54 protein-coding genes, 3 tRNA genes and 1 pseudogene (1 of these 58 cut by a window edge) are annotated in these 54,172 nt (G+C 72.3%); 22 read left to right on the forward strand and 36 right to left on the reverse strand.

Features of this window, described 5'->3' with window-relative positions; translation table 11 throughout:
• Window positions 1-74: 74 nt before the first annotated feature.
• Window positions 75-1,994: a molecular chaperone DnaK gene (gene dnaK / locus V3T34_RS16840; RefSeq protein WP_060847974.1), complete on the reverse strand. Its 1,920-nt coding sequence runs from the start codon at window positions 1,992-1,994 to the stop codon at window positions 75-77.
• Window positions 1,995-2,420: 426 nt separating this feature from the next.
• Here dnaK and V3T34_RS16845 point away from each other — a divergent pair, with 426 nt between their 5' ends.
• Window positions 2,421-3,422 carry a hypothetical protein gene (locus V3T34_RS16845; RefSeq protein WP_305079500.1) on the forward strand — a complete coding sequence of 334 codons (1,002 nt, stop codon included), beginning with the start codon at window positions 2,421-2,423 and terminating at the stop codon, window positions 3,420-3,422.
• A 33-nt stretch (window positions 3,423-3,455) separates the two neighbouring features.
• Here the strand turns inward: V3T34_RS16845 and V3T34_RS16850 are convergent, their stop codons facing one another.
• The gene (locus V3T34_RS16850; protein WP_082742804.1) at window positions 3,456-4,157 is read right to left on the reverse strand and encodes a YqgE/AlgH family protein; all 702 of its coding nucleotides are present in this window, start codon (window positions 4,155-4,157) and stop codon (window positions 3,456-3,458) included.
• Window positions 4,158-4,346: 189 nt separating this feature from the next.
• On the opposite strand from V3T34_RS16850, the gene V3T34_RS16855 reads away from it, so the two are divergent.
• Entirely contained in the window at window positions 4,347-4,829 is a 483-nt protein-coding gene (locus V3T34_RS16855) for a peroxiredoxin (RefSeq protein WP_060847976.1), read from the forward strand.
• 477 nt (window positions 4,830-5,306) lie between these two features.
• Here V3T34_RS16855 and V3T34_RS16860 read toward each other — a convergent pair.
• From V3T34_RS16860 to V3T34_RS16880, 5 genes are all read right to left on the reverse strand, one after another.
• Window positions 5,307-5,381: transfer RNA gene (locus V3T34_RS16860), tRNA-Gly, on the reverse strand.
• Between the two features lie 25 nt (window positions 5,382-5,406).
• Window positions 5,407-5,481, reverse strand: a tRNA-Gly gene (locus V3T34_RS16865).
• Between the two features lie 28 nt (window positions 5,482-5,509).
• Window positions 5,510-5,584 (reverse strand) — tRNA-Gly (locus V3T34_RS16870).
• Between the two features lie 119 nt (window positions 5,585-5,703).
• The gene (locus tag V3T34_RS16875) at window positions 5,704-6,174 is read right to left on the reverse strand and encodes an NUDIX domain-containing protein (protein WP_305079501.1); all 471 of its coding nucleotides are present in this window, start codon (window positions 6,172-6,174) and stop codon (window positions 5,704-5,706) included.
• A gap of 17 nt (window positions 6,175-6,191) precedes the next feature.
• On the reverse strand, window positions 6,192-6,890 hold the full coding sequence (locus tag V3T34_RS16880; RefSeq protein ID WP_060847978.1) for a fumarylacetoacetate hydrolase family protein: 699 nt from the start codon (window positions 6,888-6,890) through the stop codon (window positions 6,192-6,194).
• 137 nt (window positions 6,891-7,027) lie between these two features.
• On the opposite strand from V3T34_RS16880, the gene V3T34_RS16885 reads away from it, so the two are divergent.
• Window positions 7,028-8,491, forward strand: a complete 1,464-nt coding sequence (locus tag V3T34_RS16885) for an FAD-binding oxidoreductase (RefSeq protein WP_305079502.1) — start codon at window positions 7,028-7,030, stop codon at window positions 8,489-8,491.
• Window positions 8,488-9,570 (forward strand): hypothetical protein, encoded by a 1,083-nt coding sequence (locus tag V3T34_RS16890; protein WP_305079503.1) that lies wholly within the window; start codon window positions 8,488-8,490, stop codon window positions 9,568-9,570. The genes V3T34_RS16885 and V3T34_RS16890 overlap by 4 nt, the downstream gene beginning before the upstream one ends.
• A 136-nt stretch (window positions 9,571-9,706) precedes the next feature.
• On the opposite strand, the gene V3T34_RS16895 is transcribed toward V3T34_RS16890, so the two are convergent.
• Window positions 9,707-11,125: an alpha,alpha-trehalose-phosphate synthase (UDP-forming) gene (locus V3T34_RS16895; RefSeq protein ID WP_060847981.1), complete on the reverse strand. Its 1,419-nt coding sequence runs from the start codon at window positions 11,123-11,125 to the stop codon at window positions 9,707-9,709.
• 337 nt (window positions 11,126-11,462) lie between these two features.
• Between V3T34_RS16895 and V3T34_RS16900 the strand changes: the two genes are divergently transcribed.
• From V3T34_RS16900 to V3T34_RS16930, 7 genes are all read left to right on the forward strand, one after another.
• Window positions 11,463-12,122 (forward strand): hypothetical protein, encoded by a 660-nt coding sequence (locus V3T34_RS16900; RefSeq protein ID WP_331369245.1) that lies wholly within the window; start codon window positions 11,463-11,465, stop codon window positions 12,120-12,122.
• 13 nt (window positions 12,123-12,135) lie between these two features.
• Window positions 12,136-12,564, forward strand: coding sequence for a phage holin family protein (locus V3T34_RS16905; RefSeq protein WP_236012637.1), 429 nt, complete (start codon window positions 12,136-12,138; stop codon window positions 12,562-12,564).
• A complete protein-coding gene (locus tag V3T34_RS16910; RefSeq protein WP_060847982.1) occupies window positions 12,561-12,959 on the forward strand; it encodes a DUF3618 domain-containing protein in 399 nt (132 codons plus the stop codon). The genes V3T34_RS16905 and V3T34_RS16910 overlap by 4 nt, the downstream gene beginning before the upstream one ends.
• Before the next feature lie 112 nt (window positions 12,960-13,071).
• A complete protein-coding gene (locus tag V3T34_RS16915; protein WP_305079504.1) occupies window positions 13,072-13,902 on the forward strand; it encodes a hypothetical protein in 831 nt (276 codons plus the stop codon).
• 194 nt (window positions 13,903-14,096) lie between these two features.
• Window positions 14,097-15,206: an apurinic/apyrimidinic endonuclease family protein gene (locus V3T34_RS16920; protein ID WP_305079505.1), complete on the forward strand. Its 1,110-nt coding sequence runs from the start codon at window positions 14,097-14,099 to the stop codon at window positions 15,204-15,206.
• 43 nt (window positions 15,207-15,249) lie between these two features.
• Complete coding sequence (locus tag V3T34_RS16925) at window positions 15,250-15,798, forward strand: RBBP9/YdeN family alpha/beta hydrolase (protein WP_305079506.1); 549 nt, start codon at window positions 15,250-15,252, stop codon at window positions 15,796-15,798.
• Between the two features lie 9 nt (window positions 15,799-15,807).
• Complete coding sequence (locus tag V3T34_RS16930) at window positions 15,808-16,758, forward strand: class I SAM-dependent methyltransferase (RefSeq protein WP_145984683.1); 951 nt, start codon at window positions 15,808-15,810, stop codon at window positions 16,756-16,758.
• 16 nt (window positions 16,759-16,774) lie between these two features.
• Here the strand turns inward: V3T34_RS16930 and V3T34_RS16935 are convergent, their stop codons facing one another.
• From V3T34_RS16935 to V3T34_RS16965, 7 genes are all read right to left on the reverse strand, one after another.
• Entirely contained in the window at window positions 16,775-17,263 is a 489-nt protein-coding gene (locus V3T34_RS16935) for a hypothetical protein (protein ID WP_060847986.1), read from the reverse strand.
• Window positions 17,264-17,390: 127 nt separating this feature from the next.
• Window positions 17,391-18,299 carry a type II secretion system minor pseudopilin gene (locus tag V3T34_RS16940; RefSeq protein WP_060847987.1) on the reverse strand — a complete coding sequence of 303 codons (909 nt, stop codon included), beginning with the start codon at window positions 18,297-18,299 and terminating at the stop codon, window positions 17,391-17,393.
• Window positions 18,296-18,925 (reverse strand): prepilin-type N-terminal cleavage/methylation domain-containing protein, encoded by a 630-nt coding sequence (locus V3T34_RS16945; protein ID WP_305079507.1) that lies wholly within the window; start codon window positions 18,923-18,925, stop codon window positions 18,296-18,298. The genes V3T34_RS16940 and V3T34_RS16945 overlap by 4 nt, the downstream gene beginning before the upstream one ends.
• Complete coding sequence (locus tag V3T34_RS16950) at window positions 18,922-19,320, reverse strand: type II secretion system protein (protein ID WP_305079508.1); 399 nt, start codon at window positions 19,318-19,320, stop codon at window positions 18,922-18,924. Before V3T34_RS16950 ends, V3T34_RS16945 begins: the two co-directional genes overlap by 4 nt.
• The gene (locus V3T34_RS16955; RefSeq protein ID WP_305079509.1) at window positions 19,317-19,772 is read right to left on the reverse strand and encodes a prepilin-type N-terminal cleavage/methylation domain-containing protein; all 456 of its coding nucleotides are present in this window, start codon (window positions 19,770-19,772) and stop codon (window positions 19,317-19,319) included. Before V3T34_RS16955 ends, V3T34_RS16950 begins: the two co-directional genes overlap by 4 nt.
• Window positions 19,769-20,263, reverse strand: coding sequence for a prepilin peptidase (locus V3T34_RS16960; RefSeq protein WP_091883917.1), 495 nt, complete (start codon window positions 20,261-20,263; stop codon window positions 19,769-19,771). Before V3T34_RS16960 ends, V3T34_RS16955 begins: the two co-directional genes overlap by 4 nt.
• Window positions 20,263-21,294 (reverse strand): hypothetical protein, encoded by a 1,032-nt coding sequence (locus V3T34_RS16965; RefSeq protein ID WP_305079510.1) that lies wholly within the window; start codon window positions 21,292-21,294, stop codon window positions 20,263-20,265. Before V3T34_RS16965 ends, V3T34_RS16960 begins: the two co-directional genes overlap by 1 nt.
• A gap of 186 nt (window positions 21,295-21,480) precedes the next feature.
• Between V3T34_RS16965 and gspG the strand changes: the two genes are divergently transcribed.
• Window positions 21,481-21,936, forward strand: coding sequence for a type II secretion system major pseudopilin GspG (gspG, locus tag V3T34_RS16970; protein WP_305079511.1), 456 nt, complete (start codon window positions 21,481-21,483; stop codon window positions 21,934-21,936).
• Window positions 21,937-22,242: 306 nt separating this feature from the next.
• A complete protein-coding gene (gene gspD / locus V3T34_RS16975; RefSeq protein ID WP_305079512.1) occupies window positions 22,243-24,585 on the forward strand; it encodes a type II secretion system secretin GspD in 2,343 nt (780 codons plus the stop codon).
• Window positions 24,586-24,636: 51 nt separating this feature from the next.
• On the opposite strand, the gene V3T34_RS16980 is transcribed toward gspD, so the two are convergent.
• From V3T34_RS16980 to V3T34_RS16990, 3 genes are read right to left on the reverse strand one after another with little or no spacing between them, the layout of a single operon-like run.
• Window positions 24,637-25,158, reverse strand: coding sequence for a hypothetical protein (locus V3T34_RS16980; protein ID WP_305079513.1), 522 nt, complete (start codon window positions 25,156-25,158; stop codon window positions 24,637-24,639).
• On the reverse strand, window positions 25,155-25,697 hold the full coding sequence (locus V3T34_RS16985; protein WP_305079514.1) for a GspMb/PilO family protein: 543 nt from the start codon (window positions 25,695-25,697) through the stop codon (window positions 25,155-25,157). Before V3T34_RS16985 ends, V3T34_RS16980 begins: the two co-directional genes overlap by 4 nt.
• The gene (locus V3T34_RS16990) at window positions 25,694-26,761 is read right to left on the reverse strand and encodes a hypothetical protein (RefSeq protein WP_331369246.1); all 1,068 of its coding nucleotides are present in this window, start codon (window positions 26,759-26,761) and stop codon (window positions 25,694-25,696) included. The genes V3T34_RS16985 and V3T34_RS16990 overlap by 4 nt, the downstream gene beginning before the upstream one ends.
• A gap of 140 nt (window positions 26,762-26,901) precedes the next feature.
• Here V3T34_RS16990 and V3T34_RS16995 point away from each other — a divergent pair, with 140 nt between their 5' ends.
• The 3 genes from V3T34_RS16995 (at window position 26,902) to V3T34_RS17005 (ending at window position 30,250) form a co-directional block, all read left to right on the forward strand.
• Entirely contained in the window at window positions 26,902-28,632 is a 1,731-nt protein-coding gene (locus V3T34_RS16995; protein ID WP_305079394.1) for a GspE/PulE family protein, read from the forward strand.
• Between the two features lies 1 nt (window position 28,633).
• Entirely contained in the window at window positions 28,634-29,848 is a 1,215-nt protein-coding gene (locus V3T34_RS17000; protein WP_305079393.1) for a type II secretion system F family protein, read from the forward strand.
• Window positions 29,849-29,941: 93 nt separating this feature from the next.
• Complete coding sequence (locus V3T34_RS17005; RefSeq protein ID WP_175539899.1) at window positions 29,942-30,250, forward strand: hypothetical protein; 309 nt, start codon at window positions 29,942-29,944, stop codon at window positions 30,248-30,250.
• A 52-nt stretch (window positions 30,251-30,302) separates the two neighbouring features.
• Here the strand turns inward: V3T34_RS17005 and galU are convergent, their stop codons facing one another.
• Window positions 30,303-31,169 (reverse strand): UTP--glucose-1-phosphate uridylyltransferase GalU, encoded by an 867-nt coding sequence (galU, locus tag V3T34_RS17010; RefSeq protein WP_091883934.1) that lies wholly within the window; start codon window positions 31,167-31,169, stop codon window positions 30,303-30,305.
• Window positions 31,170-31,349: 180 nt separating this feature from the next.
• Between galU and galE the strand changes: the two genes are divergently transcribed.
• The 3 genes from galE to V3T34_RS17025 all read left to right on the forward strand — a co-directional run bounded on the left by galE (window position 31,350) and on the right by V3T34_RS17025 (window position 34,412).
• Window positions 31,350-32,342, forward strand: a complete 993-nt coding sequence (galE, locus tag V3T34_RS17015) for a UDP-glucose 4-epimerase GalE (RefSeq protein ID WP_305079392.1) — start codon at window positions 31,350-31,352, stop codon at window positions 32,340-32,342.
• Window positions 32,343-32,346: 4 nt separating this feature from the next.
• On the forward strand, window positions 32,347-33,528 hold the full coding sequence (locus V3T34_RS17020) for a lytic murein transglycosylase (protein WP_305079391.1): 1,182 nt from the start codon (window positions 32,347-32,349) through the stop codon (window positions 33,526-33,528).
• 86 nt (window positions 33,529-33,614) lie between these two features.
• Window positions 33,615-34,412: an aldolase gene (locus V3T34_RS17025; RefSeq protein WP_305079390.1), complete on the forward strand. Its 798-nt coding sequence runs from the start codon at window positions 33,615-33,617 to the stop codon at window positions 34,410-34,412.
• On the opposite strand, the gene V3T34_RS17030 is transcribed toward V3T34_RS17025, so the two are convergent.
• The 7 genes from V3T34_RS17030 to V3T34_RS17060 form a co-directional block, all read right to left on the reverse strand.
• Complete coding sequence (locus tag V3T34_RS17030; RefSeq protein WP_305079389.1) at window positions 34,400-34,807, reverse strand: DUF4267 domain-containing protein; 408 nt, start codon at window positions 34,805-34,807, stop codon at window positions 34,400-34,402. The two genes, V3T34_RS17025 and V3T34_RS17030, sit on opposite strands and share 13 nt — an antisense overlap.
• Window positions 34,808-35,072: 265 nt before the next feature.
• Window positions 35,073-36,083, reverse strand: a complete 1,011-nt coding sequence (locus tag V3T34_RS17035; protein ID WP_305079388.1) for a zinc-binding alcohol dehydrogenase family protein — start codon at window positions 36,081-36,083, stop codon at window positions 35,073-35,075.
• A 200-nt stretch (window positions 36,084-36,283) separates the two neighbouring features.
• A complete protein-coding gene (locus V3T34_RS17040; protein WP_060848003.1) occupies window positions 36,284-37,066 on the reverse strand; it encodes a transporter substrate-binding domain-containing protein in 783 nt (260 codons plus the stop codon).
• Window positions 37,067-37,084: 18 nt separating this feature from the next.
• Complete coding sequence (locus tag V3T34_RS17045; protein WP_305079387.1) at window positions 37,085-37,813, reverse strand: amino acid ABC transporter ATP-binding protein; 729 nt, start codon at window positions 37,811-37,813, stop codon at window positions 37,085-37,087.
• Window positions 37,797-38,450, reverse strand: a complete 654-nt coding sequence (locus tag V3T34_RS17050; protein WP_305079386.1) for an amino acid ABC transporter permease — start codon at window positions 38,448-38,450, stop codon at window positions 37,797-37,799. Before V3T34_RS17050 ends, V3T34_RS17045 begins: the two co-directional genes overlap by 17 nt.
• A gap of 14 nt (window positions 38,451-38,464) precedes the next feature.
• Window positions 38,465-39,148 (reverse strand): amino acid ABC transporter permease, encoded by a 684-nt coding sequence (locus V3T34_RS17055; RefSeq protein ID WP_305079385.1) that lies wholly within the window; start codon window positions 39,146-39,148, stop codon window positions 38,465-38,467.
• Complete coding sequence (locus V3T34_RS17060) at window positions 39,145-40,296, reverse strand: mannitol dehydrogenase family protein (protein ID WP_305079384.1); 1,152 nt, start codon at window positions 40,294-40,296, stop codon at window positions 39,145-39,147. The genes V3T34_RS17055 and V3T34_RS17060 overlap by 4 nt, the downstream gene beginning before the upstream one ends.
• 201 nt (window positions 40,297-40,497) lie before the next feature.
• On the opposite strand from V3T34_RS17060, the pseudogene V3T34_RS17065 reads away from it, so the two are divergent.
• Both V3T34_RS17065 and V3T34_RS17070 read left to right on the forward strand, forming a co-directional pair.
• Window positions 40,498-41,379, forward strand: a pseudogene (locus V3T34_RS17065) (GntR family transcriptional regulator); the annotation flags it as partial.
• Between the two features lie 475 nt (window positions 41,380-41,854).
• A complete protein-coding gene (locus V3T34_RS17070) occupies window positions 41,855-43,336 on the forward strand; it encodes a TolC family protein (protein WP_331369247.1) in 1,482 nt (493 codons plus the stop codon).
• A 281-nt stretch (window positions 43,337-43,617) separates the two neighbouring features.
• On the opposite strand, the gene V3T34_RS17075 is transcribed toward V3T34_RS17070, so the two are convergent.
• From V3T34_RS17075 to rocF, 8 genes are all read right to left on the reverse strand, one after another.
• Window positions 43,618-45,768 carry a peptidase domain-containing ABC transporter gene (locus tag V3T34_RS17075; protein WP_305079382.1) on the reverse strand — a complete coding sequence of 717 codons (2,151 nt, stop codon included), beginning with the start codon at window positions 45,766-45,768 and terminating at the stop codon, window positions 43,618-43,620.
• Between the two features lie 18 nt (window positions 45,769-45,786).
• Window positions 45,787-47,064, reverse strand: a complete 1,278-nt coding sequence (locus tag V3T34_RS17080) for an HlyD family secretion protein (RefSeq protein ID WP_305079381.1) — start codon at window positions 47,062-47,064, stop codon at window positions 45,787-45,789.
• Window positions 47,065-47,085: 21 nt separating this feature from the next.
• Complete coding sequence (locus V3T34_RS17085) at window positions 47,086-48,042, reverse strand: LpxL/LpxP family acyltransferase (protein ID WP_305079380.1); 957 nt, start codon at window positions 48,040-48,042, stop codon at window positions 47,086-47,088.
• Between the two features lie 55 nt (window positions 48,043-48,097).
• Window positions 48,098-48,244 carry a hypothetical protein gene (locus V3T34_RS17090; RefSeq protein ID WP_175539893.1) on the reverse strand — a complete coding sequence of 49 codons (147 nt, stop codon included), beginning with the start codon at window positions 48,242-48,244 and terminating at the stop codon, window positions 48,098-48,100.
• A gap of 82 nt (window positions 48,245-48,326) precedes the next feature.
• Window positions 48,327-48,473 (reverse strand): hypothetical protein, encoded by a 147-nt coding sequence (locus V3T34_RS17095; RefSeq protein WP_167543930.1) that lies wholly within the window; start codon window positions 48,471-48,473, stop codon window positions 48,327-48,329.
• A gap of 86 nt (window positions 48,474-48,559) precedes the next feature.
• Window positions 48,560-48,703 (reverse strand): hypothetical protein, encoded by a 144-nt coding sequence (locus V3T34_RS17100; RefSeq protein ID WP_167543931.1) that lies wholly within the window; start codon window positions 48,701-48,703, stop codon window positions 48,560-48,562.
• 433 nt (window positions 48,704-49,136) lie between these two features.
• Window positions 49,137-50,189, reverse strand: coding sequence for an ornithine cyclodeaminase (locus V3T34_RS17105; protein ID WP_305079379.1), 1,053 nt, complete (start codon window positions 50,187-50,189; stop codon window positions 49,137-49,139).
• Window positions 50,190-51,152, reverse strand: a complete 963-nt coding sequence (gene rocF, locus V3T34_RS17110) for an arginase (protein WP_091883971.1) — start codon at window positions 51,150-51,152, stop codon at window positions 50,190-50,192.
• A 110-nt stretch (window positions 51,153-51,262) separates the two neighbouring features.
• Between rocF and V3T34_RS17115 the strand changes: the two genes are divergently transcribed.
• Window positions 51,263-51,700, forward strand: a complete 438-nt coding sequence (locus tag V3T34_RS17115; RefSeq protein ID WP_091883973.1) for an Lrp/AsnC family transcriptional regulator — start codon at window positions 51,263-51,265, stop codon at window positions 51,698-51,700.
• A gap of 115 nt (window positions 51,701-51,815) precedes the next feature.
• Here the strand turns inward: V3T34_RS17115 and V3T34_RS17120 are convergent, their stop codons facing one another.
• Complete coding sequence (locus V3T34_RS17120; RefSeq protein ID WP_091883975.1) at window positions 51,816-52,172, reverse strand: hypothetical protein; 357 nt, start codon at window positions 52,170-52,172, stop codon at window positions 51,816-51,818.
• A 114-nt stretch (window positions 52,173-52,286) separates the two neighbouring features.
• Window positions 52,287-54,172 carry the 3' portion of a molybdopterin-containing oxidoreductase family protein gene (locus V3T34_RS17125; protein ID WP_305079378.1) on the reverse strand. The gene runs 205 nt beyond the window's last position, so the window shows 1,886 of its 2,091 coding nt (coding positions 206-2,091); its start codon lies off the right edge, out of view; it ends in the stop codon at window positions 52,287-52,289.

Below are 54,172 nucleotides of genomic sequence, written 5' to 3' on the forward strand. Positions count from 1 at the left end.
CCCCGGCGGGGGCCCGTGGCGCCCCCGCTCCGCGCCGCACGGATCTCAGATCCGTGCGGCAACCTCAAGGCGTATTACGCCCGCTTCTTCTGGTCCTTGTCGTCGACCTCCTGGAAGTCGGCGTCGATGACGTCGTCCTTCTTGGCCTCTCCGCCCGGGGCTGCGCCGGCAGCGGCGTCCGGAGCGGCCTGGCTCGCGGCGTACATCGCCTCGCCGAGCTTCATCGAGGCCTGCATCAGGTCGGTGGTGCGGGCCTTGATCTGCTCGACGTCCTCGCCGGCCAGCGACTGGCGCAGGGCGTCGATGGCGGTGGTGATCGCGGCCTTGTCGGAGGCCGGGACCTTGTCGCCGTGCTCGGTCACCGACTTCTCGGTGGCGTGGATCAGGCTCTCGCCCTGGTTCTTCACCTCGACCAGCTCGCGGCGCTTCTTGTCGTCGGCCGCGTTGGCCTCCGCCTCCTGCACCATGCGCTGGATGTCGGCGTCGGACAGGCCGCCCGAGGCCTGGATGCGGATCTGATGCTCCTTGCCCGTCGCCTTGTCCTTGGCCGTCACGTTGACGATGCCGTTGGCGTCGATGTCGAAGGTCACCTCGATCTGCGGCAGGCCGCGCGGGGCCGGCGGGATGCCGACGAGGTCGAACTGGCCGAGCAGCTTGTTGTCGGCCGCCATCTCGCGCTCACCCTGGAAGACCCGGATGGTGACCGCGTTCTGGTTGTCCTCGGCCGTCGAGAACACCTGCGACTTCTTGGTCGGGATGGTGGTGTTGCGGTCGATGAGCCGGGTGAACACGCCGCCGAGCGTCTCGATGCCGAGCGACAGCGGGGTCACGTCGAGGAGCAGCACGTCCTTGACGTCGCCCTGGAGCACGCCGGCCTGCACCGCGGCGCCGATCGCCACGACCTCGTCCGGGTTGACGCCCTTGTGGGGCTCCTTGCCGAAGAAGGTCTTCACCTGCTCCTGGACCTTCGGCATGCGGGTCATGCCGCCGACCAGCACCACCTCGTCGATCTCGGCCGCCGAGACGCCGGCATCCTTGAGCGCCTTGCGGCAGGGCTCGATCGTGCGCTGCACCAGGTCGTCGACCAGCGACTCGTACTTGGCGCGGCTGAGCTTCAGCGCCAGGTGCTTCGGGCCGCTCGCGTCGGCGGTGATGTAGGGCAGGTTGATCTCGGTCTGGGTCGCCGAGGACAGCTCGATCTTCGCCTTCTCGGCGGCCTCCTTGAGGCGCTGGAGGGCGAGCTTGTCCTTGGTCAGGTCGATGCCCTGCTCACGCTTGAACTCGGCCGCCAGGTACTCGACGATGCGGTTGTCGAAGTCCTCGCCGCCCAGGAACGTGTCGCCGTTGGTCGACTTCACCTCGAACACGCCGTCGCCGATCTCGAGGATCGAGACGTCGAAGGTGCCGCCGCCGAGGTCGTAGACCGCGATCAGGCCGGTCTTCTTCTTGTCGAGGCCGTAGGCGAGCGCCGCCGCGGTCGGCTCGTTGATGATGCGCAGCACCTCGAGGCCGGCGATCTTGCCGGCATCCTTGGTGGCCTGGCGCTGGGCGTCGTTGAAGTAGGCCGGGACGGTGATGACCGCCTGGGTGACCGGCTGGCCGAGATGGGCCTCGGCGGTCTCCTTCATCTTCTGCAGGGTGAAGGCGGAGATCTGCGACGGCGAGTAGGGCTTGCCGTCGGCCTCAACCCAGGCGTCGCCGCCGTTCGAGCGGGCGATCTTGTAGGGGACGAGCCCCTTGTCCTTCTGCGTCATCGGGTCGTCGTAGGTACGGCCGATCAGACGCTTGATGGCGAAGAAGGTGCGCTCGGGGTTCGTCACCGCCTGGCGCTTGGCCGGCTGGCCGACGAGCCGCTCGCCGTCGTCCGTGAAGGCGACGATCGACGGGGTGGTGCGCGCGCCTTCCGCGTTCTCGATGACCTTGGGCTGCGTGCCTTCCATCACGGCCACGCAGCTGTTGGTGGTGCCAAGGTCGATGCCGATCACTTTACCCATGGTGGGATCCCTCGTTGGTGTTTTTTAAGCAGACCGCCGAGCCCCGAAGCAGCTCGGCCCATGGCGGTACTTGTCGAATGGTTTGAGCTCGAATGGGTTGAGCCTGGGCGGGCCGGACCGGACCGCGCCTCGCCGGAGGCCGGCGAGCGGGGGCGTTCCCGCGCCGAGCCCGATATAAGAAGGGGATTTCGGGCCCGCAAGGCGAGCCGGCGAGGCGAAAGACCCGGTCGGCGCACGCCGTCCGCGGCGGCGCGAATCCGGCCGTCCGGACCGGGCCGGTCCCGTGTTTCGCGGCGCCGGTCCCCAAGGGCCTGCGGTCAAGCCGCCACGACAATGTTGCGGGCTTGCCACGCCCGTGCCACGGACCGCATGCTAGGACCCTGCGGAACGTCCGTCGCCGTGCCGCGTACCTGTGCCTGGAGCCTGATGCAGCCCGTTCGCCCCTTCCTCCGCCCGGTGGCCCTGCCCGCTCTGGCGGCCCTGCCCCTCGCGGCGGTCCTGATGGTGGCGCCTGCCCCGGCCTCGGCCCAGTCGTTCCTCGAGGAACTGTTCGGCATCGGCCGCGCCGCCCGCCCGCCGGTGCCCCCGGCCGCGGTGCCGGGCGGGCGCGGGCCCCTGGAGCCGGGCGAGGCGCCCCCCGAGGCCGCTCCCCGGCCGGCCCCCGCACCGCCCGCGCCGCCGAAGCCCGTGGTGCTGAAGACCCCCAACGACGACGCGGTGCTCGGCCAGGACCTGCAGCAGAACGGCAATGCCGGCTCCCTGCGCCTCGATCGCGCCGGTGGCGGCTACACCGCCCGGGTGACGGTCGCCGGCACCAAGGTCTCGCAGCCGACCGAGTCCTGCAAGGTCGCGCTCGGCGACGGCCAGCCGCTGACACTCGCCGACCAGGGCAAGCCCAACGGCGTGACGCAGCTCGCCTCCGCCGGCCCGGCCTGCCCGCTGCGGTTCGAGATCCTCGAGGGCAGCGTGATGGTGACGCCGCTCGCCGAGGCCGAATCCTGCGTCTTCACGGCATCCGACTGCGCGACCACCCCCAAGGGCCTGTGGGGACCGGGCGCCGCCGCCCTGCTGCCGCGGGCGCAGGAATTCGACTCGGCGCGCGGTGTCGCCGACAAGGCGGTGCGCGAGAACTACAAGGTGATGACCCAGCGCGCCCGGCGCGAGGACGTGCGGCCGATCGTGACCGAACAGGCCGCCTTCTCGGCCGACCGGGAGCAGATGTGCCGCGCCTACATGCGCGAGGGCGCGCACGGCTTCTGCCACCTGCGCTTCTCGGAGGCCCGCGCCCTGTCGCTCGCCACCCGCCTCGGCCTGTCGGGCGCCGCGCCGACCGCGAGTGCTGCCCCGCGCCCGGCGGCCCGCAAGCGCCCCGCCCCGGCGGTGGAGGGGATGAACCCGGGCTTCGAGGCCGGGGCGCAGGACCAGTAGCCCGCAGGCCGTCCCCCGCAGCCCGGCCCCGCCTCAGGCGTGGCCGGCGGTGGCCGAGAGCATGGCCGGTTCGATGCCGATGCCGCGCAGCGCCCGGTCGTACTTCGTCTCCAGCGCGGTATTGAAGATCAGCTCCGGATCGGCCGGGCAGTGCAGCCAGCCATTGGCCTGGATCTCGCTCTCGAGCTGACCGGCCTGCCAGCCGGCATAGCCCAGCGCCAGCACGGCGCTCTCCGGGCCGCGGCCGTCGGCGATCGCCCGCAGGATCTCGATCGTCGCGGTGAGGCAGATCCCGTCGTCGATCAGCAGGGTCGACTGCTCGATGTGGAAGTCGGGCGAGTGCAGCACGAAGCCCCGGCTCGCCTCGACCGGACCGCCCATCAGCACCGGCATGTGGCCGATGCGGTGCGGCAGCCGGATGGCGTCGTCCTTCCCGATGATGTCGAGCTGCACCAGCAGGTCCGGCATGTTGAGGTCGGAGGCCGGCTTGTTGACGATGATCCCCATCGCCCCTTCGGCGGAATGCGCGCAGAGATAGATGACCGAGCGCGAGAACCGCTCGTCGGCCATGCCCGGCATCGCGACGAGGAGCTGCCCGTCGAGGTAGCTCGGCGCTCCGCGGGGCGAGGTGTCCGCGCCCTCGACGTGCGGACCGGCCACCCCGTCGGCGTGATCCTGCGAGGGATCCTGCGAGGGATCTTGGGAGAGAAGGTCCTGAGGAAATCTGCTGCGCATGGCGTCCATGCTACCCCCCGCTCCGGCGTTGTCCATAGCCCGCCGCCGGGGGTGAACGCGCACCGGCGCCCGGCGGCTCCCGTACCGCTTGCCGCGGCCCGCCTCGACTCCCCCGGACGGCCGCGCTAGACCCCGGCCGGGCTCGAGGCCCCGGCGGGGCCGGCCCGGAATGGTTCCAGGAGACCCACGATGACGATCCAGGTCGGCGATCACCTGCCGCAGGCGACCTTCCGGGTGATGGGCCCCGAGGGCCCGACGCCGAAGACCACCGACGACGTGTTCAAGGGCCGTCGGGTGGTGCTGGTCGCGGTGCCGGGCGCCTTCACGCCGACCTGTCACCGCAACCACCTCCCCGGCTACGTCACCCGGCGCGACGAGATCCTGGCCCGCGGCATCGACGCGATCGCGGTGACCTCCGTCAACGACGTGTTCGTCCTGGAGGCCTGGTCGAAGGCGGCCGGCGCCGAGGGCATCGAGTTCCTGGCCGACGGCAACGGCGACTTCGCCAAGGCGATCGGCCTCGACATGGACGGCACCGGCTTCGGCCTCGGCATCCGCTCGAAGCGCTACGCCATGCTGGTCGAGGACGGCGTGGTGCGGGTGCTCAACGTCGAGGACGCGCCGTCGAAGGCCGACCTGTCGGGGGCGGAGACGCTGCTGAAGGCGTTGTGAGCGGTCTTCCCGGGTCGCTTCGGTTGCGCTGACGAACCGACGGCTGCCGGTTGGTTCCGGTGCCGCGAAAGCGGCGTCCGGGATCCGGACGCGCAGCCGCGGTGATCGCGTGACCGACGTTCCGCCACCTTCCTGCGCCCCTGCGGTACGAATTCCGGTCTCTCGTCTCCGGCGAGTTCCGGATCGATGCGCAGGGGGCATTTTCGTCGCGAGAGAACGGCCGGCGCATCGATCTCGGGAGCCGCGTCGCACCGGTCGATCCCGGGCAGACCGCAGGTCGGCGACTCGCCCCTCGTCGTGCGGGCGAGCCAGGTCGAGATCGGCCCCGACCCGCAGCGAGCGGCGCACGGCCGCCGTGAGCCCGCCCTCTCCGCGACGATGAATCGGCGAGGCTTCCGCAGCCGGCTCAGCCCTCGGACGTGCCGGTCCGCTCTTTGGAATTCAAGGTGATGTCTGGCTTGGATAACCATGGGCAATTGGAGCGGGCGAAGGGATTCGAACCCTCGACCCCAACCTTGGCAAGGTTGTGCTCTACCCCTGAGCTACACCCGCTCACTGTGCCGGGCCTGATCGAACTTGGAGCGGGCGAAGGGATTCGAACCCTCGACCCCAACCTTGGCAAGGTTGTGCTCTACCCCTGAGCTACACCCGCCCAAACTCGTTCGGCCTCATGGAAAAACTGGAGCGGGCGAAGGGATTCGAACCCTCGACCCCAACCTTGGCAAGGTTGTGCTCTACCCCTGAGCTACACCCGCTCACTGTTTTCCGTCGGCGTCACCGTGGCGGCGCCGATGAGCGGCATAAACACCATTCCGCCGGGGAGCGCAAGAGGTTGCGGAGCCGGCTCCGCGGTGTCCTCCCGGCAGCCCCTTCCCTACCAGGTCGAGGCCGGCGGCAGGCCGTCGCGGATCTCGGCGAGGCGCGTCCGGGTTGCCGGAGTGGTCTCCGGCGGCAGGACGTCGAGGGGGAAGAAGCCGGTCTCGGCGATCTCGCGGTCGGGGCGCTTGGGCTCCGGCACCGTGAAGGCGCGGGCGACGTAGAGCGCGACGTGGTCGCGCCCCGCGCCGATCCGATTGAGGTAGAAGCCGTGCAGGGCCGGCGGCGCGCCTGGATCGAGCACGATGCCGGTCTCCTCGCGGAACTCCCGGGTCACGGCGTCGAGGGCCGTCTCGCCGGGCTCGATGCCGCCGCCCGGCAGGTGCCAGCCGGGCATGTAGGTGTGGCGCACGAGGCAGACGCGGTTCTGCGCGTCGATCGCCGCCCCGCGCACGCCGAGGGTCATCCCCCGGGTGACGCGCCAGACGAGGTGGGCGGCCCGCATCATCAGGGCCTGTCGGCGCGTCATCCCGGAATGTCCCTGTCCTAGACGACGGTCAGGCGGATCTCGCCGACGCCCTCGATCGCCCCGACCATGGTCTGGCCGCGGGTGACCGCGCCGACGCCCTCCGGCGTGCCGGCGAAGATCACGTCGCCGGGCTCGAGCGCGAAGTAGGTCGACAGGTAGGCGATCTGCTCGGCCACCGACCAGATCATGTCGGAGAGGTCGCCCTTCTGGCGCACCGCGCCGTCCACCGACAGGGTGATCGCGCCCTTGGCCGGATGCCCGATGACCGAGGCCGGCTTCAGGGTGCCGACGGGGCCCGACAGGTCCGAGGCCTTGCCGAGCTCCCAGGAGCGGCGCAGGGCCTTGGCGTCGTCCTGGAGGTCGCGCCGGGTCATGTCGAGGCCGACGCCGTAGCCGTAGACGTGGTCGAGGGCCTCCTCCACCGGGATGTCGCGCCCGCCCTTGGCGATCGCCACCACCAGCTCGACCTCGTGGTGGTAGTTCTCGGTCTTGGGCGGATAGGGATGCTCGACCGTCTCGCCGTCCGGCACCACCTGGAGCGCGTCGGCGGGTTTCATGAAGAAGAACGGCGGCTCGCGGGTCGGGTCGGCGCCCATCTCCCGGGCATGGGCGGCGAAGTTGCGCCCGACGCAGTAGACCCGGCGCACGGGAAACAGGTCGTCGGTGCCTTGGATCGGGAGCGCGGTGCGCGCCGGGTTCGGGATCACGGAGAGCATGGGGCTGCTGTCTCGGGCGAAGTTTCGCGATGGGCCGCGCATCTTGGAAAAAGGGCCGGCCGACCGTTATCTAGAGAGTGGTTCCGTGGTGCGCCATCCCGCCCCGCCGCAACCCCCTCCTTCGTGATGCGCCCCCCGTGACCCACAGCCTCATCGCCACCCTGGCGGCCCGCCTCGGGCCCGCGCACGTCCTCACCGACGCGACCGACGTCGCCCCTCACCTCGCCGAGACCCGCGGCCTCTATCGCGGCAAAGCGCTCGCGGTCCTGCGCCCGCGCGACACCGCGGAGGTCGCCTTCGCGGTCCGGGCCTGCGCCGAGGCGCGGGTGCCGGTGGTGGCCCATGGCGGCAATACCGGGCTCGTCGGCGGCGGCGTGCCGTTCGGCGGCGTGGTGATCTCGCTCGCCCGGCTCGACCGGGTGCGGGCGGTCGATCCCCTCGACGCCACCATCACGGTCGAGGCCGGCTGCGTCCTCGCCAGCGTCCAGGCGGCGGCCGACGCCGCCGGCATGCTGTTTCCGCTCTCGCTCGCCTCCGAGGGTTCGTGCCGCATCGGCGGCAACCTCGCCACCAATGCCGGCGGCACCGCGGTGCTCGCCTACGGCAACGCCCGCGAGCTGACGCTCGGGCTCGAGGTGGTGCTGGCCGACGGGCAGGTCTGGAACGGCCTGCGGGCGCTGCGGAAGGACAATTCCGGCTACGATCTCAAGAACCTCTTCGTCGGCTCGGAGGGGACACTCGGCATCATCACCGCCGCCGTGTTGCGGCTTCACCCCAAGCCCGCCTCGAAGGCGACCGCCTTCCTCGGTCTCGCCTCGGCCCGCGCGGCGCTCGACGCCTTCGGAGCCTTGCGCGCCCGGCTCGGGCCCCGCCTCACCGCCTTCGAGTACGTGCCGCGCTTCCCCCTCAAGGTGGTCCTGCGCCACCTGCCCGGCGCCGTGCGGCCGCTCGAGGGCGACCACCCGTCCTACGCCCTCGTCGAGGTCTCCTCGCCGGCCCCCGACGCCGACGAGGAACTCGAGGCGCGCTTGGGCGAGCTGATCGAATCCGGTCTCGTCGCGGACGCGACCCTGGCCCGGAGCGAGGCGCAGGCGGCGGCCCTGTGGCGCCTGCGCGAGAGCCTGTCGGAGATGCAGGGCCACGAGGGCGGCTCGATCAAGCACGACGTCTCGGTGCCGGTCTCCCGGGTGGCGGAATTTCTGGAGCGGGCGACCGAGGCCTGCGAGGCGGCGATGCCGGGGGTGCGGGTCTGCCCCTTCGGGCATTTCGGCGACGGCAACATCCACTTCAACCTGACCCAGCCGGTCGGGGCCGAGAAGGCCGCGTTCCTCGCCGAGTGGCCGCGCTTCAACCGCATCGTCCACGACATCGTGCACGCCATGGACGGCTCGATCGCCGCCGAGCACGGCGTCGGCCTGATCAAGCGCGACGAGCTGCCCCGCTACAAGGATCCGGTCGCCCTCGACCTGATGCGCCGCCTCAAGGGCGCCCTCGACCCGCATGGCCTGCTCAACCCCGGCAAGGTGCTGGCGGCGGAGGGCGCGCCGGAAGCGTTCCCGGCCAAGGGCAGCTCGGCGGCCCGCTCCGGCACGGCGGCATGATCTCGCTGTTTCGCCATGCGTCTCCGACACCGGCCGGCCTCACCGCGGCGGCGCTCCTCGGCGCCTTCGAGAGCCTGGGCGACAATTGCGAGTTCGGCATCGCCCAGCGCTACGCGGGGATCGACCCGCTCGGGCTCTTCCGCCTTTCCTCGGCGCCGATCGCCGACCTCACCCACGCGGTCGAGACGCGGTTCTCGCACTATGGCGGGCCCGACGACATCGAGGTCCGGGTCGGTGCCGGCGGCTACCTCTTCTGCCACAGCCGCCGTTACGGCTTCGCCTACCATACCGGCGACACGGCGCCCCGCACGGCCCCGGCCGCCATCCTCGACCGCGAGATCCGCCGGGTCGCCTACCTGAAGGAGCGCCTGCTCGCCGACCTCGCGGCGGGCGACAAGATCCTGGTGCGCAAGGGGCCGCCGGGGGAGAGCGAGGCCGCGGTGCGGCGCCTGCTCGCCGCCCTGCGGGCGATCGGCCCGGCGACGCTACTGCGGGTCTGCGCGGCCGGTCCGGAGGATGGCGGGATCGGGTCCGGCCGCGTCGTCTGGCGCGGCGAGGGGCTGATGCAGGGCACGCTGCCGCAATTCGCTCCCTACGCGGCGGCGACCGATGCCGACCTCGCCGGCTGGCTGGCGGTCTGCGGCCGGGCCTACGCGCTGCGCCACAGCCTCGTCGAGGCCCCGCCGCTCGCGCCGTCCGGCCCGCCGGTCTTCTCGGCGCCCGAGGAGGTTCGCCACGTCCTGCCCGCCGCCGCGCCCGCGCCCGGCACGCTTCTGGGTGCGCACCCGATCGCCGGCCTGCGGCCGAACCGTCTCCACGTCGTCTCGGCGGAGATCCGGCTGCCCGAGGACTTTTCGGGTACCCGCGCCGCCGTCACGATCGCAGACGCGGCGCTTCACGCCCGCTGCGACGCCGATCCCGCCCGCCGCGGCACCTGGCAGACGGTCTACGCCGCCACCCGCACCCGCAAGCGCCAGAGCGAGGCCATGATCGGCCTGATGCTGGCAGGCCCGACCGGGACGACGGTCGAGACGCGGGGCTGGCGGGTGGCGGAGGGGTGCCTGCCGGGGGTGGCGTGAGGCGGCAGGATCCGAGCGGAGCCGGGCGGCCGGTCTTCGCCGAAGCGACGGCCCCGAGTGAAAGGAAGGGAGCGGGCGCTCCTCTCTCGGCCCGTCGGGAGACGAAGGATCCCGTCCCTTTTTTTCGGGGACGCTCCTACCGCGCCTCCGCCTCCGCTGGCGGCTCGCGCTCGACCGTGCGGAAGCCTTCGAGCTCGCCGAGGTAGCTGCGGGCCCACCAATCCACGTCCTCGCGCGCCATGCGCTCGAACATCGGCTTCCAGCGCTCGACCCGCTCGGCCTTGGGCATGTAGAGGGCGGCGCGGATCGCCTCCGCCACCTCGAACCGGTCGTAGGGGTTGACCAGCAGCGCCTCGGGCATCTGGCGTGCGGCGCCGGCGAATTTCGACAGCACCAGCACGCCCGGATCGTCCTCGCTCTGGGCGGCGACGTATTCCTTGGCGACGAGGTTCATCCCGTCGCGCATCGGCGTCACCACGCCGACACGCGCCGCGCGGTAGAGCCCGGCCAGCACCGCGCGGGGATAGGCCTTGGTGACGTACTGGATCGGGGTCCAGGACGGCTCGCCCAGCGACCCGTTGATGTTGCCGAGCACCTCGTTCACGTCGCGGCTGAGCTGCTCGTATTCCGGGACCTCTGTGCGCGACTTCGGGGCGATCTGCAGGAAGACGACGTTGCCGCGCTGGTCGGGGTTGGAGGCGAAGAAGCGCTCCACCGCCTCCATCCGCTCGGGCACGCCCTTCGAGTAGTCGAGCCGGTCGACGCCGATGAGGAGCTTGCGGGTGCGCAGGCCCGCCACCGTGTCGCGCACGGTGCGGTTCATGCCGGCCCGCTCGGCGGCCTGGCGGAAGCCGTCGACGTCGATGCCGATCGGGAAGCTGCGGATGCGGGTGCGGCGCCCGTCGACCATCAGCGAGCCGCCGCCGAGCGGGATCGCACGCAATTCGTCGACGAGGTTGCGCGAGAGGTTGTGCACGTCGCTGTCGGTCTGGAGGCCGATCAGGTCGTAGTCGGAGACGGCGCGCAGGAGCTCGGTCGAGGCCGGCAGGGTGTTGAACACCTCGCCCGACGGCCACGGGATGTGGTGGAAGTAGCCGATCGGGTTCGAGACGCCCAAACCCCGCAGCTCCGAGGCGAGCGGGATCAGGTGATAGTCGTGGACCCAGATCAGGTCGCCCGGCTCGATCAGCCCGGCGAGCGCCTGGGCGAAGATCCGGTTGACGCGCTGGTAGCCGGCGTAGTCGGCCCGGGAGAACGCCGCCAGGCCGAGGCGGTAATGCATGATCGGCCAGAGCGCCCGGTTGGCGAAGCCGCTGTAATACTCGCGGTGGTCCTGGGGCGAGAGGTCCATCACCGCGTACTGCACCCGGCCACGGTCGGCGATCACCGGCTCGGAGGACGGGTTGTCGGTGATCTTGCCGCTCCAGCCGAACCACAGCCCCTTGTAGGCCGTGAAGGCCTCCTTGAGGGCGACGGCGAGCCCGCCGGCCGCGACCGCCTTGGATCCCGCGTCCGGGACGGCGACGCGATTCGACACGATGATGAGGCGTGACACGGCGGGTATGGACTCCGGCTGCACGGACCTTGTGGGGCGGGAACGTCGCCGCGTCCATCCGCCCCTGACGGGGAAAACGCGCGGTGAGCAAGCGCGATCCGCGGGGTTTGGTCAACCCTCGAGGCGAATCCTGACCGTGCGACACCCGGACCGGCTGTGCCCGGCGCTCCACAGGAATCCCGCCGTGATTCACATGGGGCAAGGCTTAGGCAAGACCGCTCACGGCGTGACCGGAACCGGGCGCCTTGGCTGCTGTTACTCGCAATAACGTCGCATGTGTGCGGCGCGGCGGCCGGCGCGGCCGGATGCCGTGCCGCGGAGAACGGAGTTCCCCCCAATGAGCGCGGGTTACGATAACGGACAGCACCGGGCCGAGGACCGGGGTGCCGCCGGCGAGCGGCCGGCGGATTGGAACGACCTGCGCCAGGACGTGCGCCAGCTCGGCGACGTCGCGATGGAGCGCGGCTTCAGCCTGGTCGACTCGGCCCGCGAGCAGGTCCACGGCTACGTCGACCGCCGCAAGGGCGACGCCGCCCAGTCGGTCTCCGACCTCGCCCAGGCCCTTCGCGACTCGGGCGGGAAGCTCGACCAGCAGCCCAACGTGAAGGCGTTCTTCGACAGCGCCGCAGAAGGCCTCGAGCAGCTCTCGGGCTCGATCCGCGAGCGCAGCTTCGAGGATTTCTACAGCGAGATCGAGTCGGTGGCCCGCCGCCGGCCGGCCGCCGTCGCGGTGGCGACCTTCCTGACCGGATTCCTGGCCGCCCGCTTCATCCGCTCCTCGGCCCATCCCGCCCACGTCCTCGACGGCCGCGAGGCCTTCGGGCGCGGGCCCGAGACCCGTCGCGATTCCTCCCGCGAGGGCTACGGCGCCGGGTCGTCGTCCTACCGCGCGCCGTCCCACGGCGCCCGCGAGGTGCCGGGCGCCCACAGCGAGCCGGAGACCGCCCGGCCCGATCCCTACCGCACCGGCGCGTCCGGCCCGCGCTACTCGGCCTGACGGAGGCGCCGCCATGGCCGATCCCATGACAGACAACCGCCCCCTCGGGGGCACCGGCGCCCCCGGCAGCATCCAGGGGCTCCTCGGCGACGCCCTGCGGGAGACGACCGATCTCGCCCGCAAGGAGATCGCCCTCTTCCGCACCGAGATGTCGAACAACCTGAGGTCGCTGTTCCTCGGGCTCGGCATGATGGTGGGGGCGGCGGTCTTCGCCGTCGTCGCCCTCCTGGTGCTCACCGACGCCCTGGTGAAGTGGCTCGCCACGGTGGTGCATTCCGAGGCGCTCGCCGCGCTGATCGTCGGGGCGGTGTTCCTCGCCGTCGCCATCGGTCTCGCCCTGTGGGGCCGCAGCGCCATGTCCCTGTCGACCCTGACGCCGACCCGCACGACGCGGCAGGTGCGCCAGGACGCCCGGGTCCTGTCCGAGAGGGTGTCGGGATGAGCCAGTCGATCAACGACCTCGAGCACGACATCGAGCAGACCCGCGCCCGCCTCGACCGGACGATCGACCAGATCCAGGGCCGGCTCTCCCCGGCCAGCATCGTCGACGAGATGCTCGGCACCGCGCGGCAGACGCCGGCGATGGCCGGCCTCTACGACGGGGCGCTGGCCGCGGTGCGGCGCAACCCCGTCCCGGTCATGCTGATCGTCGCCGGGGTGGGCTGGCTCGTCCACCGCGTCGCCCGGGAGTCCGAGCGGCGCCGCGAGCTCGACGCCACGATGGCCGGGGCCGAATCGGTGCCGGTCCTGAATACCGGAACGGCCCGGGTCTACGACCCCGACCGCCCGACCGCCCACCCGGCCGCCGACCGCGTCGCCGAGAGCCTGCGGATGTGATGCCGGCGCCGGCCCCGAGGGCCGGCGCCCGTTTCAGAGAATTCTCGTTTCGTTGCAGGCCGGAGCGGGCGCGGGCTTCCCCGTCCCCCGCCTGCCAGGGAGTACCCGAGTCATGGCAGAGCACACCATCAACCCGGCCAATCCGGGCGCCCCGTCGGCCCACACCCCCGCGACCGGGCCCGAGCGCAACCTGCACCAGGACCACGACACCGTGCGCCGCAACCTCGACGCCGCGCAGGATTCGGCCGGCGACGCGGCCCGCCACGCCGGCGAGGCCGCCAAGGAGGCCGCCGCCGGCGTGTCCGAGCGCGTGAGCGAAACCGTCTCGGCGATCGGCGAGCGCATCGGCGAGACCGCAGACCAGCTGCGCGCCAAGGCCGACGCGGCAGCCGACCGGCTGAAGCGCGGCGCCAGCGACGCGGTCGACCGCGCGCATGCCGAGGCGAGCCGAACCTACGGCGCCGTCGGCGGCCGCAGCTCCGACACGATCGACCGCGCCCGCGACTGGGCCAACGACCGGATCGAGACCGGCTCGCGCCGCTACGCCGACCTGCGCGACCGCGGCAGCGATCGGCTGGCGCAGGGCCAGAACACCGTCGAGCGCTTCGTGACCGAGAACCCGGTACTCGTCGGCGTCGTCGGCCTCGCCGCCGGCATGCTGCTCGGCGCGCTGCTGCCGCGCACCCGCCAGGAGGACAAGGTGGTCGGTCCCTGGGCCGACGAGGTCCGCGACCAGGGCCTGCGCTACGCCCACGAGGCGACCGAGCGCGGCCGGCAATTCGTCGAGACCGCCCTCGACCAGGCGCAGGACGCCGCCGTCGCAGCCGCCCACGCCGCCTCGGACGAGCTGCGCAAGAACCAGCCCGGCCAGAACCAGCCCGGCCAGAACCAGCCTGGCGAGGGCCCTGCGGGCACCCCCGAGCCGGGCCGGCAGACGCACTGACCGTCCATCTCTGCCGCATCGTCCCGGGCCCTGCGCGGTCCGGGACGATGCGGCGGGTTCGACCGGGTGCACGAGCCGGACGAGGTTCTGCACGAGAAACGGCCGGTCCTTCGGGGCCGGCTTTTTCATGTCCGCCTTCCTTACTTCCCGACGGTATTCCGGGACCCGCGGCGGCAGGCACCGCGTTGTCGGCCATGACCTCCGCCGCTCCCTCCCCCGATTCCGGGGCTCGCCTCGGCTTCTGCTGCAAGTTCATCCCGGACGAGGAGCCCGGTCGGCACAAGACGCTGAAGGCCGCCAAGGACGCCGCGCTGGTGATGAACGTCACCACCGTGACGATCGCGCATCTGCGCCGCCTCGCCCCGACAGCCGCCCGCGAGAAGCTCGTCGCGGTGGTGACCCACAACCTCGCGGCGATGGGACGCCAGGTCGCCTGGGTGGCGGACAGGCCGCCGCTCGAGCGGTTGCTGAGGCTCGCGAGCTCGATCCTGCCGGGCTACACCCATCCGGAGGTGCGCGACCTCTACGCCGATCCGGAGTTTCGCCGCACGATCGAGGACGGCCTCGCGGCGGTGGGCGAGGCGGCGCGGGCGGGCGGGGTGCGGCTCAGCATGCATCCGGGCCCGTTCTGCATCCTGGCCAGCCGCAACCCGGCGGCGCTCGCGAACGGCATCGCCGAACTCGACTACCACGCCGAGGTGATGGCGATGATGGGCTATGGCGGCGGCTGGCACCCGCACGGCGCCCACATCAACATCCATGTCGGTGCCCGCGATCCCGGCGTCGAGGCGTACCGGGAGAACCTCGACAGGGTCTCGCAGGTCGCCCGCGACCTCGTCACGGTCGAGAACGACGAATCCGCCTTCGGTCTCGACGAGGTGCTGCGCCTCGCCGACCGGGTGCCGGTGGTGCTCGACCTGCACCACCACTGGATCCACAGCCGCGGCGGCTACCTCGAGCCGGACGATCCCCGCATCGCCCGGGTGATCGAATCCTGGCGCGGGGTGCGCCCGGTCGGCCATGTCAGCGTCTCGCGCGAGGACGTGCTGCCGGGCCACGACCCCGACGCGCTGCCCGACTTCGCGGCCCTGACCGAGGCCGGCCTCAAGGGCCGGGACCTCGCGGCCCATTCCGACCTGATGTGGAACCGGGCGCTCAACGACCACATCGCCCGCCACCTCGCCTGGTGCGACATCGAGGTCGAGGCCAAGCACAAGAACCTCGCCTCGACCGGGCTGGCGCTGCAGGTCGGCCCGATCCTCCTCGGCACCGCGCCGGCCGTGCCGGCCCTGGCGGCCGAGTAGGGATGGTCTCGACGCTGGGGCGCCGTGCCTGTAACGGTGCGGCATGAAATCGGCCGATTGCGACATCCTCGTCGTCCCGGGCTACACCAATTCCGGGCCCGACCACTGGCAGAGCCGCTGGCAGGAGCGGCTCTCGACCGCCCGCCGGGTGGACCAGGCGAGCTGGGACCATCCCGAGCCGGACGCCTGGCGCGACGCCGTGATCGCCGCGGTGCAGGCGGCGAGCCGGCCCGTGGTGCTGGTCGCCCACAGCCTCGGGGTGATCGCCTGCGTTCAGGCGGCACCATACCTTCCCCAGGGCGCGGTCGCCGGCGCCTTCCTGGTGGCGCTTCCCGACATCGAGCGGCCGGACATGCCGGCGGTCCTGCGCCGCTTCGCGCCGATCCCGCGCGAGCCCCTGCCCTTCACGTCGGTGCTGGTGGCGAGCCGGACCGACCCCTACACCGCCTACGACCGCGCGGGCGCGTTCGCGGCGGATTGGGGAGCGGAGCTGGTCGATGCCGGCGAATCCGGCCACCTCAACGGCGAGAGCGGGCACGGGCCCTGGCCGGAGGGGCTGATGCGCTTCGCCGGCTTCCTGCGCACCCTCTAGGCCGCGCCCGTGATCCCCCATCTCGACATGGTCGAGCCGGCGACGGCGGCGACCTTCCGCGAGGCCGACTACCTGGCGGCCAACCCCGACATCCACCTCGCGGTGCGCGAGGGGCGGCTCGCCAGCGGCCGGGCACACTTCGATCGCCACGGCCTGCGCCAGGGCCGGCGCCAGAGCCGCCTGCCCGAGGGGCTGGAGGTCATGCGGGCCGACAAGCTGGCGCGCCTCGCCCCCCTGATGCGGGACGACCTGCCCCACCGCCGCCCCGGGGGTAAGTACGACTACCTCAGCGACGAGCTGCGGGCGCTCTCGGGCGCCGAGGACAGCCCCAACGTCTCGCAGAACGCCTACGACGCCCACGTCCTGGAACTGATCGACGCGAATCCCGACGGGCTGGTCCTCGATTGCGGCGCCGGCCGGCGCGACCGCTACTACGCCAACGTCGTCAACCTCGAGATCGCCGATTACGACACCACCGACGTGCTCGGCATCGGCGAGGTGCTGCCGTTCCGCGACGCGAGCTTCGACGGGGTGATCTCGATCGCGGTGCTGGAGCATGTCCGCGATCCCTTCGCCTGCGCCCGCGAGATCGCCCGGGTGCTCAAGCCCGGCGGCAAGCTGGTCTGCGCGGTGCCGTTCCTGCAGCCGCTGCACGGCTACCCGCACCACTACTACAACATGACCGGCGAGGGCCTGCGCAACCTGTTCGCCGGCCGGCTCGCCGTCGACCACCAGTACGTCCCGACCTCGCTCCTGCCGATCTGGACCCTGACCTGGATGGTCCAGTCCTGGGCCGCCGGCCTGCCGCCGGACGTGCGCAAGCGCTTCCTGTCGCGCCGCCTCTCCGACTTCACCGCCGACCCGCTGTCGCTCCTGAACGAGCCCTACGTGACGCAGCTCGGCGACGACAAGAACATGGAGCTGGCGAGCGGCACCTACCTGTTCGCCCACAAGGAGTAGCGGGCGGCTCCCGCGCTCAGGCGACGTGCAGGATCGCGTCCTTCATCACCCGGGCGACGACGTCGCAGGTGAGCGCGCTCGCGGCGCAGTGGGTAACCTGCCGGTCGTTGTGGTCGTGGTCGAGGCGCGGGTCGCAGGCGCTCGCCAGGAAGTAGCCCGCATCCGTGATGCTCATCACGTAGACGTCCGAGGCCCGGCCGGTCTGCCGGTTGATCAGCATGAACTGGGTGTAAGCCTGCTCGAAATCGGGCCGTCCGCGCAGGGACGGCCCGCGCTCTACCAGCACGCCGTGGGGTGCCAGCTGCGCCGAGGCCGCCTCCAGCACCTCGGCGGCGATGCCGCGCAGGAGCGCCACGCGCCGCGCATCTTCGTCCGAGAGCGCGGCATCGGGCTGCGCCTCCGAGACCGGGCTCGCCTCGCGGCGCCGGCGCTGCTCCTCGAAGAAGGCGCCGAAATCCGACAGCACCACGTCGGGGCACCGGGGAACCGTCAGGGCTTCCATCATCGCGCCGCGCTCCTTCTCCTCCGCGAGACTGTCCCGTTGTTCAGTTCGAATCAACTCGGGCGTGCGGCCGGGAGATCCGGCGTGACGCGCGGCGCGCTCGCGGCTTCCTTTCCGACATGCGCGGGGTTCACCGCCCCGCCGAAAGGGCGGCCGCCAGCATCGCGCAGGCCGGGTGCCCCACGCCGTCCACGAGGTCGGGCGCGACCGTCTGCTGCCAGACCAGGAAACCGCCGCCGCCGAGGTCGAGGATCGCCGACCGCCCGGCCCGGGCGCGGCCCTCCGCGACGACGACGGAGAGGCGGAAGGCCTGCCGGGGCGACGGGACCGGGCCGGCGGAGCCCGGCAGCGACCGGATCGCCGCCGGGTTCACCCGCCGCACCAGCGCCGCGAGGTCGAAGCGGCCCCCTGCATTGTAGACCGTCAGCACCGGCGCGAGCCGCGCCGCGAGCGCCGGGGTCATCGAGGGCAGGCGGCCGATCTCGTCGGCGCTGGCGAAGGGGCCGTTGCGGGGTCCCCAGGCGAGGCCGCGGGCGCGGTATTGCGCCAGCTCCGCCCCGCCGTTCGGCTCGGGCGCGTCGTCGGCGTCGCGGTAGTCGACGATCTCGGCGCCCAGCGCCATCGCATCCCGGTCCGGCACGCCGAGGAGCCGGAACGCCTCCTCCATCGCCGGGCGCGGCGTGGCGTTGAGGTCGATCAGGCCGCCCTGGTCCTGGAGCGACACCAGGGCGACCCGCCCCGGGGCCAGCGGGCAGGCGGCGGCGGTGCCGTCCTCCGGCAGGCCGGCCTCGGTGCGGCGGTAGACCCGCCCGAGCTGGAGCTCGTAGGCGATCAGGCGGGCGATCCCGTCCGCCGCCCCCTGGAGCCGCACCGCGTCGGCCCGGGCCTGGGCGAGGCCGGTGGCGGAGCGGACCTGGAGCAGCGCCCCGGCCAGCACCGCGCCGACGACGATGAAGATCGCCAGCACCGAGAGCAGGACGAAGCCGCCCTCGCCCGCGTCCGCGGGGCCGGTCCCGGGCGCACGCGCGGGCGCACTCACGGGCCGGCCTCGAGGGCGATCAGCAGCGGCGGCCAGCGGCGGCGGTCCTGGGGGAGGAAGGCGACCTGGATCTCGACGAGGAGCGGCGCCCGGTCGGTCCGCGACCAGCTCTGCTGCCAGAGCGGCCGGGCGCCGTCGGAGGGCGCGCCGTAGTAGCGGATCGCGAGCCCGGCGATTCGCCCAAGGATCACTTCTCCGATCACTTCTCCGATCGCCCCGCCGGTCCCCTCGCGCTCGCTCCGGCTCTCCCGCAGGTCGAGGCCGCCGGCGAGGCCCGGCACCAGCGCGAGGGTCGCGGCGACCTCGGTCGGGCGCTCCAGGGTGCGGTCGGGGGCCAGCATCGCGACGAGCCGGTCCGGGCCGCCGCCGAGCGTCGGCCGGCTCCCGTCGGGGCGGCGTTGCGCCAGGCTGCCGAGGGTGCGCCGCAGATGGTCGCGCACCGACTGCACCTCCTCGGCCCCGGCCGCCCGCGAGGCCGCCGCCGAGGCTCCGCCGGCGATCCGCACGGCATTGAGCAGCAGCACCCCGATCAGCCCGGCGAGCGCGAGGCAGACCAGGGTCTCGACCAGGGTGAAGCCGGCCTGCCGCGCCTCGGCTCGCGTCTCGTCCCCGCCGCGCCGGCTCATTCGGGCGTCTCCCCGGGCTTGCCCGGGACGAGGGTGGCGTAGAGGGGCCTCGCCTCGGACCCGCCGGCCGTGACCCTGACCTGCCAGAGCGGCGGCGCGCGGCCGACCCCGAGGACCGGGCGCAGGTCGAGGACCGCCAGCGTCCAGGGCGTGCCGTCCGAGAACCGCCCCTGCACGAGGCCCGGCCGCAGCGGACCCTCGGCGAGGCGGCGCAGGACGACGCCCTCCGCCTCGTCGGCGGCGATCCGCCGGGTCTCGAGGCGCCGCACCGCGCCGGCCGCCGTTCCGGCGATCTCGAACGCCATGATGGTGGCGGCGGCGGCGATCGCGAAGGCCACCAGCACCTCGACGGTGGTGAAGCCGTCCTCGTCCCGGCGGGCGCGCCGCGGCCTCACGGCCCGTCCTCCCGCCGCACCCGTCCGGTCAGGGCGCTCACCGACAGAACCCGGCGCGAGGCGCCGGCCGCGAGCAGGATCCGCCCGCCGGTCGCGCTGCCGTCGGGCAGGAGGCGCAGCTCCCCCGGCACCGGCCGGCCGACCGGGCCGGGCTCGACCGCGACCGCCAGCGCTCCGACCGGGATCGGCAGGGCTCCCGGACGGGAGCTGACGAAGCGGGCGGCCTGCGGCTCGTAGGCGAGGCGCCCGGCCCGGCCCGAGCGGATCGCCTCGGCCCGCAGCCAGCCGATCTCGGCCGCGATCGTCTCGGCGACCAGCACGATGCGCCGGTCGAGGGCGCCGGGGCCGATGGACCGGAACGCGACGCCCGCGGCCAGGGCCAGGATCGCCATCGTCACCAGCATCTCGACGAGGGTGAAGCCGTCCTCCCGCCCCTTCGCGCCCGCCCTCACCCGGCGGCCCCGGCGAAGAGATCCGCATCGAGGCCCAAGGCCGCGACCGCGAGGCCGGCATGCAGGCCGAGCGCCAGGAATGGGCCGAACGGCAGGGCGGTGTCGCGCCCGACCTGCCGGCCGGCGAGCGCCATCGCGGCGACGGCCGCGAGCGCCGACAGGCTCGCCGCCAGGACGAGCACCGGCAGGCCGGCGAGCCCCGTCCAGGCGGTGGCGGCGGCGATGAACTTGACGTCGCCGAGCCCTAGCCCGATCCGCCCGGTCGCTCGTGCGTGGAGCGCGCGCAGGCCGTAGAACAACCCGTACGCGACGACCGCTTGCGCGAGGGCGAGGAGCGCCGCCTCCGCCCCCTCCCGCCACGTCGCGAGGCCGAGGCCGAGGCCGAGGAGCGCCAGCGTGAGCGCGTCCGGGATGATGCGGCGGCGCAGGTCGATCAGGCTCGCCGGCAGCGTCAGCGGCAGCGGCAGCAGGACGAGGAGGAGGCCCGACATCACGCCCGCCGCGACGGCCGGGCGCGGGCGGGCGCCGACGGGTTCAGGGCGAGGATGCGGTCCTGCGGGATTCGGGCCGGGCCGGCCGGCGGGGCCACGACGGGCGGGAGCGCCGCTGGGACATCGGCGGGCGGGGCGGCGGGAGGCGCGTCCGGCACCGCCGGCTCCGGTGCGGGCGGCGGGAGGTCTTGCAGGGAGAGGTCTTGCAGGGAGAGGTCTTGCATCGGCACGGCGCCGGCGGGCGGCTCGGCCGCCTGTCCGGCCGGCGCCGCGGCCCAGGCCGGGCGGGCGCCGTGGCGCAGGGTCCACTCGCGCAGGTGCAGCCAGTAGAAGTAGGCTGCGAGCGAGGCCGCCAGCACCCCGGCGAGCCAGAGCGAGAGCAGCAGCCCGGTCGGGACGACGCCGTTGATCTCGCGCATCAGCCCCAGCGCGAAGGCCGCGTACCAGGACACGCCGGAGACCGCGCCCGAGACCAGGAAGATCCCGGTGCGCACGCCCGACACCCCGTCGAGCATCGGCCGGGAGAGGTCGCGCAGGACGCCCGGCAGCACGACCGCGTGGATCAGGAGCCCGTTGACGGTGAGCGCCAGCACCACGACGAGCTTGGCCCAGAGCTTCGGGTTGGCGAGCTTCTCCGGCGATTCGACCGCGTAGACCGCGAGGAAGCCGAGCCCCGAGAGCCAGAGCAGGCCGAGCCCGACCGTCACCACCTTGCTGACGAACAGGAAGATCCGGGCGATCTCGGGCGGCAGGCTGCCCCAGCGCATCCAGCGCAGGATCCAGAAGTCGAGCATCGTGGCGCCGCCGAGCCCGAAGCTGAGGCCGATCAGGTGGAGGCCGACGAGGAGCGTCAGCACCCGCACCGGCGGGAACGGCGCCGGCAGCGGCACCGCGAGCGGCGCGGCGAGCGCGACCCCGCCGAGGAGGACGCAGCCCGCCAGGGAGAGCACCGCCAGGGAGAGCACCCCCAGGGCCGGGCCGCGCCGTCCGCTCGGGTGCGGGCGTCCGGCGGCGCGGTCCATCCGTCTCATCGCGTGCATTCCGTCCACGGTCGTCCCTGGCCCTCGCCGCCTCGCGGCCCGATCCTGTCCGCAAAGTCGATAATAAATCCCGACTCGCCTGGGGACCGGCCCACGGGTCCGCGATGGCAGTGAGGGCTTCTTTACGAAGAGACGGCACGCTCCCGGCGGTATTGTTCCCCGCGCCGAGGCCGCCGGATGCTCACCACGACCACGCAGGACCCCCGGGCGCCGCAACGGAACCCATCCGCGAACCAGGCCGGATTCTCGCTCGTCGAGCTGCTGGTCGTCCTGGCGATCATCGGCATGATCGCCACCATGGTGACGCCGCAGGTGCTGGGCTATCTCGGCCGGGCGAAGGGCGAGACGGCGCGCATCCAGGTCAAGAACATCGCCCAGGCGGTCGAGCTCTACTATCTCGACCTCGGCGCCTACCCGACCACCCAGCAGGGCCTCCAGGCGCTGGTGCAGGCGAGCGGGCCGGCCTGGCGCGGGCCCTACGTGCGCGACGCCCGCGGCCTCGTCGATCCGTGGGGCCACGCCTACCTGTACCGCGCGCCCGGCAGCGGCGGCACGCCGTTCGAGGTCTACAGCCTCGGCGCCGACGGCAAGGCCGGCGGCAGCGGCGACCAGTCCGACGTCGCGAGCAACTGAGGCGCGCGAGCGCTCCGGTCCGGCGGTCGATCCACCACGCCTTACAGTAAAGTCCCGGCCGATCCCCGCGTATTCCGGTCGTCAGGACGGACCGGCGCTGCCGATCCGCCCCGGCTCCATTGCCACCCCTCCCCCGCTCGATAGCTTTCGCTCCGGCGAGCATTCGGGTCGATCGCACGCTCAGGCTGTATTTCCTGCGCGCAGCGACTGTGGGACACCGGCGCTCCGGCGCGTCTCAACGCCTCGTTAACCATAACTCCCCTAACGTTCGGTCCAGCGACGGGCGGGCACGGGGACGGCGGGGGAATGACGAGAGGTGCGCCTGTCCTCGCCCTGGCGCTCGCCTGCCTCTGGCCGCTCGCCGCCGGCGCCGCGGAACCGATCGGGTATGCCGGATCGCGCGAGCCCGGTGCCCTGGTGCTGCGCGGCAACGACCGGCTGATCGGCGGCGAGGTGCCGGCCGAGGCCCCGGTCGCGGGCGGGCCGGTGAGCCTGAACCTCGTCGAGGTGCCGCTGCCGGTCGCCGCCAAGGCGGTGTTCGCCGACACCCTCGGCTGGGGCTACAGCCTCGACGAGCGCGCCTCCGGCACCATCACCCTGCAGACCGGCGGGCCGGTGAGCCGCGAGGCCCTGCTGCGGATGTTCGAGGCCGCGCTGTCGAGCCGCGGCCTGTCGTTGCGCCGCCACGGCCGCAGCGTCCAGATCGTGCCATCGGGCGCCGGCCCGGAGATCCGGCCGGTCCAGGGGGCGGGGGCCGAGGCGGGCGCGGTCGCGGTGCCGCTGCGCTGGATCTCGGCCGCCGAGATGCAGGCGATCCTTTCCTCGGTCGCCCCGCGCGAGGTGGTGCTGCGGGCCGACCGGGCGCGCAACCTCCTGATCCTGTCCGGCGACGCGGCCCAGATCCGGGTGCTGCGCCAGACCATCGCGATGTTCGACGTCGACTGGATGCGCGGCATGTCGACCGCGATGGTGCCGGTGCGCAGCACCAACCCGGTGGTGCTCGCCCGCGACCTGACCCAGATCTTCGGCGGCGAGACCGCCGGTACCGGCGACGTGATCCGCTTCATCCCCAACGAGGCGCTGAACGCGATCCTGATCGTCTCCTCGCGCGCCGCCTATCTCGACCGGGCCCGGGGGCTGCTCGACCAGCTCGAGACGCTGGCCGCCGACCGCGAGCGCCAGCTCTTCGTCTACCGGATCCAGAACCGCTCGGCCAAGGAACTCGCCGCCGTGCTGCAGGGCGTGGTGATGGCCGAGATGGGCGGCGGCTACGGCCAGCCGGGCATCGGCGGCGCCATGGGTGGCGGTTACGGCGGCGGGGGTTACGGCGGCTATGCCGGCGCGGGCGGATTGGGTGGCGGTGGGCTCGCCGGCAGCGGCCCCGGCGGCGGGGGATTGAGCAGCGGGGCATTGGGCGGCGCGAGCCCGGCGGCCGGTGGGTCCGGTGCCGTGGCGGGCTCGGGCTGGGACACGGGCGGTGCCGGCGTCGGCGGCGGGCTCGGCGGGCCTTCGGGGGCGGCGGGCGGGCTTCCCGCCTCGCCGCTCGCCGGCGGGGGCGGCTATGGCGGCGCGCTCGGCGGCTATGGCGGTGGCGGCGCCTACGGGGGCTACGGCGGCGGGTTCGACGCGGGCTATGCCGGCGGCGGGGCCGGGATGCGGCGCGACGCCATCGGCATCGTCGCGGACGAGGCCAACAACAGCCTAGTGGTCTCGGCCACGCGCAACCAGTACGACAAGATCCTGCGCATCCTCGGCCGACTCGACGCGATGCCGACCCAGGTGCTGCTCGAGACCGTGATCGCCGAGGTCACGCTCAACGACAACCTCGCCTTCGGCGTGCAGTGGTTCCTCAAGCAGCAGGGCAGCCGGTTCAACCTCGCCAGCGCCGACACCGGCAAGGCGGCGGCGACGAGCGGCACCGCCGGCCTGATCACCTCGGCGATCCGCGGCGTGCCGGGCTTCAACTACCTGCTCGCCGGCTCCGACTTCAACGTGGTGCTCAACGCCCTGCAGGGCGTGACCCGGGTCAACGTCATCTCGTCGCCCAACATCACGGTGCTCGACAACCGCACCGCCAAGCTCCAGGTCGGCGACCAGGTGCCGATCATCAAGCAATCCGGCCAGAGCGCGCTCACCGCGGGCGCCCCGATCCTCAACCAGATCGAGATGAAGGATACCGGCGTGATCCTCTCGGTCACGCCGCGGGTGAACAAGAACGGCCTCGTCGTGCTCGACATCAACCAGGAGGTCAGCGACGTCGTCCCGACTACGACCTCGGCGATCGACTCGCCGACGATCCGCCAGCGCCGGGTCGCCACCAGCGTCGCGGTGAACGACGGCCACAGCCTCGCCATCGGCGGCATGGTGCAGGAGAAGGCGCAGATCTCGAACGAGAACCTGCCGATCCTGAGCGAGCTGCCGGTGATCGGCCCGGCCTTCCGCAACCGCATCGACCAGCGGGTGCGCACCGAGCTCCTGGTGTTCATCCGCCCCCGGGTGATCCGCGGCACCGTCGAGGCCGACCGCATCGCCGAGGACTTCCGCCAGCAATTCCGCGCCATGATGCCGGTGCGCCCGGTCCTTCCGCCCCCGCCCCTGCCGGCGGCCTACGAGGGCTCGCAAGGGATCCTGCGGCGGATGCTGGACTGACGGGGGGCGGCGCCAACGCCCCCCGCGGCTTCCGACTTCCGGCCCCCCGGCTCAGCGCCGCAAGGCCGGCTCCGCCTCGACCACCGGCCGGGCGCCGACCGGCCGCAGCGTCGCGGCAGGCCCCAGGAAGGTCGCGACGTAGCGGCGCTCGCCCTGCACCACGGTCACCCGGTCGCGCCCGACCTCCGCCACGCGCCAGTCGCCGCGGCCCTCGCCGCGGGCGAGCCAGGCCCGGGCGCCGCTGCCGTCGTCGATCAGCACTCGGGCGGCCGGCCCGTCGAGGAGGATGCCGCGTACCACCAGCACCGGCCGGGGCGGGTCGCCGTCGAGGATCTCGCGGGGGCCCCGGGCGGTCCAGGGCCGCCGGCCGGGATCGAAGAGCGGGCGCGCCAGGGCCGTCTCGTCCGGCGGCGGCGGCACAGCCGGGGCGCCATGCGGCGCGGGCGCCGGCCCGCCATCGACCGGCCAGGCGAAGGCGGCGAGCATCAGGCCTGCCGAGAGCCCGCAGGCGAGCCGGGCCTTGAGCCCGGTCGCGGCGAGCGCGGTTCCGGCTGCCCGGAGGATCGGCGTCACGGCGTGACTCCCGGGCCGGGCCGGCCGGTCGTCGGCGCGGGCAGGAGCACGCCCCGGACCGTCAGGGTGAGGCGCATCACCGTGGCGCGGCCGATCTCGGGATCGGCCGGCCGCTCGACGCTCAGCACGGCCTCCTCGGGCACGATCAGGGGCGCCTCGGTCTCCAGCGCCGCCAGCAGCCCGTGCAGGCCCTCGGCGGTGCCGCGCAGCGAGGCCGACAGGCGCGGTAGGGTCGGGCGGGCCGGGTCCGGCTGGAGCCCGGCCCCGTCCACCGTCGCGCTCCGCCCCGCCGCCAGGGCGTCGAGGCGGGTCCGGAAGGCGACGGCGAGCGAGGTCTCGTCGGCGGCCGAGAGCGGCGCCGGCACCGGGGCGGCGGCCGCGGCGGCCTGCGCCCGGGCGAGGCGGTCGCGGGCGGCCGCGACGTCGTCGGCGGCGCCGAGCGCGTCGAGCACCGGGCCGGCGGCGAGCGCGAGCGCGAGGCCGATGCCCGCGAGGCCGAGGAGGAGCGGCCGGCCCGTGGGCGGGAGGGCGACGCTCACGGGCGGCCCCCGGCGGCCCGGCGCGGCAGGGCGACGACGACGCGTTGCCCGCCCTCGACGGGCTCGGCCCGCTGCAGGGCCGGCGCGCTGTAGCCCGGCAGGTGGGCGAGCGCGGCCAGCAAGGCTGCCGGGTCGGGTGCGCGCAGCGTCAGCTCCAGCCCGGCCCCGGTGAACCGCAGGGTCTCGGCCGAGACCGTGCCCGGCAGGGCGGCGGCGACCGCGTCCCAGGTCCGGGCGAGCGGCATTCCGCGCTCGGCCAGGATCTGCGCCGTGCCGGCCTGGACCGCCGGAGGCCGGCCCGCGGCGGCCGCGCGGCGGGCCGCCGCGAAGGCGTCGTCGAGGGCCGCCAGCGTCGCCGCCTGGTGCTGGCGCAGGCCCACGAACGCCGCGAGCAGGAACAGGCCGGTCGCCGCCGCGAGCACGAGGTTGCCCGAGCCCCGCAGCAGCCCCGGCAGGGCGTGGTGCCCGCTCGACAGGAGGTCGACCGGCATCGTCCGGTCCTCCGCCGGGCCGACCGCGACGATGCCGGGGTTCAGCCCGGCCCCGGCGAGCGCCGCCAGCACGGGGGCGAGGCGGGCCCGCTTGAGCACGACGTGGCGCACCCGCAGGGTGCGGGTCTCGGGATCCTCGCCCTCGACGTACCAGTCGCTGAACACCTGGTCGGCGCGGAACGGCGTCGCGGCCTCGAGCTCCTGGGCCAGCACCGCGCGCATCCGCGGCAGGGCGGCGCTCGGCAGCTCCAGGGTGCGGATGAAGCAGGCGGCGGGATCGACCACGACCTTCGCCCGCGCCTCCGCCCGGCCGCCCCGGATCGCCGCCAGCCGCTCGGCGAGGTCGTCGGCCCCGAGTTCGAGGCGGTAGGTCCGGTCCTGGCCGTCGCGCCGGTCGGTCACCGTCAGCCCGGTGTCGCCCGGCGTCCCGAGCCTGAGCGTCAGCAGCGCCGGCGCGCGGTCGGTCCGCACCTCGGCGAAGCCGAGGAGGTGCGAGGCGGCGTCGATCCCCCGGCGGAGCGACGCCCGGGCCGAGGACAGGAGAACCTGCGAGGGGATCGTGGGCGCGCGCAACGGGTCGGCTCCGGCGCCCGGATACCAGCCGGGGCGGTGTCCACGGTCTAGCGCCCCGATATTTCCGTCCGCTTAAGGACGTCGCGCGAGAATGCCCCGCCGGCGGGTCGCGCCCAGCCGGCTTTCTCTGGGGCAGGACGATGCTGAGCATCTGGGGCGGCAAGACCCGGCCGCGGCGCGCGCGGGCGGACCGGCGCGACGCCGCCCGCGCCCGCGCCGACGACCTGCGCGCCTTCGTCGACCGCCTCGCCGAGAGCGAGGTGCTCGACCCCGCCGGCCACGAGCGGGCGCTCGCCGCCCTCGACGGGCCCGGCCGGCGCCCCCTCCCCCTGCTGCTCACCGAGCTCGGCCTCGTCCACGAGGCGACGCTCGTCACTGCCCTGTCGGAGGCGACCGGCTTGCCGATCCTGCGCCAGGACGACCTGCCGGGCGAGCCGGTCCTGCCCGATCTCCTCTCGCCCGATTACTGCGCCCGCGCCCGGGTGCTGCCGCTGGCGATCGAGGCCGAGCGCCTCGTCGTCGCCCTGGTCGATCCGTTCGACACGGACACGACCCGGGCGCTGGAGCACCTCGTCGAGCGCGCGGTCGCCCCCCGCCTCGTCGGGCCCGGCAGCTTCGAGCGGGCGCACCGCGCCGTCTACGGAGACGTCGCCGAGGAGGGCGAGGTGGGGAGCGACGACGACCTCGCGCGGCTCGCCGACGTGGCGAGCCAGGCGCCGATCGTGCGGCTCTCGGCGCGCCTGGTGCGCAAGGCCTTCGAGCTGTCGGCCTCCGACATCCACCTGGAGGCGGAGGAATCCGACATGCGGGTGCGCTACCGGGTCGACGGCGTGCTGGTCGAATCCGAGCGGCTGCCGAAGTCGGTCCAGCTCGCGCTCACCACCCGCATCAAGATCCAGGCCGGGCTCAACATCGCCGAGCGGCGCCTGCCCCAGGACGGGCGGATGCAGGCGCCCGACCGCGGCCAGGAGGTCGACATCCGCGTCTCGACCCTGCCGACGGCCCACGGCGAGAGCGTGGTCCTGCGCGTCCTCGACGGCTCGCGCCGGGTCGAGGACTTTTCCGCGCTCGGCTTCGACGCGGCGGCGATCCGGGAGATCGCCGCGATGACGAGCCGGCCGAACGGCCTCGTCCTCGTCACCGGCCCGACCGGATCGGGCAAGACCACGACGCTCTACGCGGCCTTGCGCCGGATCAACGGCCCCCACCTCAAGGTCGTCACGGTCGAGGACCCGGTCGAGTACCGGATGGCCGGGGTGAACCAGGTCCAGGCCCATCCGGGCATCGGCCTCGACTTCGCGGCCGCGCTCCGCTCGATCCTGCGCCAGGACCCGGACGTGGTGATGGTCGGCGAGATCCGCGACGGCGAGACCGCCCGTATCGCCGTGCAGGCGGCGCTGACCGGCCACCTCGTCGTCTCGACGCTCCACACCAACTCCGCCCCCGCCACCGTGACGCGCCTGATGGACATGGGCATCGAGCCCTACCTCATCGCCGCGACCCTCAACGGCGTGGTGGCCCAGCGCTTGGTGCGGCGTCTCTGCGGGGCCTGCGCCGAGGCCACGCCCGCGACGCCGCAGGAGCGCCTGCGCCTCGGCATCCCGGACGAGGCCCCGTTGAGCCTCAAGCGCGCCCGCGGCTGCCCGGCCTGCAACGGCACCGGCTATCGCGGCCGGATGGTCGCGTCCGAGATCATGACCCTCGACGGGGAATTGCGCGGCCTCATCGCCCACCGCGCCGACGAGCAGACACTCGCCGCCCGGGCGCGGGCCGCCGGGATGACGGGGCTCGCCGACAGCGCCCGGGCGCGGGTGCTCGACGGAGAGACCACCCTCGACGAGGTCGGGCGGGTGCTGGAAGGGACGCTCTGACATGCCCCGCTTCGTCTACAAGGCCTATGCGGGCGACGGGCGCGCGCGGGCCGGCACGATCGAGGCCGAGACGCGCCAGCGCGCCGTGGCGCGCCTGCGTGCCGACGGGCTGCAGGTCTACGAGATCGCCCAGGCCGCCGCCGGCCCGGCGCCGTTCTGGCGCCGCGACCTCTTTGGGCGCGACCGGGTCAACGACGCCGCCCGGATCGCCTTCCTGCGCGAGTTCGGCACGCTGGTCGGCGCCGGGCTCACCGTCGACCGGGCGCTGCGCCTCGTCGAGCGCCAGGCCGGGCCGGCCCTGAAGCCGGTGCTGGCCGACCTGCTGGAGCGGGTGGTGGCCGGTGCCTCCCTGTCGCGCGCGATGGCGGCCCATCCCCAGGCCTTCCCGCGCGACATGGTCGACATCGTGCGGGCCGGCGAGGCTACCGGTACGCTGGTCGACGTGGTCGGCTCGCTCACCGCCTCGATCGAGCGGCGCGACGCGGTCCGGCGCCACCTCGTCTCGGCGATGATCTACCCGGCGCTGCTGATCGCGATGGCGATCGGCACCGTGGCGATGATCGTCGGGGTCCTGGTGCCGGCGCTCAGCCCGCTCTTCGAGGGCAGCGGCCAGGTGCCGCCCTTCGCGATCCGCGCCGCGTCTTGGTTGGGCGACACGCTCGCGGCGACCTGGCCGATGCTGCTGGGCGGCCTCGCGCTCGTGATTCTGGCGCTCGCCCGGGCCTGGCGGGTGCCCGGCTTCGCGGCGGCGCGGGCGCGGCTGGCGCTGCGCCTGCCGCTGGTGCGCGAGATCGTGGTGGGCATCGAGTGCGGCCGGTTCTGCCGGGTGCTCGGCACGCTGCTGACCGCCGAGGTGCCGATCCCCAACGCGGTGGCGGCGACGCGGCCGCTCGCCGGCAACCGGGTGTTCCGCCGCGCCTTCGACGAGGCCGGGCGGCGGCTCGCCGAGGGCGGCAGCCTCGCCTCGGGGCTGTCCTCGCTCAAGCCCTACGCCGCCTCGACCCTCAACCTCATCGCCAGCGGCGAGCAGGTGAACCGCCTCGGCAGCGTGCTGATCCACGCCGCCGAGATGCACGAGACCGAGACCCGCCAGCGCATCGACCGTCTGCTCGCCCTCCTCACCCCCCTGGTGACCGTGGCGATCGGCGGCCTGATCGGCGGATTGATCATCTCGGTGATGGGGGCGATCCTGAGCGTGGGGCAATTGACGCAGTAGCGGTGGGGGATCCGACCGGCGGCGGCAGGCGTTGGCCCGGCTCCTGATTCCGGGAGTCCCACTGTGTCCGCCGATCGCCGAACGAACCCGATCCTGTTCGCCGCGTCCCTCGTCGGCGTTCTCGGCGCCCTCGCGGCCGTGCCGGATGTGGCGCTTGCGCAGCAGGGCCGCCCCTCTACCCTCGCCATGACCTGCGGCCAGGCGCGCAACTACCTCGCCGCGCGAGGCGCCGCGGTGCTCGGCACCGGCGGCTATACCTACGACCGCTTCGTGCGCGACCGCAGCTTCTGCGAGCCGACGGAGATCACCCGAAACGCCGTCGTGCCGGCCCGCGACACGCCGGAATGCTTCGTCGGCTACCGCTGCATCGAGCCCGGGCGCAACTGGTTCGACGACGAATAGGGCGCCCTCCGCGCCCGGCCCCGAAGACCGGGCACGGAGGGCGGACCGGCCGTCAGCCCTTCGCCAGCAGCGCCTCGATCTCCTGCTTGAGCGCGTCGCGCAGCTCGGGCCGCTCCAGGCCGTAGGCGAGGTTGGCGACGAGGAAGCCGAGCTTCGAGCCGGTGTCGTAGGTCTTGCCGCGGTAGTGCATGCCGTAGAACTTCTGCGTCTCCGACAGGCGCTTCATGCCGTCGGTGAGCTGGATCTCGCCGCCCGCGCCGCGCTCGCCGCGCTCCAGGATCGAGAAGATCTCCGGCTGCAGGATGTAGCGGCCCGAGATGATGTAGTTCGACGGCGCGGTGCCCTTCGGCGGCTTCTCGACCATCCCGGTGATCTCGAAGGTGTCGCCGAACTGCTCGCCGACGCTGACGATGCCGTACTGGTGCGTCTGGTCGGGGGCGACTTCCTCCACGGCGATGATGTTGCCGCCGTGCTGCTCGTAGGCCTCGAGCATCTGCACCATGCTGCCACGGCTGAGCATGTCGGGCAGGATCACCGCGAAGGGCTCGTCGCCGACGATCTCGCGGGCGCACCACACCGCGTGGCCCAGCCCCAGCGGCTCCTGCTGGCGGGTGAAGCTGGTCTGGCCGGCGGCCGGCAGGTCCTTCCTCAGGGCCTCGTAGGCCTCGGTCTTGTTGCGCTCCTGCAGGGTGCGCTCGAGCTCGTAGGAGATGTCGAAGTGATCCTCGATCACCGCCTTGCCGCGGCCGGTGACGAAGATGAAGTGCTCGATCCCGGCCTCGCGGGCCTCGTCGACGACGTGCTGGACCACCGGCCGGTCGACGACCGTCAGCATCTCCTTGGGCACCGCCTTGGTCGCCGGGAGGAAACGGGTGCCGAGGCCCGCGACCGGGAGGACGGCTTTGCGAATGCGTTTCATCGTGCGTGATCCAGTGAACACCGAGGAGCTGCCGGACCGCCCGGCGGGAATGGGCGCGAGCGGGCACCACGCGCCCGCCGGATCCCCTCCCCGCGGGCAGCCTTGCCACCCGACAGCTTAATTGACGCTGAAGCATTGCAGGGTATGGATCAACCCGCATCACGCCGGGGAGCGGACGGAATGGCGGTACTTGTCACAGGCGGCGCGGGCTACATCGGCAGCCACATGGTGCTCGCCCTCATCGACGCCGGACACGACGAGGTCGTGGTCATCGACGATCTCTCGACCGGGTTCGACTGGGCGTTGCCGCCGGAAGTCACGCTGGTGCGCGGCGATGTCGCCGACCAGGCCCTGGTGGCCGAGACCATCCGCACGCACAAGATCGACGCGCTCGCCCATTTCGCCGCCAAGATCGTGGTGCCGGATTCGGTCTCCGATCCCCTCGGCTACTATCTCGCCAACACGGTCAAGTCGCGCGCCCTGATCGAGGCGGCGATCGGCGCGGGCGTGCGCCACGTCATCTTCTCCTCGACCGCCGCGGTCTACGGCGAGCCGGCGGTGGTGCCGGTACCCGAGGACCTGACGCCGAACCCGATCAACCCCTACGGCCGCTCGAAGCTGATGACCGAGTGGATGCTGGAGGACGCCGCCCGCGCCCACGGCATCAGCTACGTGGTCCTGCGCTACTTCAACGTGGCGGGCGCCGATCCGCGCGGGCGCTCGGGCCAGTCGACCCCCAACGCCACCCACCTCATCAAGGTCGCGACGCAGGCCGCGCTCGGCAAGCGGAGCCATCTTGAGGTGTTCGGCACCGACTATCCGACGCCGGACGGCTCGTGCCTTCGCGACTACATCCAGGTCTCGGACCTGGCGCAAGCCCACCTCGTCGCGCTCAACCACCTGCGCGGCGGGGGGGCAAGCATGACGCTCAATTGCGGCTACGGCCGCGGCTACTCTGTGCTGGAGGTGATCGACGTGGTGAAGTCGGTCTCCGGTGTCGACTTCCCGGTCAAGCTGTCGCCGCGCCGGGCCGGCGACCCGTCGCGGATCGTCGCCGGGGCCGACCGGATCCGGGCCGAGCTCGGCTGGGTGCCCCAGCACGACGACCTGCGCGGGATCGTCACCCAGGCGCTCGCCTGGGAAGAGGCGCTGGGCCGACGCAACCGGGTCTGATCCGATGCTCCGCACCCGGTTCGCCCTGCGCGCCGCGCTGGCGCTCGGCGCCGTCCTGGTCCTCGCCGCGCCCGTGGGCGCGGGCGATTTCCGGACCTTCGTCGAGGAGCTGTGGCCGGCGGCCCAAGCGCGAAAGGTTTCGCGGGCGACCTTCGATGCCGCGTTCCGGGGCATCACCCCGGACCCGGCGGTGCTGGCGCGCCTGCGCCGCCAGGGCGAGTTCGGTCGTCCGGTCTGGGAGTACCTGACCGGGGCGGTCTCCGCCGGCCGCATCGCCCGCGGGCGGGCGGAGGCCGCGCGCCGTGCCGAGACGCTGGCGGCGATCGAGGCGGCTTACGGCGTGCCCGGCCCCGTCCTGCTCGCGTTCTGGGGCATCGAATCGGATTTCGGCGCCAGCGCCGGCACGATGCCGGTGATCCGGGCGCTCGCCACCCTGGCCGAGGCGCGCCACCGCGGCGAGCTGTTTCGCGACGAATTGCTGGCCGCGCTCGAGATCCTCGAGCATCACGACGTGAAGCCCGAGCGGATGCGCGGCTCCTGGGCAGGCGCCATGGGGCAGACGCAGTTCCTGCCCTCGGCCTACCTGCGGGCGGCGGTCGATTTCGACGGCGACGGGCGGCGCGACATCTGGGATTCGGCGCCGGACGCGCTCGCCTCGATCGCGAATTTCCTCGCACAGGCCGGCTGGCGCCGCGACCTGCCCTGGGGCGTCGCCGTCACCCTGCCGGCGGAGTTCGACCTCGCGCGCTATCGCGGCCAATTTTCCGACTTCGCCCGGCGCGGGGTGCGGTCCCTCGACGGCGCGGCGCTGCCGTCGGCCGGCGAGGCGAGCCTCTTCCTGCCCGGCGGCGCGGGCGGGCCGGCCTTCCTGATCACCGCCAATTTCGAGGCGATCCGCGCCTACAACACCTCGGATTCCTACGCGCTGGCGGTGGGCCACTTCTCCGACCGGATCGCCGGCTGGCCGCCGCTGGCCGCCCCCTGGCCGACCGGGCCGCGCCTCGACCAGGCCGGGGTCACCGCGCTCCAGCGCGGGCTTGCCGCCCGCTCGCTCTACGAGGGCCCGTTCGACGGTCGCGCCGGCCCGAAACTGCGCGAGGCGGTGCGGCGCTACCAGATCGCGGCGGGCCTGCCGGCGGACGGCTACGCCACCCCGGCCCTGCTGGAGCACGTGAAGGCGCGCTGAGATCGCGAGGCCATGGACAAGCGTGTCCGGCTTCCGCCAGGATTCGCCATCGAGGCCGCGGCGGCGGCTAAGGAGACACGGACATCATGGCTCACGCATTGGGCGCGCCGGCCGGCGAGCGGATTCCCGACGGCCTCAACCAGCCCGACCTCGCCGGGCTCGAGGTGCGCCGCGCCAAGGAGGATCTGGCGGCCTGCTTCCGCATGGCGGCGCGCCACGGCCTGGAAGAGGGCATCTGCAACCACTTCTCGGCGATGGTGCCGGGCTACGACGACCTCTTCATCGTCAATCCCTACGGCTACGCCTTCGCGGAGCTCACCGCCTCGAAGCTCCTGGTCTGCGACTTCCACGGCAACGTCGTCTCGGGCGAGGGCCAGCCGGAGGCCACCGCCTTCTACATCCATGCCCGCCTGCACAAGCGCATCCCGCGGGCCCGCGTGGCGTTCCACACCCACATGCCCTACGCCACCGCTCTCTCGATGACCGAGGGCGATCCCCTCATTTTCGCCGGGCAGACCTCGCTCAAGTTCTACGGCCGCACCGTCTTCGACCGCAACTACAACGGGCTCGCCCTCGACGAGCGGGAGGGCGACCGCATCGCCGACAGCGTCGGCGAGGCCGATATCGTGTTCATGAAGAACCACGGCGTGATGGTCCTCGGCCCCACCATCGCGGAGGCCTGGGACGACCTCTACTACCTGGAGCGCGCGGCCGAGGTGCAGGTTCTCGCCCTCTCGACCGGCCGTGCCGTCCTGCCGGTCGACCCCGCCATCGCCGAGGCGGCCTATCGCCAGATGCGCGAGGGCGATCCCGAATCGGCCCGGCTGCATCTCGCGGCGATCCGCCGGCGGCTCGACCGGGAGGAGCCGGATTACGCAGAGTGATCCTCATCCGGGACCAGCATCCAGAGGGCGGTGAGCGTCAGCACCCCGGCGCTCAGCGCATGCAGCCCGACTTGCCACCACGCCGCCGTGCCGGCGGACAGGATGAGGGCGAGGTCGCAGGCCGGGATGACGAGGCTTCCCGCCAGCACGATCGCGACGGCGCGTCGGGTTGAGAACAGGCTGAGCCCGGTGAGATGGAGCGCGAGGGCGGCGTCCCGCGCGCCGATCGCCCGCAGGGTCGTGCGACCGATCCCTTCGGGCTCCGGCACGCCGTAGATCAGCGCGCCCAGCGCGGGCGCCGCCAGGAAGAGCCCGCCCAGGCCGAAGAAGACCAGGGCCAGGGCGAGCACGACCCAGAGGCGCAGGTCGGTCGGGGAGAGGCGACCGTCTCCCATGGTGAGGTGTCGTCGGTCCATGCCGCCGGCATGCCCGACGGCGTGGGCCGGTGCCATCACCTGGGTTGATGGCCTGTTTGACCCTTCGACATATTCCGTCCCACCCGCGCCTCATCCTGAGGTGTCAGCCCATCGAGGATGGACTGACCTCGAAGGAGGGCTCCGGGGAACGCAGCGGCCTCTGGGGGCCTCCTTCGAGGCTGCTTCGCAGCGCCTCGGAATGAGGTCGCGCGTGGGACGGAAAAGCCCCTCCGGTGCGGTTTGATCAGAGTTCCAGGATCGCCTTGATCACCCCCGCCTCCGGCCGCAGCCAGTCGCGAAAAAGCTCGGGCCCGTCGGCCAGCGCGCCGCGATGGGTGCGCAGCGCCCGGGTCGGCACGCGGCCGGCCTGCATCTGGCGCACCACCTCGGCGAAGTCGTCGGGTTGGGCGTTGCGGCTGGCAAACAGCGTGGTCTCGCGCTTGTGGAACTCGGGATCCGAGAACACGATGTCGTCGCGCACCACGCTCACCAGCACGTAGCGCCCGCCATGGCCGACGAAACCGAAGCCGCGCTGCATCGCGGCGCGGTTGCCGGTGCAGTCGATCACGCAATCGTAGAAGTCGCCCGCGGTGGCGGCGCCCGCCTTCGCCTCGGCCTCGTCGTCGGCGCGCAGCAGCGCGTCGGCGCCGAGCGCGTCTTGCGTGAAGGCCAGCCGGTCCTCGCGCAGGTCCATGACGGTGACGTGGGCGCCCCGCGCCTTGGCGAAGATCACCGCCGACATGCCGATCGGGCCGGAGCCGACCACCAGCACGCGGTCCTCGGCCGCGATGCCGCCGCGCTTCACGCCGTGGGCGCCGATCGCCAGGAACTCGATCATCGCGGCGTCGTCGAGCGGGGTATCGCCCACCGGCACCACGTTCCGCGCCGGCACGCTGATCAGCTCGGCCATGCCGCCGTCGCAATGGACGCCGAGCACGGAGATGTTCTGGCAGGCATTGGTCACGCGCTTGCGGCAGGCGACGCAGTATCCGCAAGACAGGTACGGCACGATATAGCAGTTCTGCCCCGCCACGAGTCCGCTGCCGGCCGGCGCCCGCTCGATCGTGCCAGAGAGCTCGTGTCCCATCACCCGTGGGTACTGCAGGAACGGGTGCTTGCCCTGGTAGATGTGGAAATCCGTGCCGCAGATGCCGACCCGGCGGATGCGCACCAGCGCCTCGCCCTCGGCCGGGACCGGCTCCGGCCGCTCGGTCAGCCGCAGCCGGCCCGGCTCGTCGCAGAGGAGCACCTTCATGGGAGGGGGTCTTTCGGGAGGATGGAGTGGGGAAAGGCGAACGGTTCGAAGATAAGGCGCCTCCCCTCCCCCTTGTGGGGAGGGGTATGGGAGATCGAAGATCCCGCGTGGGGGGGTGCAGGAGACACCATTGAGCTTTATCCGGCACCACCCCCACCCCTGACCCCTCCCCGCAAGGGGGAGGGGAAGTGACCTCTTGATTACGCCAGCATCTCGGCCGGCAGGTCGCTGCCGTGATAGGTCTTGTAGATCGTGTTGAGCTTTCCGTTGCGCAGATTCTTGCGCACCCACTCGTTCAGCGCGGCCTGAAGCTTGGTCTCGCCCTTGCGGATGCCGATCGCGTAGGGAAACGTCCGCATCACGATCTTGGTCTCGAACGGCGCCGGGGGCTTGCGGGCGTTGGCGGTGTTCATGACCTGCGGCGAGGTCGCCACCATGTCGACCTGGCCCGAGACCATCGCGGTGATCAGCGTCGCATCGTCGTCGTAGCGCACCATCTGGGCGCCCTGGGCGCGCGCGGTCGCCTCCTTGTCGTTGGTGCTGCCGCGGGTGGTGCCGAGGCGCTTGCCGACGACCGCGGCGTAGTCCTTGACCTCGCGGTCCTTCGGCCCGGCGATCACCGCCTGGATCACCCCGTAGGGATCCGAGAAGTCGATGACCTTCTGGCGCTCCTCGTTCACGCTGAACGAGGCGATGACCATGTCGGCCTTGCCGGTAAGCAGGAACGGCACCCGGTTCGGGCTCGTGACCTGCACGATCTCGAGCGGCAGCTCCCAGTCGGCGGCGAGCAGCCGCGCGGTCTCGACGTCCGAGCCGGTCGGCTGCATCGCGGCATCGGTCATGCCGAAGGGCGGCGAGCCGAGATCGAGGGCGACGAGCAGCTTCTTGCGGCTCTTGATCGTGTCGAGCGTGTCGGCGAGGGCCGGCATCGCCAGGGTGGAGGCGGCCGCGAGGCCGCCGGCCAGGAAGGTCCTGCGCTTCATCCCCAATTCTCCTTTTGATTACAGCCCGCTGCCGACGAAGTCGCGCAGCTCGGGCGTGCGTGGGTTGTCGAGGTCGCGGCCGGCCAGGGTCTCCCAGACCCGGCCCTGGCGCATGTAGATGACGGTGCCGGCGACCCGGCGGGCAAAGCCCATCTCGTGGGTGACCAGGATCATGGTCATGCCGCCGCGGGCGAGATCCTCCATGACGCGCAGCACTTCCGAGGTCAGCTGCGGGTCCAGCGCCGAGGTGACCTCGTCGAACAGCATCACCTGCGGCTGCATGGCGAGCGACCGGGCGATGGCGACGCGCTGCTGCTGCCCGCCCGACAGCTGCTCGGGGTAGTGCTCGGCCTTTTCGGCGAGGCCGACCCGGGTCAGGCAGTCCATGGCGAGGTCGCGGGCTTGCCCGCGCTTGATCCCCTTCACGCAGGTCGGCGCCAGCATGATGTTCTGGAGCGCGGTGAGGTGCGGGAAGAGGTTGTAGCTCTGGAAGACGATGCCGACCGAGAGCCGCAGGGCCCGCTTGTCGAGATTGGGCGAGTGGATGGCGTGGCCGCAGACCTCGATCGCCCCCTCCTCGATCGTCTCCAGCGCGTTGATGCAGCGGAGCGCGGTGGACTTGCCCGAGCCGGACTGGCCGATCAGCGCCACCACCTCGCCGCGGCCGACCTCGAACGAGACGCCGTCCAGCACCTTCAGCGGGCCGAAGCTCTTGTGGACGTTGGCAAGCTTAACGACGGCCGACATTGAGCCTCCTCTCCAGCCCGCGGCTCCAGGCCGACAGCGGATAGCAGATGGCGAAGTAGAACAGCGCCACGGTCACGAAGATGATGAAGGGCTGGAAGATCGAGTTGTTGATGAGCTTGCCGGCCTGCGACAATTCCACGAAGCCGACCACCGAAGCGAGCGAGGTGTTCTTGACGATCTGGACCAGGAACCCGACCGTCGGGGCGGTCGCAAGCCGCATCGCCTGGGGTAGCACCACCCGGGTCAGGCGCTGCCAGGGCGACAGGGCCAGGCACTCGGCCGCCTCCCACTGGGTCCTCGGCACCGCCTCGATGCAGCCGCGCCAGATCTCGCCGAGGAAGCCCGAGGCGTAGATGGTGAGCCCGGCGCCCGCCGCGATCAGCGCGGGCAGCTGGTCGAAGCCCGCGATGGCGAGGCCGAAATAGATCATGAACAGGAGGATCAGGAGCGGCGTGCCCTGCACCACCTGGACGTAGGCCGAGGCCAGCCCGCGCACGAGCCGGTTCGGCGAGATGCGCGCCAGCGCCACGCCGAAGCCGAGGAGGCCGCCGCCGATGAAGGCGATCGCCGACAAAGCCAGCGTCCAGCCGGCGGCGGTGAGCAGGAACCAGAGGTGCTGGGGTCCGAAAGTGGGCATCGCTCCCCTCCCCGCTAGAGCGCCGTGCCGAGCTTGCGCCGGCGGGTGAAGACGAGGAGGCCGAAGCCCCAGAAGGCCCAGCGCACGACGAAGGACAGGGCGAGGTAGACGAGGCCGACGGCGATGTAGGTCTCGAAGCTGCGGAAGGTGTCGGACTGGATGCGGTTCGCCACCGCCGTCAGCTCCTCGGCCGAGATCTGCGAGCAGATCGAGGAGGCGAGCATCAGGAGCACGTACTGGCTGACGAGCGCCGGGTAGACCCGCTCGATCGCCGGGCGCAAGACCACGTGCCAGTAGATCTGGCGGCGGTTGAGCCCCAGGCATTCCCCGGCCTCGACCTGCGCCTTGTGGATGCTCTCGATCCCGGCACGCATGATCTCGCAGGTATAGGCGACCACGTTGACGACGAGCGCCAGCACCGCCGCGACGTTGGCGTCGACCCGGATCCCGAGCACCGCGATGCCGAAATAGACCAGGAAGATCTGGACCAGCAGCGGCGTGTTGCGGATCACCTCGACATAGGCGCCGACGACCCGCTTGAGCCAGGGCGGCCCGTCCGCCCGGGCGATGGCGCAGAGCGCGCCGCCGACGAAGCCGAGCACCGTGGCGACGCCCGAGAGCTGGAGCGTCAGCCAGACGCCGGCCGCGAACTCGCGCCAGTACGGCAGCAGGGCGGCGAAATCGAACTGGTAGGTCATGCCGCGGGCGGGGCCGGGTAGGCGGCGGCGAGCGCCCGGAGCACCGGCGCCGGCAGCTCGGCGCCGGTCTCCGCGACCCAGGCCAGGAAGGCGTCGACCCGGCGCTCCACCTTCTGGACGTGGTTCTGGGCGATGTCGGCGATGCGGTGGTTCAGGTACGGGTTGAGGAAGCGGTCGAGGGTGGCCGCCACGTAGTCGCGGGCCTGCGCCTCCATCCCGCGGGCGGAAAATCCCGGCACCACCTCGTCGCGGTAGAGCGCGTCGAGCCGCGCCCGCACCGCCGGATCGGCCAGGATCTCGCGCACGGTCTCGTCCGCCGGGCGGCCCTCGCGCTGCCAGATCTCGGCGAGGAAGGTGTGGCCGAGATTGAGGATGTGGATCTTCAGCCGCTCGTAGGGTTCGAGATCGTCGGCGAGCACGATGCAGGGGTGCTCGCACGGCACCAGGAGGCCCGGCCGGCGCTCGATCGCCCAGATGGCGTAGGGCTCGGCGACGGCGCCGACCGGCTCGATCGGCTCGGAGACGATGCGGTCGACCAGCGTGTCGGTGAAGGTCGCACCCTCGCGCAGCCAGGCGGAAAACGCCTCCGGCAGGCCGGCCTCGGCGGCGAGGTCGAGCACCAGGCCCTGCAGCACCCGGCCGTTGCGGTGGATCAGCTCGCAGGGCAGCACCGTGAGGGGGCGCCCGCCCGCCTGCCAGCGGCGATGGAGGAGCTGGGCGAGCTTGCCCGGGAACGAGGCCGGGGGATGCGCAGCGACCCAGGCGCCGCCGCGATCGGAATCGGGGATCGCGTAGCCGGTATCGCCGGTATTCGAGAGGAGGATGTCGGCCTCCTTGACGACGAGGGCGGTCACGGCGTCCCAGTCGGTCGCCGCCGACAGGCCGCGCGCGATGCTGGTCACGGTGATCCGTCGCTCGACCGGGGCGCCGTCCGCGATGCCGCGGACGATCACCGGGTAGCCGCCGGGGGACCCGAAGGCGGCGACGCGCCCGGCCCGAGCGGCGTCCCCCGAGGTCTGCACCACGGTCACCGGCCCTGCCTCCTGGCCCTCCGCGCGCGCCTCGTGGATGAACAGATCGGCATGGGCCTGCAGGAAGCGGCTGGTCCCGAACTGGACCACGCGCCGGGTCGGGCGGGCGGCGCTCATGCGCGCGTGACCGCGCAGGCGGAGATGCTGGCGAACTGGGCCAAGGGCGTGTCCTCACCGGGTGATCTTATGTATTATCGTGCATAAAGAACCGGCGATCAGGCGCTGTCAAACGGTTTTTTATGCGCAAAGATCCGATTCGCAAGCCTGTGGACGCGCTCGCGCGGCCGTGCTGCAGTGGCGGTCCTCGGGAGGGGTGGAATGCGGGCGAACACGGTCCACAAGCGGGCCTACAACCGGTGCCTGACGCTGCTTGCGGCCCGGTCGCCCGGGCCCTGGGGGGCCTCCGAGGCCGAGCTGTCCGGGGTGCTGGAGGTCAGCCGCACCACGGTGCGGGCGGTGCTGGCGGGGCTCGCGGAGGCGGGCCTCGTCGGGACCGAGGGCGGCCGGCGCCGCCTCCTGCGCCATCCCGGTCCGGCCGACTACTTTCCCGATTTCGAGACCGAGACGGTGGCCGAGGCCGTCGAGCGCAAGTTCATGCAATGGGTGCTGCAGGGCGATTGCCGCCCGGGCCAGGCGGTCAACACCTCCGAGCTGGCGCGCCTGTTCGGCACCTCGACCACGGCGGTACGGGAATACCTGACCCGGTTCAGCCAGGTCGGGCTCCTCAAGCGGCGCGAGAACAGCGGCTGGATCTTCGCCGGGGTGACGCCGGACTTCGCCGCCGAGATCTACGAGATCCGCGAGATGTTCGAGCTCCGCTCGGCCCGTCGCTTCGTCGAACTGGCGCCGGACGCCCCGGCCTGGGCCGAGCTCGACGCCATCGCGGGCGAGCACCGTGCGCTGCTGGCCGAGATCGACGGTCGCTACCGCGACTTCTCGCGCCTCGACGAGCGCCTGCACCGGCTGATCCACGACGCGTCGCGCAACCGGTTCATCCGCGACTTCTACGACGTGATCTCGATCATCTTCCACTACCACTACCAGTGGGACAAGTCGGACGAGAAGGAGCGCAACCGCGTCGCCCTGCTCGAGCACCTCGACTACATCGACGCGCTGCGCTCCCGCGACCTGCGCCTGATCGACCAGACCTGCCGGGCGCACCTGCGCACCGCCCGGGCGACGCTGCTGCGCTCGATCGCGGTCGGACCGCTCGGCGGTGTGCCGGCGCCGGTGGGCGAGCCGGAGGCGGAGGCCGACGAGGCGCATCCCTTCGCCGCGGAGTTGTCCGGCGAAAGGAATAGCGCCGGATTTTCTCCTCTCCCCGCGGGCGGGGAGAGGGGAGAGCCCGCGCATTGTCCTTCCCCGGACAGCCCTGCAGACGCCGGATGACACGCCACGAGCGCAGATGGTGGCGAGTTCTTTGACTATCGACCGATTTTTCACGAAAATTACTTGCAATCATCATTCGCTTTTAGACGCATATGGCATCGTTACATTCAGATCGGAGGCGGTCCGTAGCGGCGAATTCATTGTTTTCGTCCTTCGCAGCTGCAGCCCGTAAGTCTCGGCACTTGGGGGTAAGGCTTCATTTACCTTGTTGCGCCAAGAAGAAATCAACCTCGCGAAGGACGGTCGCCGAGCCTGGTTCCCGGTTCCACTCACTGTCGGAGATCAGATGCCGGTGCGGCGCGCGAGGGTTGAGAGGCTGGCTTGCATCCTCGCGATCCTGGCGGGCATGGCCGGTCCGGCCGGCGCGCAGAGCCTGGAGGAGGCCTCCGCCGCCGCGCTCGAATCGAGCTTCGTGCTGCGGGCCGAGCGCGCCCGCCAGGACGGGGCCGAGGAACGCCTGCGCGGCGCCATCGACGCCTTCATGCCGAGCGTGGCCTTCACCGCCGACCGCCCGCTGCGCAGCCGTATCACCTACGCGCCCGACGCCGCCCCGCCGGTGGTCGGGCTCGACGCGACGCCCCGGCGTGCGCCGAGCGTCGTCGGCATCTCCGCGAGCCTGCCGCTCTTCGACGGGTTCCGGCGCTGGCACGGCTTCCAGTCGGCCCGCACGCTGGCCGAATCGGGCCGGATGCTGCTGATCGGCCGGCGCCAGCAGGTGCTGCTCGACACCGCGCTGGCCTATATCGCGGTCCTGCGCGACACCCGCATCCTCGCCGCCCGCGAGGCGCAGCTCGCCGCGATCCAGCGCATCGCCGCCTTCACCGACAAGCAGTTCGAGCTCAACGACGCCACCCGCACCGACACGGCGCTCGCCCGTTCGCGGGTGCAGGAGGCCGAGGCCCTGCGCCTGCGCGCCCAGGCCGACCTCACCGCCTCGCGGCTGGAGTTCACCCGCCTGACCCGGATGGCGCCGGAGCGGATGCGCCCGCCGCGCCTGCCCGACGGGCTGCCGCGCAGCGCCGACGCCTTTGCCGATCTGGTGCGCCGGGCCAATCCGGACATCGCGGCGTTCCAGCTCGAGGCGGAGGCCGCCGGCTACCAGGCCAAGGCGGCGGTCGCCGATCTTCTGCCGAAGGTCAACCTGCAATTCTCGAAGGTCGCGCAGCTCGGCTACAGCCCGGTCCTCGACCGGATCACCGACACCACGACCCGGATCGTGGCGACCGTGCCGATCTACGAGCCCGGCACCCTGCCCCGCATCGGCGAGGCCTCGGCCTTCGCCCGCCAGCGCGGCTACGAGGCGCAGGACAAGGAACTCGCGACCCTCACCTCGGCCCGCATCGCCTTCGCGCGCCGCCAGGCCACCGCCGAGCAGTACACGCAGCTGGTGGCCCGGATCCGCGAGTTGCGCGAGACGATGCGGGGTTTCGGGGTCGAGCGGGCGGCAGGGTTTCGCACGGTGCTCGACGAACTGAACATCCGCGGCGAGCTCGCCAATGCCGAGGTGGCCGCCGAGATCGTCCTGAACGAGCGCGATGGCCAGTCGCTGCAGCTGGCGGCGGCGGCGGCCCTCCTCGACGCCGCCCCGGGCGGACCGGGCGGGCGCTTCGACTCCCTCGCCCCTCCTCCGCTGCCGGCCCTGCGCCGCTCGCTCGCGACGGTGCCGGTGGAGACAGCCCCGGCCCTGCGCGGTCGCGCGGAGCTGGCTTCGAAGCCGCTGCCCGCTCTGGTGCTACGGGTGTCGCGGGCGGAAGAGGATGGTCGTTGATGGGTTCGAGCCAAAAACCGATAATCTTGACCGCATGACGGGCGGCCATGGGCGAAAGACCGCTCGGGGTGCGACATAGAGATGGAATTAACAAATTTTGTCAGTTGGCTGCTGGGCTTTTATTTGTCCGGAGCAAATCTCGCAGACCGGCAAACTTGCCGCTCTTGCCTTGCATTGCTGGCGGTTCCGGATTCGGCCTCCGCTTCCGCGGCTCCGAAATAGCATTAGGTTTCGATGCTGGTGAGGGCGGTTAGAAAACCATGCCTCGAGCCGCCAGTCCCTCACGCCGCCTCCGTCACCGGCCCGGGCTTCGCCGGTGGGCGCGGGTCCTCGGTCAGGCGCCCGTTCTCGATGCGAAACACCCGGTCGACCTGGTCGAGCAGCCGCTCGGAGTGGGTGATGAACACCTTGGCGGCCTTCACGCCCTTCAGGCTCTCGACGAGCGCCGTCTCGGTGGCCGGATCGAGGTTCGCCGTCACCTCGTCGAGGAGCAGCAGCCGCGGCCGGCGGCAGAGGGCACGGGCGAGCAGCAGGCGCCGGCGCTGGCCGGTGGAGAGAACGCTGCCCTCCTCCGAGACGTGGGTGGCGTAGCCCTGCGGCAGCCGCTCGACCTCGTCGCGCAAGCTGACCCGGACCAGGGCCGCCTCCATCTCGGCATGGGACACGGCGGGGTCGAACAGCGACAGGTTGTCGGCGACGGTGCCGGCAAACAGCCCGTCATCGGCGAAGACGACGCCGAGATTGGCCCGGTACTCGCGCTTGCCGAACTGGCCGAGCGCGACGCCGTCCACCGTGACCGAACCGGCGGCCGGCTCGGTCAGGCTCGCCAGGACCCGCATCAGCGAGGACTTGCCCGAGCCCGAGGCGCCGACGATCGCGATGGTCTCGCAGCGGCCGACATCGATGGCGAGCGAGGCGCCGGTCAGGATCGGCTCGTCGCCGCGGCCGAACTGGATCGTCACGTCCTCGATCCGGATCTCCTTGCGGATCGCCCGGTGGAAGGTCGCCTCGTGCAAGCCCTCCTCGGGCGCCTGCCCGATCACGTCGTCGAGGCGGGCGACGTGGACCTTGAGGGCGGCGAGCTGCAGCAGGCTCGAGGTCAGGTGGTTGACCCGGTCGAAGAAGTCGGTGCGCAGCGCGATGAAGGCGTAGAGCGTGCCGATCGTCAGGGTGTTCTTGATGACCCCGGTGATGCCGAGATAGAGCGTCGTCACGGTGCTGACCGCGATGACGGCGTGCATCAGGAACTCGGCGTCGAGCCCCGCCTTCTTCGCCCGGAAGTCGAGGTTGGCGAAGCGCGCGAAGCTCTCGAACCAGTTCATGGCGAAGAGCTCGGTGCTGTTGTGCGCCTTCAGGCTGCCGATGCGCTGCAGGCCGTCGATCAGGCTCGCCTGCTCCTGCGAGCGCGCCTCGAGCGAGCCCGCGGTGGCGCGGTCGAGCGTCGGGAAGGTGACGAAGCGCATCGCCAGCACGGCGGCGAGCGTCGCCAGCGTGATCGCCGCCATCGGGGCCGAGTAGTAGAACATCAGCCCGACGAGCAGGAACGACGTGCCGATATCGGCAAACGACGTCACGAGTCCGCCGACCAGGAAGTTGCGCACCGTGTCGATCGACTGGATCCGGGTGACGAAGTCGCCCGGATGGCGCAGCTCGAAGTAGCTCAGGGGCAGCCTGAGCGCGTGGCCGACGACGTTGCGGGTGAACTGGAGCTGCAGCAGCGTCGAGGCGCGCAGCGCGATGTAGCCGCGCAGCCACTGCCCGAACGCCTCGAACAGCATCATCAGGATCAGGCCGGCGGCCAGCATCTGCATCAGGTCGAGGTCGACCTGCGGGATCACCACGTCGAGCGCGATCTGGAGCAGCACCGGGGTGGTGAGGCCGAGAAGCGAGATCGCCACCGAGACCAGCGTGATCTGCCACACCGTGCCGCCGAGGCCCCGGGTGGTGCGCAGGATGTCGAGCAGCTTGAGCCGGTCGCCGGCCTTGATGGCGCGGAAGTCCATCCGGGGCGCAAATTCGAGCACGATCCCGGCGAAGAACCGCTCCATGTCGGCCCGCTCGTAGATCCGCAGGCCGAATTCCGGATCGTGGACGTGGTAGCGCCCGCGCGCCACCTTCTCCAGGACCACGAAGTGGTTGCCGCGCCAGTGCAGGATCGCCGGCAGGGCCACCTGCTCCAGCTCGGCCACCCCGTCGAGGGCGTAGCCGCTGGCGTCGAGGTCGAGGCTGTCGGCGAGCGTGACGATGCTGGCGAGCGTCATGCCGCGGCGCGAGAGCGGGAAGAGCGCGCGCAGGTAGGCGAGGTCGATGTCGTGGCGGTGGTAGTTCGCCACCATCGCGAGCGCCGCGAGCCCGCACTCGTTGGCCTCGTTCTGGAGGATCGAGCGCACCCGCCGGCGCGGGCTGAGCACGCGCTTGAGCCAGTCGGTCATCGGATCATCCTCTCGCGCTCACCCACGCCCGCGCATCGCCCGGATCGGATCGAGCATCCAGTCGATCAGCCGGCGGCGCTCGACCACGATGTCGGCCGACAGCGTCGAGCCGATGCGGATCGGCTCGTCGGTCCCGTAGGCCCGCATGGTGCGCGACTCGGGCCGCACCTCGACCCGGTAGACCGATTGGCGCGCCGCGGCGGCCGCCGCGTCGCCGGTGCCGTCGTCGGCGGAGGCCAGCATCGGGTTGCGCAGAGGCGTGCCGGAGATCACCGCGATCGCCCCCTTGGCGATGCCGAAGGTCTTGAACGGGAAGGCGTCGTATTTCAGCACCACCTCCTGGCCGACCTTGGCGAGCCCGATGGCGCGGGCCGGCACCTCCAGCACGACCAGCGGATCGGCCCGGGTGTCGCCGAGGATCGCCACCACCTGGTCGGCGGTGACCGAATCGCCGGGCTGGACGTAGAGGCCCGCGACCTCCCCGTCGGTGGGGGCCACCACGTCGATGCGCGACTGGGCGCCGAGCGCGGTGATCTGCGCCTCGATGGCGCTCAATTCGTTGCGGGTGGTGGCGAGCTGGGCCGCCTTCTCGGTGTCGCCGGTGCGTTGCGCGCGCAGGCGCTCGGAGGTGCTCTGGCGCAGCTCGGCCCGGCGGGCGCGCAGTTCGGCGATCTGGCGGGCGTAGTCGAGGGCGGCGCGGCGCTGCCCGTTGAGGGTCTCGCGGGTGGCGTAGCCCTGGCGCAGGTAGGCCTCGACGCGCGCGACCATCTCCTCCTGCTGGGCCAGGCCTTCCTTGAGCGTGCGCTCCTGCTCGTCCAGGGCGCGCAACACCGCCGTGACGTTGCGCTCGGTCTCGGCGCGGTCGCCGCGGGTCGAATCGAGGTAGACCGAGAGGCGCGCCTCCTCGGCGGCGAGGCTGGTCCGGCGCTCCTGCAGGCTGCGCAGCGTCGCCCCGACGGTCGAGACGCCCCCGGTCGTCTGCTCGCGCAGCTGGATCTGCATCAGGCGCGCGCCGCGCTTGACGGTGTCGCCCTGCTTGACGGCGATCTCGCGGACGATGCCGGCGGCCTGGGCGTCGAGGCGGGTGAGGCCCGACGCCGCCGAGACGTAGCCCCGCACCGCCTCCGACCGGGCGAGCCGGCCGAGGAAGAGGCTCGCCACGATCACCACGATGATGGCGCCGAAGAACCACGCCATCCAGACGGCGCCGCGGTCGTGCTGGAGGTGGACGGTGCCGTTGATCCGCCGGCGCTGGAACGTGGCCTCCGCGGGGGGAGGCGCCGCGGGTTCGCTCATCGATCGTCCGCTCGCGAGGCTCTACGCCGCGAGGGTCTGCGGCGCCCCTCCGTCCTCCGGAAGGTTGTCCTGCACCGTCCCAGAAGATGGTAAATAATCGGCGAGCATCGGCCAGAGGTGCCACTGTTCCGGCCGGGCCGCGATCGCGGTCTGGAGGTGCCGACGCATGATGTCGGCCACGACCGCCCGCTCCTCGGGGGCGCTGCCGCGCACCTCGAAGGGCCGCCCGATGCCGACGGTGTCGCCGTCGTCGTCCATGGTTGTGGCGAGCGGCACCACGGTGGCGCCGGTGAGGCGCGCCAGGGTGTCGGTGCCGAAGGCGAAGCGGAAGGGACGGCCGAACATCGGCATCTCGGCCGGCGCGCCGTAGGACGGGTCGAGGTCGCAGAACACCACGATCACCGCGCCCTTCTGGGCGAAGCGGATCGCCGAGAGGAAGTCGCCCCGCTCGGTCACGTTCAGGAAGCGCACGTCGATGTCGATCTCGCGCAGGCGCTCGATGACCTGCGTCTCCATCACCATGTCGTCGCGCTGGCGCAGCACCAGCATCGGGCGGCCGGGGAAGTAGCGCACCATCAGGGCGGCGAGCCCCAGCACGTAGGCGCCCATGTGCAGGGGCGCGAGGATCACCGGCCGGCCGGAGGAGGCGACGCGCTCCATCACGGCGGGCTCGGCGACCGAGACGCGGGCGACGTCGCGCAGGATCGCGGCGACCGGGCGGCGGTGCAGGGCGCACCACTCGATCTCGGAGGCGACGTCGTGCCGGGCGGCCTCGCGCGAGAGGCGCAGGGCCTCGCGCCGCGGCAGGCGCAGGACGCTCTCGAAGGTGGCGGCGAAGCCGGCCTCGTCGGTCCGGCCCCGCAGGCGGGCGGCGAGGCCGCGCACCGCCAGGACCAATCTCAGCACCCGCCGGCGCCACGCCAGCGGCAGGCCGGCGAGGCGGGCGTAGGTCCAGGGGATGTGCGGGGCGGTGGTCATCGGATCCGTGTCTCCTCCTGCCGCCGCGCCCGCCCATCCCGGTCCGGGGCTGCCTTCAGCAGCCCTTCTTGGACTTGGTGCTGCCGCAGGTCGGAGCCGGCGGGCAGGCCGGGGCGCAGCCGACCGAGACGCCGACGCCGACGCAGATGCCGAGGGTGCCGCCGGCGACGGTGCCGAGGGTCTTGAGGTCGAGCTTCTTCATGATGTCTCTCCTGGTGGTGTCGTGGTTGTGGAAAACCGCGTCGCCGGGGCGGTGGTCCGCTTCCCGGCGCGTCGGCGCGGGCTCAGCAGCCCTTCTTGGACTTGGTGCTGCCGCAGGTCGGGGCCGGCGGGCAGGCCGGGGCGCAGCCGACCGAGACGCCGACGCCGACCGAGATGCCGAGGGTGCCGCCGGCGACGGTGCCGAGGGTCTTGAGGTCGAGCTTCTTCATGATGTTCCTCCGAGGATCGTCGAACGCTGTCGTTGGAGCGGGGCCGGGCGGCGAGGCCGCTTTCGTCCCCCTGCGTGAGCGCGGGCTCAGCAGCCCTTCTTGGACTTGGTGCTGCCGCAGCTCGGGGGCGGGCAGACCGGGGCCGGCGGCGGGCAGGCCGGGGCGCAGACGGGGGCGCAGATCGTGCCGCCGGTGACGGTGCCGAGGGTCTTCAGGTCGAGCGTCTTCATCGATGCCATCCTCAGGTCCGGGATTGCTGTCGCGTCCCGTTCGCAGTCTTGGGATGCCAGATGTGCCGAAACGTGTCGATATCCACGACTGGATACTTGTGAAGTCGTTTACCAAACCGGTTTCGGAAAGTGGATCGACTCCAAGGCCTTACGTCCATTCGTGCCGGACTGCGTAGGTAATCGCGCCGGGGAAGGCCTGTGCATGGCGGGCCGGCGCGGCACTGGTGGAGGACGGATCTGCTCTTGGAGACCGCCTGCGGAGGCGCGTTCACTACAAGGCCCGGACTTCGCGATACTGCCCTGCTGCGTGGCGGGTCAGGGGTTGCCGGCCGCGCCCGATACGTTGGCGCGCGACCGGCCGGCGGGCCATGGCCCGCGAGCCGCCCCGGCGGACAGTCGAGGACAGTATTCGCCGCTCCGCGCGCCGGCGGCTTCAGGCCGCGAGGCGCGGCGGGCCCGCCCGCATCAGCATGCCGAACAGGTCGCGCGGGTCGTCCGGATCGGCCAGGAGGTCGAGGTCGTCGTAGAACGGCCGCTCGGCCAGCATGTCGCGCACGGTGCGCAGGGCGGAAAAATCCTCGATCGCGAAGCCGACCGAGTCGAACACCGTGACCTGGCGCGCGTCCCTGCGCCCGGGCACCTCCCCGGACAGGACCCGCCACAGCTCGGTCACCGGGTGGTCCGCGGCGAGCTGCTGGATCTCGCCCTCGATCCGGGTCTGGGGCTCGTACTCGACGAAGATCCCGGCCCGGCGCAGGATCTCCGGCGCCAGCTCGGTCTTGCCCGGGCAGTCCCCGCCGACGGCGTTGACGTGCACCCCCTCCCCGACGAGGTTGTCGCCGAGGATCACGGCGTTGCGCTTGTCCGCCGTCACCGTGGTGACGATGTCGGCGCCGTGCACCGCCTCCGCCGTGCTGGCGCAGGCCGTGAGGTGGAAGCCGAACCGCGCGAGGTTGCGCCGGCACTTCTCGGTCGCCGCCGGGTCGATGTCGTGAAGGCGCAGCGTGTCGATCCCCATGAGCGCCCGGAAGGCCAGGGCCTGGAACTCGGCCTGGGCGCCGTTGCCGACCAGCGCCATGGTGCGCGAACCCGGCCGGGCGAGGTGCCGCGCGGCGAGCGCCGAGGTCGCGGCGGTGCGTAGGGCCGTGAGCAGCGTCATCTCGGTGACGAGCACCGGATAGCCGCTGCCGACATCGGCCAGGATCCCGAAGGCGGTGACGGTCTGGCGTCCGCCGGCGGCGTTCTTGGGGTGGCCGTTGACGTACTTGAAGCCGTAGGTCGTGCCGTCGCTCGTCGGCATCAGCTCGATGACGCCCTCGGCGCTGTGGGTGGCGACCCGCGGGGTCTTCTGGAACACGTCCCACCGCGAAAAGTCCTCGGCGATCGCCGCGGCGAGGCGGACCAGCATCGCCTCGATGCCGACCGCGTGGACGAGCCGCATCATGTTGTCGACGCTGACGAAGGGGACGACGTTGAGCGCGGCCATCTAGAAGCTCCGGGTCGGGCGGTCGAGGATGCGCCGGCCGAACAGGCTGGCGGCGAGGTCGGCCATCAGCAGGGCGGTGCGGCCGCGCTCGTCGAGGAAGGGGTTGAGCTCCACGAGGTCGAGGCTGCGCACCAGCCCGGAATCGTGCAGCAGCTCCATGATCAGGTGGGCCTCCCGGAAGGTGGCCCCGCCCGGCACCGTCGTGCCGACCCCCGGCGCGATGCCGGGATCGAGGAAGTCGACGTCGAGGCTGACGTGGAGGAGACCCTCCGCCGCCGCGACGTCGCCCAGGAAGTCGCGCAACGGGGCGACGATTCCGGTCTCGTCGATGTCGCGCATGTCGTGCACCCGGGCGCCGCTGCCCGTCAGGGCGGCGCGTTCCGCCGGATCGACGCTGCGCAGGCCGACCATGCAGATCCGGGCCGGATCGAGGGCGGCCGCGAGGGGCGGGAAGTAGCCGGCAAAGCCCGGCCGCCCGGTGAGGTAGGCCAGCGGCACGCCATGCAGGTTGCCGCTCGTCGTGGTCTCGAGGGTATGCAGGTCGGCATGCGCGTCGAGCCAGAGCAGGAAGAGCGGGCGTCCCTCGGCCTGCGCCCTCAGCGCCATGCCCGCCACGGTGCCGGCCGAGAGGCTGTGGTCGCCGCCCAGGAAGATCGGCCGTGCCGCCTCGCTCGCCCGGAAGGCGGCCTCGGTCAGGGCCAGCGTCCAGCCCGCGGTCTCGGCGAGGTGATGGATCGCCCGGTTCGGATGCGCCGGTGCGTCGAAGGGCTTCGGGACGACGGTCCCGGCATCCTCGACCGGGAGGCCGAGATCGCGCAGCGCCCCCGGCAGGCCCGCCGCCCGGTAGGCGCTCGGCCCCATGTCGCAACCGAGCCGGTCCGTCCCCGACTGCACCGGCGCCCCGACGAGGACGCACCGTTCCGGATGTCCCGCACCCACTGTCCCGCCTCCGTCTCGGACCATCGAACGACCTCGACGGTACCAAGGGGATGCGTCACTCCGAACACGGGAAACCGGTCGATTTTCCGGGCCGGTCGCGCATTCTGGCAACCCACCCTGCGCAGAGTGGCGGAATGGACGATCTCGATCAGGCCCTCGTCACCCTGCTGCGGCACGATTGCCGGCGGCCGGTCTCGGAACTGGCGGTGCTGCTGAAGGTCTCGCGCGCCACCGTGCGGGCGCGGATCGACCGGCTCGAGCGCGCGGGCGAGATCATCGGCTACACGGTGGTCCTGCGGGCGGATGCCCAGCCTGCGGCGGTGCGGGCGATCACCCTGGTCGCCGTCGAGGGGCGCCGGGCCGGCGACGTGATCGACGCCCTCAAGGGATTCGCCGAGATCACCTCGGTCCACACCACGGTCGGCCGCTGGGACATCATCGTGGAGGTGTCGGCCGGCAGCCTGCCGGAGCTCGACGAGATGCTGCGCCGGGTGCGCCTGGTCCCGGGCGTGACGACCTCGGAGACGCACCTGCTGCTCGCGACGCCGCGCAGCGCGCGGGCGCGGCTGTAGTCGCCCGGGTTCGGGTCACCCGACGGGCCGGATGCGGAAGCCGTCATCCCGGGCTCCGCTGTCGCGGCCCCGGGATGACGCGATGGGAGTCAATCGACGATCGCCGTCGTCCCGCTCAGACCGGGCGCTGCAGCTTGCAGGCGTCGATGGCGTTGAGCGCCTTGGCGCGGGCCGAATCGTTGAAGTAGCCGGTGGCCCGGTAGGCCTCGATCTCGGAGGCGTCGAGCGAGCGCAGGGTGGTCTTGGCGTAGCAGCCGCAGGGGCGCTCGAAGCCGGTCTCGGCGGTGTTCTGCAGCCGGGCCTGGACGACCGCGCAGGCGCGGCGCACCCGGCTCTCGAGGTCCGCCTTGGGCGCGGTGCGCAGGGCCGGATCGGGCTGGTAGGCCTCGAGCTGCGACGAGGACGCGCCGGCGAGAGCGGCGGTGGCACCGAGCGCGAGGAAGCCGGCGGCGAGGAGGGTGCGGAGACGCATGGGAGGGAAGGTCCGTTGGGCTGCTTGTCGTCAAGCTGGACCGTTGGACGCCGAAACTCCCCGCCCGCACAAGGGCGGGCGGGCCACACCGGGGCACGAAAAGCCGAGCGCGCGCTACTGCGGCAGGGGCGCGATCGCGACGTGGTTGTCGTGGAAGGCGGCGCCGCCGAAGGGGGCGGCCGCGTCGGCTCCCGTCAGGGTGTTGATGCCGCGCCCATCCGGGTAGGCGTCGTTCGGCCAGATCGATTCGGCGATCAGCACGCCGCGGCGCAGGCCGGCAAACAGCGTCGCCCGCAGGGTGACGGCGCCGCGCTCGTTGGAGAGCCGCACCCAGGTCCCCTCCCCGATCCCGAGCGGGCCGGCATCCTCCGGATGGATCATCACCGTCGGGTGGCGCTCCTTGGCGAGAGAGGTCGGGGTCTCGGTGAAGCTCGAATTGAGGAAGTTGCGCGCCGGGCTGGTGGCGAGGCGGAACGGGTGGTCGGGCGTGGCGGCCATCAGGGGCGCCTCCCAATGGTCGGGGAGCGGCGGCATCGCCGGCCCGCGCGGGCCGTCCTTGGCCACCGGCACGGAGCCCCAGTCCGGCTTGAAGCGGAAGCGCCGGTCGGGATAGGCGAAGCCGTCGAGGAAGTGGGCGCGCTCGTAAGCGGGCTGCACGTCGAGGAAGCCGTCTCCCTCCATCTCGGCCAGGCTGCCGCGGCGCGAGGCCTTCAGCGTCGCGTCGATCAGCTCGCGCGGGCTCATGGAAAAGCCCGGATGCGCGGCGCCGAGCCGCTCGGCCAAGCCCACGATCACCTCGTGGTTCGAGCGGCACAGGGCCGGCGGGTCGATGCGCTTCAGGCCGAGCTGGATGTGCTGCTGGCCGCCGCCGGTATAGAGGTCGTCGTGCTCCAGGAACATCGTGGCGGGCAGGACGAGATCGGCCATCCGGGCGGTCTCGGTCATGAACTGCTCGTGGACGCAGACGAACAGGTCCTCGCGCGAGAAGCCCCGCTTCACCAGCTCCTGCTCGGGGGCGACCGAGACCGGGTTGGTGTTCTGGATCAGCATCGCGGTCACCGGCGGGCCGCCGCGCAGGGCTTGCCCGTCGCCGGTGAGCACGCGGCCGATCTGCGACTGGTCGAGCATGCGGGTGCCGGGCCGGATCGCGTCGAGCCCCTCGATCAGGCGCTTGTCGAGGCCGAACACGCCGCTGTTCGAGTGGAAGGCGCCCCCTCCCCGATGCTGCCAGGCGCCCGTCACCGCCGGGATGCAGAGCGCCGCATGCATGTTGGCGGCGCCGTTGCGGCTGCGGGCGAATCCGTAGCCGAGGCGGAAGAACGTGTTCTTCGTCTCCCCCACGAGGTGGGCAAAACGCTCGATCTCCTCGACCGAGAGGCCGGTGATCGCGGCGGCCCATGCGGGGTCGCGGGTCGCGAGGTGCGCCTCCAGCACGTCCGGGCAGTCGGTGTAGCGGGCCATGTAGTCGCGGTCGGCCAGGCCGTCGCGAAACAGCACGTGCATCACCGCGCAGGCGAGCGCCCCGTCGGTGCCCGGGCGCAGCAGCAGCGCGAGGTCGGCCTGCTTCATGGTCGGGTTGTCGTAGATGTCGACGACGACGACCTTTGCGCCGCGGTTCTTGCGGGCGGCCTGGACGTGGGTCATCAGGTTGACCTGGGTATGCACCGGGTTGGTGCCCCAGATCACCACGCAGTCGCTCTCGGCGATCTCGCGCGGGTCGACCCCGCCGAGGCGGCCGGTGCCGGCGATGTAGCCCGACCAGGCGAGCGTGGTGCAGATGGTCGAGAACTGGCCCGAATAGCCCTTGGCGTGGCGCAGGCGGTTGATGCCGTCGCGCATCACCAGCCCCATCGTGCCGGCATAGTAGTAGGGCCAGACGGCCTCCGGCCCGTGCGCCGCCTCGGCCCTGCGGAATTCCTCCGCGACGCGGTCGAGCGCCTCGTCCCAGCCGATCGGCGCGAACGCGCCCGAGCCCTTCGGCCCGGTGCGGATCAGCGGTT

Source organism: Methylobacterium ajmalii, assembly GCF_036448855.1.
GTDB lineage: Bacteria > Pseudomonadota > Alphaproteobacteria > Rhizobiales > Beijerinckiaceae > Methylobacterium > Methylobacterium ajmalii.

Excerpts from the sequence above, each read along its gene's own strand:
- dnaK (WP_060847974.1), bottom strand. The coding sequence starts at position 1,994 with ATGGGTAAAGTGATCGGCATCGACCTTGGCACCACCAACAGCTGCGTG.
- V3T34_RS16845 (WP_305079500.1), top strand. The coding sequence starts at position 2,421 with ATGCAGCCCGTTCGCCCCTTCCTCCGCCCGGTGGCCCTGCCCGCTCTG.
- V3T34_RS16850 (WP_082742804.1), bottom strand. The coding sequence starts at position 4,157 with ATGCGCAGCAGATTTCCTCAGGACCTTCTCTCCCAAGATCCCTCGCAG.
- V3T34_RS16855 (WP_060847976.1), top strand. The coding sequence starts at position 4,347 with ATGACGATCCAGGTCGGCGATCACCTGCCGCAGGCGACCTTCCGGGTG.
- V3T34_RS16875 (WP_305079501.1), bottom strand. The coding sequence starts at position 6,174 with ATGACGCGCCGACAGGCCCTGATGATGCGGGCCGCCCACCTCGTCTGG.
- V3T34_RS16880 (WP_060847978.1), bottom strand. The coding sequence starts at position 6,890 with ATGCTCTCCGTGATCCCGAACCCGGCGCGCACCGCGCTCCCGATCCAA.
- V3T34_RS16890 (WP_305079503.1), top strand. The coding sequence starts at position 8,488 with ATGATCTCGCTGTTTCGCCATGCGTCTCCGACACCGGCCGGCCTCACC.
- V3T34_RS16900 (WP_331369245.1), top strand. The coding sequence starts at position 11,463 with ATGAGCGCGGGTTACGATAACGGACAGCACCGGGCCGAGGACCGGGGT.
- V3T34_RS16905 (WP_236012637.1), top strand. The coding sequence starts at position 12,136 with ATGGCCGATCCCATGACAGACAACCGCCCCCTCGGGGGCACCGGCGCC.
- V3T34_RS16910 (WP_060847982.1), top strand. The coding sequence starts at position 12,561 with ATGAGCCAGTCGATCAACGACCTCGAGCACGACATCGAGCAGACCCGC.
- V3T34_RS16915 (WP_305079504.1), top strand. The coding sequence starts at position 13,072 with ATGGCAGAGCACACCATCAACCCGGCCAATCCGGGCGCCCCGTCGGCC.
- V3T34_RS16920 (WP_305079505.1), top strand. The coding sequence starts at position 14,097 with ATGACCTCCGCCGCTCCCTCCCCCGATTCCGGGGCTCGCCTCGGCTTC.
- V3T34_RS16925 (WP_305079506.1), top strand. The coding sequence starts at position 15,250 with ATGAAATCGGCCGATTGCGACATCCTCGTCGTCCCGGGCTACACCAAT.
- V3T34_RS16935 (WP_060847986.1), bottom strand. The coding sequence starts at position 17,263 with ATGATGGAAGCCCTGACGGTTCCCCGGTGCCCCGACGTGGTGCTGTCG.
- V3T34_RS16945 (WP_305079507.1), bottom strand. The coding sequence starts at position 18,925 with ATGAGCCGGCGCGGCGGGGACGAGACGCGAGCCGAGGCGCGGCAGGCC.
- V3T34_RS16960 (WP_091883917.1), bottom strand. The coding sequence starts at position 20,263 with ATGTCGGGCCTCCTCCTCGTCCTGCTGCCGCTGCCGCTGACGCTGCCG.
- V3T34_RS16965 (WP_305079510.1), bottom strand. The coding sequence starts at position 21,294 with ATGAGACGGATGGACCGCGCCGCCGGACGCCCGCACCCGAGCGGACGG.
- gspG (WP_305079511.1), top strand. The coding sequence starts at position 21,481 with ATGCTCACCACGACCACGCAGGACCCCCGGGCGCCGCAACGGAACCCA.
- gspD (WP_305079512.1), top strand. The coding sequence starts at position 22,243 with ATGACGAGAGGTGCGCCTGTCCTCGCCCTGGCGCTCGCCTGCCTCTGG.
- V3T34_RS16995 (WP_305079394.1), top strand. The coding sequence starts at position 26,902 with ATGCTGAGCATCTGGGGCGGCAAGACCCGGCCGCGGCGCGCGCGGGCG.
- V3T34_RS17000 (WP_305079393.1), top strand. The coding sequence starts at position 28,634 with ATGCCCCGCTTCGTCTACAAGGCCTATGCGGGCGACGGGCGCGCGCGG.
- galU (WP_091883934.1), bottom strand. The coding sequence starts at position 31,169 with ATGAAACGCATTCGCAAAGCCGTCCTCCCGGTCGCGGGCCTCGGCACC.
- galE (WP_305079392.1), top strand. The coding sequence starts at position 31,350 with ATGGCGGTACTTGTCACAGGCGGCGCGGGCTACATCGGCAGCCACATG.
- V3T34_RS17020 (WP_305079391.1), top strand. The coding sequence starts at position 32,347 with ATGCTCCGCACCCGGTTCGCCCTGCGCGCCGCGCTGGCGCTCGGCGCC.
- V3T34_RS17025 (WP_305079390.1), top strand. The coding sequence starts at position 33,615 with ATGGCTCACGCATTGGGCGCGCCGGCCGGCGAGCGGATTCCCGACGGC.
- V3T34_RS17030 (WP_305079389.1), bottom strand. The coding sequence starts at position 34,807 with ATGGGAGACGGTCGCCTCTCCCCGACCGACCTGCGCCTCTGGGTCGTG.
- V3T34_RS17035 (WP_305079388.1), bottom strand. The coding sequence starts at position 36,083 with ATGAAGGTGCTCCTCTGCGACGAGCCGGGCCGGCTGCGGCTGACCGAG.
- V3T34_RS17040 (WP_060848003.1), bottom strand. The coding sequence starts at position 37,066 with ATGAAGCGCAGGACCTTCCTGGCCGGCGGCCTCGCGGCCGCCTCCACC.
- V3T34_RS17045 (WP_305079387.1), bottom strand. The coding sequence starts at position 37,813 with ATGTCGGCCGTCGTTAAGCTTGCCAACGTCCACAAGAGCTTCGGCCCG.
- V3T34_RS17050 (WP_305079386.1), bottom strand. The coding sequence starts at position 38,450 with ATGCCCACTTTCGGACCCCAGCACCTCTGGTTCCTGCTCACCGCCGCC.
- V3T34_RS17055 (WP_305079385.1), bottom strand. The coding sequence starts at position 39,148 with ATGACCTACCAGTTCGATTTCGCCGCCCTGCTGCCGTACTGGCGCGAG.
- V3T34_RS17060 (WP_305079384.1), bottom strand. The coding sequence starts at position 40,296 with ATGAGCGCCGCCCGCCCGACCCGGCGCGTGGTCCAGTTCGGGACCAGC.
- V3T34_RS17070 (WP_331369247.1), top strand. The coding sequence starts at position 41,855 with ATGCCGGTGCGGCGCGCGAGGGTTGAGAGGCTGGCTTGCATCCTCGCG.
- V3T34_RS17075 (WP_305079382.1), bottom strand. The coding sequence starts at position 45,768 with ATGACCGACTGGCTCAAGCGCGTGCTCAGCCCGCGCCGGCGGGTGCGC.
- V3T34_RS17080 (WP_305079381.1), bottom strand. The coding sequence starts at position 47,064 with ATGAGCGAACCCGCGGCGCCTCCCCCCGCGGAGGCCACGTTCCAGCGC.
- V3T34_RS17085 (WP_305079380.1), bottom strand. The coding sequence starts at position 48,042 with ATGACCACCGCCCCGCACATCCCCTGGACCTACGCCCGCCTCGCCGGC.
- V3T34_RS17090 (WP_175539893.1), bottom strand. The coding sequence starts at position 48,244 with ATGAAGAAGCTCGACCTCAAGACCCTCGGCACCGTCGCCGGCGGCACC.
- V3T34_RS17095 (WP_167543930.1), bottom strand. The coding sequence starts at position 48,473 with ATGAAGAAGCTCGACCTCAAGACCCTCGGCACCGTCGCCGGCGGCACC.
- V3T34_RS17100 (WP_167543931.1), bottom strand. The coding sequence starts at position 48,703 with ATGAAGACGCTCGACCTGAAGACCCTCGGCACCGTCACCGGCGGCACG.
- V3T34_RS17105 (WP_305079379.1), bottom strand. The coding sequence starts at position 50,189 with ATGGCCGCGCTCAACGTCGTCCCCTTCGTCAGCGTCGACAACATGATG.
- rocF (WP_091883971.1), bottom strand. The coding sequence starts at position 51,152 with ATGGTCCGAGACGGAGGCGGGACAGTGGGTGCGGGACATCCGGAACGG.
- V3T34_RS17115 (WP_091883973.1), top strand. The coding sequence starts at position 51,263 with ATGGACGATCTCGATCAGGCCCTCGTCACCCTGCTGCGGCACGATTGC.
- V3T34_RS17120 (WP_091883975.1), bottom strand. The coding sequence starts at position 52,172 with ATGCGTCTCCGCACCCTCCTCGCCGCCGGCTTCCTCGCGCTCGGTGCC.